Genomic DNA, 57,671 nt, shown 5'->3' on the forward strand with positions numbered 1-57,671 from the left:
TAGGCTCCCTTAGTCCGGCCCCACGTACAACATACTCATTATTAACACCTTGACAGAAGTTAATCATCCGAAAGTAAGTCTCACTACCCGTTCGATTTGATTCATCAGATTAGCGTTCTGATTTGCGAAAGAAAATTTACAGATTGAGGTGATTTCCCGATTAATATTGAATTCGAATTGTTCTTGTTCACTGCTGACGCCTATGAGATGCTCCCTTATCTGAGCGGGTGTAAGTCAGTTCGTAAGCGGTACCTCCGAATACACCATAAACCCTTAATTTCCGGCATGAAAAAGCTGTTCCTCTTCCTCTGTGTTACGTTTCCGCTTATCGTTTCCGCGCAACGGCAGCCTGCTTTTGTGGCGGATAGCCTCGACGCCTATGTTAAGCGGGGTATGGCCGATTGGCAGATACCCGGTTTGGCCATCGCCATTGTTAAAGACGGAAAAGTTATCGTTTCCAAAGGCTTCGGCGTTCGGGAAGTTGGGAAAAATGAGCCGGTCGACGAGAATACGCTATTCTTTATTGCATCGAACTCGAAACTGTTCACCGGCTCAGCCATGGCGAAACTCGAAGACGAGAAAAAGTTATCGCTGAACGATAAAGTGACAAAATACCTGCCCGATTATAAACTGTACAATCCGGCCGCTACGCAACTGGTTACCCTGCGCGACCTGCTCTGCCACCGACTGGGTACGAAAACGTTTCAGGGCGACTTCACCTTCTGGGATTCGAATCTACCCCGTACGGAGATCGTTCGGCGAATGCGGCTCTTAAAACCCACGGGCGAATTTCGGCAGGATTACGGCTACTGCAACTCCGGGTTTGTTACAGCGGGCGAAGTCCTGCAAAAAGTGGTTGGACAACTCTGGGAACAATACGTCGAAAGCAGCATCATAAAGCCGCTGGGAATGACCAATACCTATATGCTAACGGCTGGAGCCGAGAACCGACCTAACATCGCCCGCCCCTACACGACCAGCTTCGGCAGCTTGAAACGCATTCCGTATGACAATATTGATAATCTGGCCCCGGCCGGCAGCATGGTCTCGTGTGTGAAAGACCTGAGCAAGTGGCTTATGATGCAGCTGGACAGCGGACGCTTTGGCGGCAAGCCCGTACTTCCCTGGTCGGTGGTTCAGAAAACGCGGGACGCCAATACGTTGCTCGGCAGTCGCAAATCGGGCGCGTTTCCGACGCACGTGCGGACCTATGGCTTAGGTGTATTGATGACCGATTACAACGGGCGTCAGGTCTATTGGCACACGGGTGGCGCGTTTGGTTTCGTGACCAATACCTGCTTCGTACCCGAAGAAAAACTGGCCATTACCATCCTGACTAACCAGGACAATCAAAGTTTCTTTGAAGCGCTACGTTACCAGATTCTGGATGCGTATCTGGGTGTTCCTTACACCGACCGCAGCCGGTTGTTCCTGACGGGTGCCCGACAGGACGACCAAAAGCAGCAGCAGGAGCTGAAAGCAATGACCGAACGGGTTGCCAGACGTACCAAATCTGAACTGCCCCTGACGGCTTATACTGGTACGTATCAGAACGAACTGTACGGAACCATTTCGATTGTGCCCGACGGAGCCGGTCTGAAGGTAACGTTTCAGAATCACCCCAACCTCTCCGCCCAGCTCGATTACATGGACGACAACACGTTCCGGATGACGTATTCCAATCAGGCGTTTGGCGTATTTCCGACCAAATTTGATGTGGCTGGTAAAACGGTGAAAAGCGTAGTGATTAAAGCCAGCGATTTTGTGGAGTACGACCCGTATCTATTCACGAAAACAGGACGTAATGAATAGGCTCTTCAGGACGTAACGAGCGCCCGGAGTGCCCGAAGGTGCTGTTCCTTACCCGGTTGGCGGCTGGCAATGGAGCTAGCTGTCCAGTAGCTGTGACCTTCCAGAAATTTAATCTGCGTCTGATTCCAGGTGGCTTCGTCGGCTACAACTCCACGAACAAGCAATTCGTCATATAATGAACGGGCAATCGGTCTAAAGTCGTCGCGACCTAGGTAGTCAAGATCAGCATCGCACAGGACTTGTTCGAGTTTGGTCTGCGGAAACTGAGGAACGCGGGTTGCCATAATCATACCGCAGACAACATCAATCTGCGCCGGAGTATAGTCAAAGCGTGGTAATACGTCCCGCACGTACTGGCAGCCCCACTCTTCGTGGCCACTATACGTAGCAATGAAGCCAACGTCATGGAAAAGGGCGGCTGTTCTAAGCAGATCAAGTGATTCGGCATCCGTGATTTGTTCGGCCTGCGCAATTCGACTGGCCGCTTCCACTACGTCGAGTACGTGATGAAGCCCGTGGTAATACAGCGTTGGCGAAAGCCCGGCGGCTAACGTCGACAAGGCAAACTGCTCGGCTCCCGCAACGTTCATAACTCAATCGATTACAACTAAATGGTATCGACTAAGTACGAAAAGAAAGTTTGTTTTGTCAAAATCGTCCTCAAAAAAGTCGGTCCGGCAACGGTTTGTTGCGCAGTAACTTACTCCAATAAACAGCGTGTGGCCTTATAAAGCGATTACAACTCCATAAGGCCACACGTCAACAAAATGCCCTCTTAATCTTTCTTAAAATCAGCCAGGCTACCGCGAACTGTCGTGTTCATCTGGCTATTACTGAACATGGGGTTGTCGTCCTTACTGACGAGTTTACTCTTGAATGTAACCAGAAAAGGAGTATCCTTCTTATCGAACAGCATTTTAGGCACCAGACCCAACGTTTTACCCGGTTTCATCGTGACCGGAAATACAACGGGCGTTGTCCCCTGCGCTTTAATCAGAACTGGCTCCGGCTGGTCGCCTTCGGCAATTAGCTTGCCATCGATTGAGACGGTGTAATGCGTATCCGTGAATGAGAACGGAAATTTGTTCTCGTTCGTAATGTTCACTTTGGCGGCTACATCGGTTTGCTTCAAGCCAAGTTTGCCGAAGTCAATGTCGTCGATTTTCACTTTCGGAACATAGAAAGTAGGCAACCGCTTTTCGAACGTCTGGGTAAACGTTCGGTCCCCCAGAATCGGTACGTCGAGGTCGAAGGCGGCCCGAACGCCGTAAGTAGTGTTGTCAATATCCTTTCGATCAAGCGTTTTCAGGACCGTGTTTAGCTGCTTAATATACAGCTTGGCCGGTATCATTACCAACGTACTGTCGCCCGATTTAACTTCAATTGCTTTGTCATACGACTCTTCCATGATGGGCGTTTTGGCCATATACACCGTATAGCGAAGTCGGTTGGCCTTAAACCCAACCGGCAGCGGATTGTCGATCAGCATTTTCAGGTTCATGGTAATCACGTCGTCGTCAATGTTGGTGATTTCCATAGTGCTCATTTCCAGCCGGGGCTTGAGCGTATCGTCATACGCCCCACCTTCAGCGGCTGCGTTACTCTTCAGTCGGTTATACCAGATATAAGCGCCTAGGGCACCAAGCAGCAGTAGCCCAAGTGCAATGATCCATCCCTTTTTCATACCGTTGTGCGTCGTGATAAGTAACCATAACAGTTGCTGGCTGACGACTGTTTTCAGTTATGAGGTAACAGGACCTCAAGCGCAACCGGCTTATTTCAACGTATCGTTAAACCTTTCCAGCCAGGCTTAACCTATATGATAACCAATCCGATGCGCTAAACAACCAAAATCATGCGGACGTCCCTGCTTTTCATCATCCTGCTTTTCGCCAGTTGCCGACGGCCATCGAAACAGTTGGCCGCTACGTTAACACCCATCGCCGAAAAATCAACGGCGGATTCCGTGGCCGACTATACCCGTTTCCTTAAAGCAGGTGATGAGTTGGTGGCGCATGGCGAAAGTCCCAACTGGACATTGACTGTTAATCCCAGCAAAAATGGGCTTCAGTTTAAAGCGGGCACCGACGAATCGATCAATACGTCGGTGCCCGAACGAATAATCGATTCCGACGGCTCGTTTTATTTCGATGTACCCGTCAAGACTGAACGGATGAAAATTACGTTTGCCCCCGATAGCTGCATTGACAAGCGATCGGGTCAGCGGATGGACTATCGGGTTCAGGTTGACGTTGGGGGAAAACACTACGTCGGTTGTGGCGTGTCGCTGCGGCAGCTGGCCTTGTTGCAGGACATCTGGGTATTAAGCGACTTCAAAGGCAAACGCATCGCGGTTCCCAGTGGACAAGGCGAAGCGCCCCGTCTGGAAATCCGGCTCACCGAAGGGCAGGTTACCGGCACAACCGGATGCAACCGGCTTACGGGCCGGATTCAGGCCGACAGCCGCCGGGTTTTATTCGGCCCGCTCATCACGACCAAGATGGCCTGTGCGGGTGATGTAGGTACGCTGGAAGGTGATTTGCTCAGCGCGTTGAATGAGCCGTTATCCTACCGTATCGGCGAAGCACGGCTGACTTTGCTGCGAGGAAATGAAGCCGTCATGGTATTCAAAAAGGTCGACTAATCCAATCAGAGACCGGCTGAGCTATTTGGGATTTATCGGATCAGCATTCCACTACAGCACGAGTACGTATCGTTGCAGACAACCGATGGGCTCTAAACTTCGCTTTGCCTCTGTTTTTCCCGGCGAATCGGTGATGACGGATTATAAAGCTTCGCTATAGGTCTATTTAGAAGAATTATTGTTTCGGATAGACTAGCTTTTTTGTTACATTTGTTTCTTGTTTAATGCCTATCGCGCATTAAAATAAGTCAACGTTTTTAGCGCAACCTGTAAGCTTAATTTCTCGTTCCCATGAAACAATTCATGCTTCCCACTCGTCCTCTTTTACTGGCGGGTGTGTTGGCCGTATCTACGCTCGGTACTACCTGGGCGCAGACGCCTGCGAAGCGGGCTGTAGCCGCTAAGTCCGCTACAGTTCAGTCAGCAGCAACAAAAGGCGAACCCACTGCCCTTAATCGGGTGCTGGTGTTCTCTAAAACAAAAGGGTTCCGGCACGCATCAATTCCGGTCGGTCGACGCGCAATTATGAAGTTAGGCCAGGAGAATGGCTTTGCGGTCGACACGACAGAGGACGCATCTAAGTTTACGGAAGACAACCTGAAGCGGTACGGGGCCGTGATCTGGCTGAGTACCACCGGCAACGTACTGGACGACGCGCAGCAGGCCGCTTTTGAGCGCTACATTCAGGCCGGAGGAGGCTTCGTTGGTGTGCACGCAGCCGCCGACACCGAGTACGACTGGCCGTGGTATAACCAGTTGGTGGGCGCTTACTTTCTGCACCACCCAAAACAGCAGAACGTAGACATTAAGGTGCTGGACAAAAACCACCCATCTACCCAAATGCTACCCGACGTCTGGAAACGCTTCGATGAGCTATACAGCTACAAAAGCATCGTTAAGGACATCAAAGTCCTGGCGAAATTAGACGAGAGCACCTACGAAGGTGGCAAAAATGGCGACAATCACCCGTTCATCTGGTACCGCGAATTCGACGGCGGTAAGTCGTTCTACACCGGCGGAGGCCATACCGACGAGTCGTATAGCGAACCGCTGTTCATGCAGCACCTGCTAGGCGGTATCAAGTCGGTGATGGCGAAAGATTTGAAGTATAGCCAGGCTAAAACGCAGGCTTTCCCCGAGGAGAACCGCTTCATGAAGCACGTGCTGATGGAGAAACTCGATGAGCCAACAGAACTGGTTGTGCTGGATAACGGTAAAGTTCTGTTTACCGAGCGCAAAGGTGCCGTTAAGATGTACGATGCAAATACGAAAACCAATAAAGTGGTTGCGAACGTACCCGTACACTTCGACCGTGAATACGGCCTGATGGGGTTGAACGTCGACCCGAAATTCAACGAAAACAAATGGGTGTATCTGTACTACTCAGCCGTTAAGCCAGATTCGAACAACCGGCTGGTGCGGATGAAGTGGGACGATGCCAAAAATGAACTGCTGCTGAACACCGAACAACTTCTGCTGACGGTAACCGAAAATCGGACCTACGACAGAGACGACTGCTGCCATACGGGAGGCTCCATTGCCTGGGATAAACAGGGAAATCTGTATTTGTCCACAGGCGACAACACGAACCCCTTCTATTCGAAAGGTTTTTCGCCGAGCGACGACCGACCAGGCCGGAAAAAGTTCAATGCGTTGTCCTCGTCCAGCAATACGAACGATCTGCGGGGTAAAATCATACGGATTAAGCCGCGGGCCGAAGGTGGATATGATATTCCAGAGGGAAATCTGTTCCCGAAAGGTACACCCAATGCCCGCCCGGAGATTTACACGATGGGACACCGCAACCCGTACCGTATCTCGGTTGACCAGCGCACAGGCTATGTGTACTGGGGCGAAGTTGGTCCCGACGCGGGTGAGAACATTGATAAATACGGGCCTCGTGGCTACGACGAAGTAAACCAGGCTCGCAAAGCCGGTTATTTCGGCTGGCCGCTGTTCATCGCCGATAACAAACCGTATCGTCAGTTCAATTTTGCGGACAGTACCTCGGGTCCATCCAACGATCCAGCGAAGCCGATAAACTATTCGGTGCATAATACCGGGCTCAAAGAGTTACCACCAGCACAGAAAGCGTTTATCTATTACCCTTATGCTGACTCGCCTGAGTTCGGTGAAATTGTGGGCAAAGGTGGCCGTAACGCCATGGGCGGACCGGTATATTATTACGATGATTATGCCGACAGCCCAGTAAAGTTCCCGCGTCATTATGACGGTAAGTTCTTCGCCTACGAATGGATGCGTGGCTGGATTAATCCGGTTACGATGAACGAAAATGGCGATTTCGTGAAGATGGAGAAATTCATGCCAAACACGAAATTCGACCACCCGATGGACATGCAGTTTGCCAAAGACGGCTCACTCTGGATGCTCGAATACGGTACCAACTGGTTTGCGCAGAATGACGACGCCCGGCTCGTTCAAATTACCTACAACGCTGGTAACCGCCAGCCAATTGCCGCAGCCAGCGCAAACAAAGTGGTTGGAGCCGCTCCGCTTACAATAGCTTTCTCCAGCAAAGGATCGATGGATTACGACGGCGACGCCATCAAGTATGAATGGAGCTTTGGTAAAGGAATGCCGAAGAGCACGCAGGCAAACCCGACCATTACGTTCACTAAGCCCGGTATCTATCAGCCTTCGCTGAAAGTAACGGACGCCAAAGGCAACGTATCAACGAAGACGATGGAGATTAAAGTCGGTAACGACGCGCCAAAAGTTGAAGTAGCGATAAAAGGCAACAAAACCTTCTACTTCGACAATAAGCCGATCGATTACGAAGTGAAGGTAGCCGACAAGGAAGATGGTACGCTGGCGGCTGGCAAAATCAGCCCCGAAGATGTCACGGTTACGGTTAACTACATGGAAGGCTTCGACAAGGCGATGCTGGCTCAAGGGCACCAGACCAACACCGGTTTCGCCACGGGTCGGCGTCTGATCGAGTTGAGCGACTGCAAAGCCTGCCACAGCATCGATAAGAAATCGGTTGGCCCCGCTTACGTAGCAGTAGCTGAACGCTATTCGAAAGAACGCCGGGCGTCCATTGTGAACCAACTGGCCAAGAAAGTTATCGCGGGTGGTGGTGGTAACTGGGGAGAGCAGGCGATGAGCGCTCACCCACAGTTGAAAGAAGACGAAGCCAAAGAGATGGTGAGCTACATTTTGTCGCTGGGCGATAAGAAGAAAATCGACAAGCAGCCACTCAAAGGCACGTACGTAGCGAAACCAAAAGAAAAAGACGGTTCGTACATCTTCACCGCTAGTTATACGGATAAAGGTAGCTCAGTGATTGGGCCACAGACCGGTTCGAATACCATCGCGCTACGTTCCTCGACTGTGAAAGCTGTTACGGCAGATGCGAAACAGGATATTTACCAGGCAGACATTCCAAAACTTGGTGCAGCCGCCATTGGACTCAAATCGGGTAGCTATCTGGCCTTCAACGATCTGGATCTGACCGGAATTCAAAGTATAGCAGCCAATGCGTTCAGCGCCGACGACCGCACAGCGGGTGGTAAGCTCGAAGCTCGTCTGGATTCACCAACGGGAACGCTGTTGGGCGAAGCCGACGTAAAGCAAGGCTCGTCCGGAATGGTTACGATGCCTTTCCGGCAGTCGGCCAGCGGCATGCACAAAGTGTATTTTGTATTCGTCAATCCTAATGCGGGTCAAAAGCCACTCTTTGCCGTCGACAAGCTTCAGTTCATGGCTCAGGGAGCATCTGCCAATTCAGGCAGCAGCACTGGTCAAGGCAAATAAATTGTCTTTATCAATACGCAAAAAGCCCCGGCAGTCATGTCGGGGCTTTTTGCGTGTGAGTAAGTTGTACAGACCGGCAAACAGTCTAATTAACGTGATTTACACTCTAGCCGTTAGCCGGTTACAATCGAAACCCGGGTTTACTTTTCTTAGACGTATCCAGCTTGTGGAAGTTCTGGGCTAGTTAGCGAATTATTACCTGATCCGTTATCTTCCCCGCTCTTGCTGGTAAAAATTTGTGCTATTTTCTTCAGAATGACGTTCACGCCAAACGCATCAAACATCCAACGAGCCCAGCTGGCTAGCACTTGAAATATATCCATTGCTTCTTAGTTGATTATAGAAAAACACGAGAAAGGAATTTCATTGTTTGCATTAAGCTTACAAAGCCAGCTGTTTACTCTAATTTTGCGTAGCCAGTCCTCTGTCAATATCGGATAGCCCAGTAGGGGTTACGATGAGCCACCATACTTTCGGCAATGTGCTGCTTGATCAGGGTGTCATAGGCGGCATCATTAATCTTCTTACCTTTTAGTTTGGGTAGCTTAAGATCATCGGGGGTCAGTTTCCGGAAGGCTACTCCGGTTGCTTCAATTACTACGTCATCGTTCAGGCTTAGTTCCATAATCAGGCCCGGCAGACCGTTGTAACGCTCCGGTCCGGCAGGTACCGGAATATCCTGTGCAAACCAGGCCGTAATTTTTTGCTTCTTGATCGGGTCTTCCGTTTCCGCTTTCATGCAGATGTAGCCCGCGACTTCCTTGATCTGATTACCAATTTTCCAGACTGGCGTATGCAGCGAATCATCGATGACGTACGTTTTCCCCAGCATTTCCACAATGTCGATCTTTTTGTCTTTCTCAAAATTACGGTACAGCTTCAGTTCCGAATTTCGCCACGAGTAACTCCCGTCATCCGTTTCGCCCGACTCGCTGGCGTAGGTGTATAAGCTTTCGTTGGGGCTAAACGCCAGCTTCATCTTCTCGGCGTTATTTTCTTCCTCGTAATTCTTCCAGGTTTGAGCCGCCCGGTCTTTCTCCTCCTGGCTCAGGAAGGTCATCCGGCTGATGATTTTGATCCAATGCGTTTTGCGCTTGTACGACACGACGCCTTCGGTGTTCTGGGCGATGGCGGTTGTACCGATCAGCCAGCCGCTAATAAGTAATAAGAATATCAATCTCATGAATACATGAATTAGTATGGACCTGAATGCTTCGTTGAAACTAATGAATAATTAATAACCTTCCCGGCGCATGTTCGCTTTCACCCCGCGCATGTTGTATGAGAAGCTCAGTAAGAAGTAGCGTGCCAACGTCGATACACGCTCATCCTGTACGAAGTTCTGACCCGCGTATTGCGTTACGTTTATGTTCCGGTTCAACAGATCAACCGCCGACAGACGTATCTCGGCTTTTTTCGCCTTGCCCAGAATACGGTAAGCCGAAGCGTTCCAGAGTGGAATTCGCTGATCGAAGCCAAACCGATCGTTTTTATAGACCCGGTAATTAAGACTCGTACTGATGTAAAAATCGTGGGGGAGTTTCAGATTCATATCCCCACTGAAGTTGTTATTGATGATGGTTTGGTTCTGACCCGAATTTATGGAATAGCGCGTGTTACTAACGCCGATATTGGCATTGCCGTAGAACGTAAACCACTCGGTCGGCGTCAGGTCCAGTCGCGTACCGACGTTCACGTTCTGGCTATTCGTTACGTTCAGGATATTATTGACGTTGGTTAGGTTACGTCCAAAACTCAGGTTAGTATTCAGGTTAAGCGTAACCTTTGTTTTCTTGATTGGAAACCCAAAACTGGCGTACGAACCCAGGTTACGCCCACCCGTCAGGTTTTCCGGGCGCGTCCGGGTAATGAGCGTTTGCGGATCAACGAACTGGCTGTACACAATCTGATTGACGTAGTACGTACCGTAGAGATTGGCGAAGAAGTTCGTGAAGCTACCAGGGTTAAAATAGCTGAAACCGGCGTTCAGATTGTGCTGCAGTTCGGGAAGCAGATTTGGATTTCCTTCGTTGATAAACAGCGGATTCGTGTTGTTGATAATGGGCTGGAGATCCCGCGAGGACGGAATGCGTACGTTGACATCGTATCCACCATATAAGTATTTGTTGTTCTTCATGTCATAGTTCAACGACACGTTGGGAATAAAGGCGGTGAACGTACGGTTAATGAAATTGAACGCCGTTGAGGTCTGGTCGGCCGCGTATCGACCATCAAGCGTAAACTGTTGCCCCGCTGCACCAGCCGACAGGTTCAATCCTTTGTACGAATACCGAACGCTGCTGCCGATCCGATTAAACAGATAGTTGTTTTTGTAATACCGGCTGAGCGAATCGTTACGTACCCGGCTTACGTCACCCACATTAAACACATCGCGGTCGACCTCATCGTAGCGCAGGCTGAAATTGTAAAAGCTTTCCCAGAAAAACTTCTTGGCAAACGGCTCTACGTACAGCAGACTGGCTTTGTATTCATTGCGAAGGCTATTGGTACCCTGATCCTGCCGAATAACCCGCAGCTGGTCGTTCACGTTGGTGGCTTCCAGAAATTCGTTACGGGCGTTCAAAGCCAGACTGGCATCGTTGGTATTAACCTGGTACGACGCGCTGGCCGCGAATGACCGACCTTTCTTTTTGAATTTCAGCCGGTAAATGAGCGAATTAGCCGAGCCGAACTGTTGCGAGTTATTACGATTGTCCGTTGTATTTCGGGTAGACGGTACTTCAGCGGCCGTGGACCCGGTACCCGCGCTCCGAAACAGATTCTGCCGCGTGAACAGACTGGCGTTGCCGTTGTTTAGCCGACTATTGTTCACAAACACAAGCGTATTCAGCGAATCGAGTGCCTTCTCAAACCGCAGACTAACGCGGTGATTACCGTTGAAATTAACCTGATTGCTGGTTTCTTCAGTACGGAACGATCCGCTTTGCAGGAAATTCCGGCGGTTACGTAACGCATCGAGTTCCAGGCGGGTCTGGCTGTAGTAGTAGCTTGTGCTCAGCTTCGTTTTTTTCGTATCGTAGTTATAGTTAGCTCCGGCCGCTACGTTGTTCGAGAAACCCCGACCGGCCCGGCCATCAACCGGAATACCCAGGCTTTCGTCGTCATCGTTGCCGAAGTAAATAAACCGCCCACCACTACTGAAGCCAAAGTCGGCGTTGTCGTTCCAGTTGAACGAATTACTGCCTCTAAAGTCCTGATAGTCGTTGAAGGATAGGCCCTGCTGGTTTGTGTTGTTCCCCAAACCGATCAGCGAAAGCTGCTGCTTGGAATCAAACTTGTTGTAGTTCCCCTTCACCTCCGTCCGCGCGGGCAGGTTGTTGGACGCTGGTCCGGCCGAAGCGGTAATCTTACCAAAACCGCCTTTTTTAAACTCTTCCTTTAGTTCAAGATTAACGGTTTTCTCTTTTTTGCCGTCTTCAACACCAGTCAGCTTGGCTTGCTCGGTTTTGTCGTTGTAGACCTGCACTTTCGTAATAGCTTCGGCCTGCAAGTTCTTGGTAGCCAGCTTCGGATCGTTGCCAAAGAAGTTTTTACCGTCTACGGTTACCTTCTTCACCTCCTGCCCCTGCGCCCGAATGTTGCCATCCTGATCAACCTGAACGCCGGGTAGTTTACGTAATAAATCCTCGACGGTGGAGCCGGGCGGCACCTTAAACGAACTGGCGTTGTACTCAATCGTATCACCTTTGATCGTCAGGGGAGCCTTCGCCGTTTTGACCACCACCTCGAACAGTTCCTTCGTAATGGGTTTCAGTTTCAGGTCGCCGAGGTTTACCGCAGCCTCTCCATTGGGGCTTACCACCTGGTTGTAGGGAATAAACCCAACGAAGGAAATCTTCAACAGATACGTACCGGCTTTCAAGTTTTTGAACGTAAAAGCACCTTTGTCATCCGCCCGCCCAAAATTGACCAGTGACGAATCTTTCGGATTGAGCAGCATCACCGTCGACGATGCTAGGGGAGCGGCTGACGTATCAACTACTCGCCCCTGTAACGAAAATCGGGTAGGTGCCGATGGACTTTGGGCAAAGAGCGCAGCCGTCAGCAGACTTAGTACGGCGACTAAGAAAAGGTTTTTCATGAAAAGAGAAGGTTTAGGTAATGGATGATTAAGGGCAAAACTACTGGCAAAACGGTTACACGGTACCTGATTAACGATTTTTAACTAAAAATATAGTAGTTATTTTCGTAAATGGTTTAACTCGCTGATTTTAAGTAATATTCACTTTTTTATCAATGCACACGTATAGATAAAGAGTCTTTCTTGTATCAAATTCCATAAGCGTTTACCGACAATTTATTTTAAGGAAGCCTTGCTACGCCGTTACCTATTTTTTATTACATTTTAATAAACTGACATTAATATATAGGGTTGATAGGTTGACAATACGACGTCGACTTAAACACAACGTTTCAACTATGAAAAAGACAATGACAATGCTGTCGGTAGCCTTGCTACTGGCAGGCTCGGCAATGGCCCAACAGGGAGGCAGTAGCAGTAGTAACCGTAGTACACAGAATTCCGGCCGGTCGGGCAGCAGTTCAACAACAGGTTCCGGCTCAACCGGTTCATCGACCTCAGGTTCAACCATGAATTCCGGATCGTCGGGCTCCATGCGCAGTGGTTCCGGCTCGACAGGCAGTACGTCTGGCTCAAAAGCAATGCACAATGGTTCATCGAAAACAGGCGCAATGAAGCGGTCCGGAAACGGCTCGACGTCAAACGGTTCATCATCGGGCAGTGGCTCCACAGGTTCTGGCTCTACGAGCAACCCACCGCGGTAATCGCTTACATACAGATACCAACAAACCCCACCAACTGCCTAGTTGGTGGGGTTTATTATTGATATAGTTACCCGTTAGAGCCGGGCTGGATTGAGCTAAACTTTGTTTTCCAATACGTTACGTATAGCCCGCGCTTTTAACAGACATTCTTCCCACTCCTGAGCGGGATCGGCATCATACGTAATGGCGCTGCCTACCGAAAATGATGCGTACCGACTCTCGGCATTGTACAGTAACGACCGGATCACCACGTTAAAGTCAAAATCACCGGCTGGTGTTACGTAACCAATGGTGCCTGAATACAGCCCCCGGCGGCTCACCTCCAGCTCATCGATTAGCTCCATCGCCCGAATCTTAGGAGCGCCGGTCATACTGCCCATCGGAAACGCGTTTCGAATCGAATCCGCCCATGTCACCCCCGAACGTAGTGTAGCCGAAACCGTTGAAATCATCTGGTACACCTGCCGAAACCCATAAATGCCGAACAGTTCATCGACCTGCACCGTACCGGTTTTGGCGCTCCGGGCTAGGTCATTACGCATCAGATCGACAATCATTAAATTTTCGGCCCGTTCCTTTTCCGACCGGAACAACTGCTCCCGAAGCTGCTGATCTTCGGCCGGGGTCAGCCCCCGCCGGGCGGTGCCTTTGATAGGCTGAGCGATAAGTCTGTCGGCTTCTTTCTTAAGAAATCGCTCTGGCGATGCGCCCAGTACGTACCTATCACCTACCTTCAGAAACGCCGAGAACGGCATGGGCGACCGCTCAGTTAAGGCGTAATACGTAGCCAAGGGGTCTATCTGAGTCTGCTCTACAAAGAATTCGATGCAATAATTCAACTCATACACATCGCCCTCCCGAATGTGCGCCTGAATGCGCTGGACAGCAGCCTGATACGCTTCGGGCGACACCCGGCATTGCACCGACTGAGGCTTCAGGACGGGCGGGGTTGTGATGGGCTCCGTGTGATGGATCGCTTCAAGAACGGCCTCAACGTCGCCTTCACCGTGAATACGTACCGCCCCATCTTCAAATTCGATCACCCAGGCTGGTTCTACAAAATAAACTTCAGGAAATCCCAGTCGGTCGGGGTTACGACTGCTTAACTGTTCGAGCTGGTTCTTTACGTCGTAGGCTATGTAACCAACCAGATAGGACGGCCGCTGTTGATGAGCTTCGTGTAAGTCCCGGAATAAATCGTTTCCTGAAAACGAAACAACCCGTTTCGCCCCGACAAATAATCGGTTTGGAAACGGGTTGTTCGGATATTGAATGCCGTTGTTCGCTAAAAAAGCGACGAATCCAGCGTCATCGGCTTGTTGGGCAACGGCCCAGGCCAGCGCCCGCCAACGCCAGGTGTCACTAGTTGGGATTGAAACGCGTCGGCTACTCATCGAACCACTACGTCGTTTTTAGGCACGTAGTAACCGGACATCGACCGCAATGTCCTTGCCTTCCGCATTTTTACCCACGCTAAACTCGACCTCGTCGTCAACTTGTAGTTCGTTAAAGTCCGTGTCGATCAGACTGGTGTAATGAAAGAACAAGTTATTCGGCGGATAATTGACAAATCCATACCCCGTTTTCAGACTCCGGATGGTGCTGATCTTACGTCCCTCCGGGTCACTATCGTCGTCGGACAGGTTATACGTAAGCGGATCGTGTGCGTACGTGTCGTAGGTAGTATCGGTATCAAAATCACTATCGTAGCCGTTGTTGAATCCGTTGCTGGTCGTTACGGCCGTAAACGCGGGCTTTGTCTGCTGCTTCACGAACAGGTTCTGAATAACCATATCGTTCTTACGACTCCGCTCGTCGATCAGCGCATGCATTGCCACCGGGTACGAAACCTCTTCCAGCAAATCCTGTGATGTGCGGGTTACCTGCTTTTCACCCTGCTCGTTTAGAAATTCAAAGTCCCAGCTAAGCACCATAATCCGCGAGCCGAGCGTGTTCAGTTTCCGAATCAGCGGAACGTAATCGCCATCCGATGTAATGAGCACCACCACATCAAATTTCTTGTATTGAGCCAGCTCAAACGCTTCGAGGGCTAACCAGACATCAATGCCTTTTTCCTGGCGATACCCTTGGTACGTTTTAACGGGCAGGTAGTGCGTAACAACGCCTTCTGACATCAGAATATCATCGAAAAGCCGGTCATAAAAGAGCTGATTGCCACGCTGATTGGCCTCGTGCGCGTTGAGCCGCCCCCGAAAATAATGGGCATCGACAATCTGACATAACCGCTCATTAACTCCTTCTTCTTCAGCAACCTGACGGCGGATAAAAGCGTGCAGTCCTGAAATACTAATGCGGCTGCGTCGCTCGTGTGAATAATTATAATAGTTACTTACGTGTAGAAAATAATTACCGTCATAAAAAACCCCAATACGGGTCAACCTGGATGCTGCTGGCATAATTTACTGGTAGTTTATAAACATGTTTTTTAAGAAAAAATGGTGTCGTTCTTTTAGATTTCTGTAAAACAGCCCGTACCCGGTAGCACTGCTCGGGTAAGCGGCTGCGTATTCAATCAATAATAAGCCTTGTATACATACGATTATCTAACCAGCCCGGATGGTGGGAAGAAAAACTACGAATAAGCACGTGTGAATAGATAAATTAGGAAGTCAATAACGAATAAATTACGAACAGGCGCTACTACAGACTATATATACAGCTATAAAAAGAACTACCGCGCAAAAGTAGTACATTTTCGGTTGCAACCGTACGAGACCGTATCTTTGTCGGTTTACAATGCTTCTCTATGCAAAAACTGTTGTTTGTTGACCGCGACGGAACGCTGATTGTTGAGCCCCAGCCCGACCAGCAGGTCGACTCGCTGGCCAAACTCGATTACGTTCCCAAAGCGATTTCGGCCATGCGCCGGATTGCCGAAGAAACTGACTTCGGTCTGGTAATGGTTACCAATCAGGATGGGCTCGGTACGGATTCGTTCCCCGAAGAAACCTTCTGGCCCGCGCACAACAAGATGCTGGCCACATTTGCGGGCGAAAATGTTCACTTTACAGGGGTTCATATTGACCGCCATTTCCCGCGCGACAACGCGCCCACCCGCAAGCCCGGAATCGGTATGCTGACCGATTACTTCAACGATACGTATGATCTGGCGAACAGCTACGTGATTGGCGACCGATTAACCGATGTACAACTAGCCGTAAACTTAGGCGCAAAAGCTATTCTGTTTCTGCCGCCCAACGGTCTGTCATCGGTGCAGAACGCGGATGTCGACGGGCTGACCGACGCCATGAAGCAGGCGATTGCCCTCACGACCGACGATTGGGACAACATCTATGAGTTTCTGCGCCTGCCCGCCCGCACGGCTACGGTAGAACGGAACACGAAGGAAACTCAGATTCGGATCGAGCTGAACCTCGACGGGCAAGGCCGGGCCGACATGCATACGGGTCTTGGCTTTTTCGACCATATGCTCGATCAACTCGCCAAGCACTCAGGTGCCGACCTATTAATTCGGGTCAACGGCGATCTGCATATCGATGAGCACCACACCATTGAAGATACCGCACTAGCGTTGGGCGAAGCGTACCGACGAGCACTTGGCGACAAACGAGGGACTAACCGATATGGATTCCTGTTGCCAATGGATGAGGCTCTGGCTCAGGTAGCGATCGACTTCTCGGGACGGCCCTGGCTCGTTTGGGAGGCCGAATTCCGGCGCGAAAAAATCGGCGACATGCCGACGGAAATGTTTTTTCATTTCTTCAAATCATTTTCGGATACGGCGCTGTGCAATCTGAACGTCAAAGTGGAAGGCGATAACGAACACCACAAGATCGAAGCGATTTTCAAGGGATTTGCGAAGGCGATCAAGATGGCTGTTCAACGCGACCGCAAAGCCCTGGATAACCTTCCCAGCACCAAAGGCGTTTTGTAATATCTAACGCAGTAAGGTGCTCATTTCAGCACGTTTCGTATTTTTGCACTCGATTTCAACCGAATACTGACATGGATTTATCAACCCCGTTGACAATTTTATTTTACGTCGTTCTGCTGGCAGCTTCGTTTATGACGGGCAAGTGGTTGGAGCGTAAAGACCGGAAGTATTAATTCAGGCAACAGGTAGCCAGGAGCAATTAGGTTTTCTGCTTCTGGCTACCTGTTCCGGTTTACAACATGCTCGGTACGTTAACCCGTTGGTTATTTAAAGTTGCCGGCTGGCGCGTAGTTGGCCCGGTTCCCACTGTCCCGAAGGGTATCTGGGCGGTTGCGCCACACTCAACAAACTGGGATTTCCTGATCGGCCTGGGCGTTCGGCCAACCATTCATATCTGGATTCAGTACCTGGCGAAAAGCTCGCTCTTTACGTGGTACGCTGGTTGGCTTTTCCGCGTGCTGGGTGGCGTACCAGTGTACCGTGACCGGTCAACCAACATGGTAGATGCCATCGTCGACGTATTTAACCGTACTGACCGACTCCACATCTGCATTGCTCCGGAAGGCACCCGAAGCAACGTATCGAAGCTGAAAACAGGCTTTTACTTTATTGCGCTGAAGGCCAACGTTCCTATCATTCCCGTAGTCTTCGACTGGCCTCGTAAACTCGTTATTTTAGGCGATCCGTTGTGGGTAACCGGTAATTACGAACAGGACATGCTGCCCTTCTACCAATTTATTTCCCAGGGACACGGTATCAAAAAGGATTGGTTACTAAAATGGGAAAAGACCGGAGTTATCGAATAAAGGCTTTGGTAATCAGTTTGACCAGCTATGTCCATTACATCACACGTCGAATTTTTAGGGATTAGGAAAATCAGCCAAGTGGTTGGCATGACGCTCAAGGAAATGCGTGACTATGCCAGGCCCGGCATGACAACCCGCGAATTGGATGACTACGGTGGCCAGGTTCTTGAGCGGTACGGCGCAAAATCGGCTCCTCGGCTCGCCTATGGCTTTCCAGGCTGGACGTGTATCAGCGTCAATACTGAAATTGCCCACGGAATTCCGTCAACGAATACAGTATTAAAGGAAGGCGATCTAGTGAACATCGACGTATCGGCCGAATTAGATGGTTACTGGGCGGATAACGGAGGGTCCTTTGTGCTGGGGGCTGACGTTCATCAACATACGGATCTGGTTGAAGCCTCGAAAAAAATCCTGCGCAAAGCGATTCAGCAGATACGCGGTGGGGTAAAGATTGCGGACATCGGCCGGCTCATCGAAACCGAAGCAAAGCGGTCGGGCTACAAGGTTATCCGCAACTTAGCGGGGCATGGCGTCGGTAGGAGTTTGCACGAAGAGCCCAGCGAAATTCTTTGCTGTTATGACCGGTCCAATACGTCCCGATTTAAGAAAAACTCGGTTGTAGCCATTGAAACGTTTATTTCGACTCGCGCTACGTACGCGCATGATAAAGGCGATGGCTGGACGCTGGTAACGCGGGATGGCAGTTACGTCGCCCAGCACGAGCATACGATCGTAGTCACGGATGGTCAACCCATTATCTTAACCGAAGCCAACCAAATCTGGGCGTAACGTACCGTTCGGGGAGTTGCCTCTAGGCGCGTCGGCTCTCAACGAATCCACTACGTAATTCGGCTACCATCAATCGGCCCGCCCGTTCAGACGCGCCGGGTCCACCCATTTTTTTCTGCACCTCAGCGTACCCGGTCAGCGTTACGTCCCGGCCTGGATTACCCGGTACAATTTTCCTTAATTCAGCCGCCACCCGGTCCGGCGTAAGGTCGTTCTGAATTAGCTCTTTTACCACTTCCCGGCCAGCAATCAGGTTGACGAGCGAGATAAAGGGTACGGCAATCAGTTGTTTGGCAATGGCGTAAGATATGCCGGTTGTTTTGTAGCAAACCACTTGTGGTACGTTCAGCAGCGCCGTTTCCAGCGTGGCCGTCCCCGACGTAACCAGAGCAGCCGTCGCAATATTCAGTACGTCATAAGCCGCGTCCGGTACGCGCTTAACGGCCGGATAATCTGCCAACAGGCTGTCGTATAACGTATCAGGCAGGTTGCTTACTGTACCAACCACAAATTGATAACTAGGAAAGTGGCGAGTTGCGGCCAGCATGACCGGAAGGATAGAGGTAATTTCCTGGTGCCGACTGCCGGGTAATAGGGCCACAACCGGCCGCGCGTCGAAGCCCAATCGCTGGCGAAACGCCGGGTCAGGTGTAAAGTCAGCCAATGCGTCGAGCAGCGGGTTGCCAACGTATTCTACTTTGTAATCGTACTTGGCGAAAAACTCGGTTTCGAACGGTAAAATTGTAAATAGCCGGTCGACGGTAGCTTTGATTTTCAGAGCCCGGCGCTGATTCCAGGCCCACACTTTGGGCGAAATGTAATAAAATACCCGGATGCCGTGCTTTTTTGCGAACCGGGCCATGCGCAGGTTAAACCCGGCGTAATCAATCAGGATCAGTGCGTCAGGGCGGTTTTTGAGCAGATCAGCCTGGCACTCGCGCATAATTCGGCGGATGGTACCTAGGTTTTTGACGACTTCCAGAAAACCCATGAACGCCATCTCACGGTAATGCCGCACCAACGTAGCACCGGCCGCTTCCATTTGCTCCCCCCCGTACGCCCGGCAACTTGCCGAAGGGTCCTGCTTCCGAATGGCCCGGATCAAATTTCCGCCGTGTAAATCGCCGGAACGTTCACCGGCTATCAGATAATACGTCATTGCTCGTTACTGGTTGTCATACAGCGTCACTCATTGTTTTACCCAGTAATGACGCTGTATGACAACGAATGACGCTTACTTCCTATTCGCCAAAATAATCGACGAAGTTCTTCGGTGTTTCATACAGACGAAGCTGATGCAGATGCGCTTCGGTAACGGGTTCCAGCGCGCGCTCCAGAATTTTCCAGATCTCCATGATGAAGATTTCGCAGCTTGCCATCTTTCCCTGCATGAAGTCGACGTCGAGGTTCAGGTTTTTGTGATCAACCTTATCGATGACCTCCCGCCGAATAATATCACCCAGTACTTTTAGATCGATAACAAAGCCCGTATCTGGATCAGGTTCGCCCTTTACGGTTACGATCAGCTCAAAGTTGTGGCCGTGCCAGTTCATGTTGGCACACGGGCCGAAAACTTCTTTATTACGCTCTTCCGACCAGGCTGGGTTATAAAGCCGGTGGGCTGCGTTGAAATGTTCAATTCTGTTAATATAGACCATTTTTCTGGTTTAGATAGGGCGGTTGCCAGAAACGCCGGATATGAAAAATACCCGGCAAAGGTACGAACTCTTCGAGCGGGATAAAAATTGCAATTCCTCGCCATCGCTTACTAATGATTAGCGATTCATATCAGAAAAATGCAAATTAATCCCTAAAAACGCTATTCTATTGTCCAATCGAAAAGCTGTATCTTTACAGCCAATTTCACTTCATTTCACCTGATTCCTACCGCATTATAGCAATAAACACGTTTACGACTACCACTTTATGATTATCGTTACGGGGGCCGCCGGTTTTATCGGAAGCTGTTTGATCAGCAAGTTGAATCAGGAAAATTTCAATTTTGTCATCGCCGTCGATGACTTCTCGAACCCACGTAAAGAAGCGAACCTCACGGGGAAACGGATTCAGGAGCGGGTCGATCGGGAGGTGTTTTTTGACTGGCTCGATCAGAATTATCAGGAGGTGGAATTTATTTTTCACATCGGTGCCCGCACGGATACGACCGAGCAGGATTACCACATCTTCGATCACCTCAACGTTGAGTACTCCAAACAGATCTGGAAACGATGTATCGACTACCAGATCCCCCTGGTTTACGCGTCTTCGGCCGCTACGTATGGTTTAGGCGAATTCGGCTACGAGGATAACGAATCGGTGATTCCGCACCTGAAGCCGCTGAATCCGTACGGAGAATCGAAAAACACCTTCGACATGTGGGCGCTGGAGCAGGAACAAAAACCGTTTTTCTGGGCCGGTCTGAAGTTTTTCAACGTGTACGGCCCCAACGAATACCACAAAGACCGGATGGCGTCGGTTATTTTCCACGCCTATAACCAGATTTGCAGCTCGGGGCAGATGAAATTGTTCCGCTCGCACAATCCGGATTTTGCCGATGGCGAGCAGATGCGTGATTTCGTGTACGTAAAGGACGTAGTGGAAGTCTGCTTATTTCTGATGCATCACCGACGTAACGCCGGCATCTACAACCTCGGCAGTGGCAAAGCGCGTACCTTCCTCGATCTGGCCACCCTCACCTTTCAGGCCATGGGCCGTGCCCCTCAAATCGGCTTCATTGACACCCCGGCCGACATTCGCGATAAATACCAGTATTTCACGCAGGCCAGTATGGGTAAACTTCGTTCAATTGGCTACGATAAACCGTTTTCTTCACTCGAAGATGGCATTTCGGATTACGTTACGAATTATCTCCTGAAGGGGCTGCATCTGTAAATGCAGGTTTTGTTTCCGGTATAAACCACCACAACATGGCTACTGCGGCTATGGCAATGCTGGCTAAGGAGATAAAGGCAACATTGTAGCCAGCCCGTTGCACTACGGCACCCGCAAACGCATTACTTAGCGAAGCTCCTAGCCCCGTGGCGGTAGCGATGGCCCCCTGCGTTGTATTGAACAAACCGCTGCCCAGCGTCAGATCGGCGACAACCAGCACCGACATCACTCCGAAGATACCGGCCCCAAAACCATCCAGCACCTGAATGGCAATCAACACATCTGGATCGTTCGTTAGTGCATACAGAATACCTCTAAGTGGCAGCACGGCAAAGCCAATCAACAACAACCGTTTACGCCCTCGCGAGGCTAGTCTACCGGCCCAATTACTAACGGGTATCATGACAACCTGCGCGACAATAATACAGGCAGACATATAAACGGTTGAAACGTTTGCACCCTTTCCCTGGGCTAAACGCTGCCCGAGCAGCGGAAGCATGGCGGCATTGGCAAAATGAAAAAGAACACAGGCAATGGCGAAGAACAGAATCACCCGGTTTGCCAGTATAGCCCGCCATCCTACCGATTCATTGGATAGCTGATTTTCTCTACTCCCCCGAGCCAAATCATGGTCAATGTCATTCTCCTGAATGCGCCAGATAGTCAGGCTGCTTATAATAGACATCACCGCTAAAAGCACAAAGATGCCCTCGTTGCCAATGTAGTAGCCAATTAGCCCAGCCATTAGGGCCGCAAACACATTTCCGGCGTGATTAAAGGTTTCATTTCGTCCAATACGTCTATCGAGCTGCTGATGCCCAACAAGACCTAACGTAATGGCAGCGATGGCCGGAACAAACCAGGCAGCCGCCACGCCCATCACCGCTTGCCCGCCGATAATGATGCCAAACGTAGGTAAAAGAATAGTGAGTAGAGCGGCACTGGCAATTAGCAGCGAGGCAACGATCGAGTACAGTCGCTTCTGGCGTGTACGGTCGACCAGAGCGCCCGCCGGGGTTTGAGCCACTACGGTAGCAATGCCCATCACCGACATGGCTAAACCAATGTCCTGAGCATTCCAATGCTGAGACACCAGCAAATAAATAGATAAGTAAGGGCCCAAGCCATCGCGTACGTCAGCCAAAAAGAAATTGGCCCAGTCAAGCGCTTTCAGGCTTCGTCCTGACGGCTGGCGCGTTTCGGCTCCTGATTGAGCACTTACCATTTCTTGAAGATAAAGAAGACCGCCACCACGATAAAGAAGAAGCCCACGAGGTGATTCCAGGCCAGCTTGTCGGTCTTGAAGAAATAAACGGTGATGATTGTAAACACCGTTAGCGATACGGCTTCCTGAATGGTTTTGAGTTCAAACAGCGAGAAAGGCCCACCCGTCTCGTTCGAGCCGATCCGGTTGGCGGGTACCTGAAAAATATACTCGAAGAACGCCAGCCCCCAGCTTAGCATGATAATACCGAACAGCGAAAGTTTCGCCAGCGTCGGGTATTGCTTCAGTTGAAGATGCCCGTACCAGGCCAGCGTCATAAATACGTTGGAAAGCGTCAGCAGTAGAACGCAATAGAGTCCTTTCATTCTAAAATCAGCCAGTTCGCCGAATCAATCTATTCCCAGATTACCTCGATTACTTCTTTTTTGAGGTCAACCGTTGTTTGTTTTTCGTTATTTTCCCGACGTAGCGTCAGCTTACCCGCGTTTATTTTCGTAACCTCCTGCTGCAATACGTGCGTAGCATCTTTCTTGTGAAAAATCGATACGGCCTGTTCACCGGTGGCTACAGGTAGGGTGAAGGTTTTACCGGTAGCTTTTATAGAGCGGGCGCTAGCTGGCAGAGGCTCGTTTCGGAGTAACGCCAGTGCCCGCGATGCCTGCGGGACTCCGTACCCAACGTAGTTATTGCCGTAGGGATACAGATGCGACGATTTTTCGATGATGTCCATCAACTGCTTGTTGGTCAGCTTCGGATTAGCCTGCATCAGACAGGCGGCAAAACCCGTGATTACTGGTGCCGATAACGAGGTTCCATAGAGCGAGAAGCACGATACGTTCGGTTTCAGGTACGGCAGACTTTCCGGACCAATACTGCTGTAACCGATGCGGTTCCAAAGCTTATTGTTAGTGGCGCCAATCGCTAATACCCCCTGTGCATCAGCGGGGGTGCTAATAATGCGCCAGGAGCGATCGTCGCCTTCGTTACCGGCCGATACAATGATCAGGATTCCCTTTTTGTCAGCAGCAATCTGAGCAGCGCGGCTAATCAGGCTGGTGTGCCCATCCATCTGCCCCGGTTCGTAGTTCTCTTTGGGGTTGCTCATGCCTTTGGCGTAACCCAGCGACGTATTGATCAGCCGAACCCCCAGGCTATCCATCCACTCCATAGCGGCTACCCAATTATCTTCTTCACCCCGGTATTCCCGATTGCCCTGGTCGGTACGGGCGAGGTAGAACGTAGCATCGGTGGCCAGACCGTACTGAATATTTTCGGTTGGGTCACTGCCCGCAATGGCGGCCAGCACCTCCGTCCCGTGCGTATCCGAAAACGTTTCCAGCGTACGAAACAGATTGCTGCGGGTTTTCTTTTCGTTCACGTAATCCCGAACGCGTTTCACGCCTTCTCGGGCAAACACGTGCTTCAGCGCATTGGCGGAATCGGCCCCGAAAAAACCTGCGTCGATGACGCCGATGGACACAAATCGCCCGGTCAAACCAGCCTGAGCAAAGTCGTTCGCCTGAATCTGGGTCATTACGGGAGCTAATTGCAGTTTGGCTGGAACGGGTTCGTCGGAGTGGTTCAGGGACGTAATGACAATAGCTGGATCAATCGCTTTGATTTCCTTAACGAACGGCAGAGCCGCCACCTGCGCATATTGCTGGGCTGACAATCGGGCCGATACGGCATTTAACCAGCGCGACTGACAAACGGGCTGAACGCCAGCCTGCTTCAGTTGAGTAAGATACGTAGCCGAAACGGGCCGGTCGGTATCGTCGATGGATAGGTTCTGAAGTTGGCGCTGGGCCAGCGCCTTCGGCGACAACGATGGAGCCAGGGCCTGATCTTTCGCATCCAGCAAGATCCAGTATTTGGGCGACTGCTCAGCAACTCGGTTTGGTTGCGCGTAGCCAGTCAGGGTCAGCACACACAACAAAGAAATCAGGCGAACCTTCATGAACCAGTTTAGGTAAGTGTTAAGCGTATTTGCTACACGTGTAAACACGCAAATACTGAAAAACTCTTTCTGCTTTTTAGCTTTCTTTGCAAACGAATCAATTTTGCAGCCTGAATTTACTGCTGTATGCGTTATTTACCAATCGACAATCAACTCTTCGTTCAAAATCGCCAGCGGCTCACCGCTTTATTAAAGCCTAAATCCATGGTGGTCGTGAACGCAAACGACATCATGCCCACCAACGCCGATGGCACCATGATGTTCCGCCAAAACAACGATCTGTTTTACCTGACGGGCGTTGATCAGGAAGAAACCCGGTTTGTGCTGTTTCCGGATCACCCCGACCCAAAGTTCAGAGAAGTGTTGTTTCTGCGCGAAACCAGCGAGTTGATTGAGATCTGGGAAGGCCATAAACTTACGAAACAGGAAGCGGAGCAGGTTTCGAGTATTCCACAAAAGCAAATCTACTGGACCCACCAGTTCGAGCAGGTCTTCGGCCAGATGGTATTCGAAGCCGAATCCGTTTACCTGAACACCAACGAGCACACCCGCGCTACCGTTGACGTACAAACGCGCGATGCCCGTTACATTGAGGAGTTCCGGCACAAGTACCCCCTGCACCACCTCGAACGGCTGTCCCCGCTGATGCACTACCTCCGGGCGATTAAGCAGCCGCAGGAAGTACAGCTGCTCCAGACGGCCATCGATATTACCGACAAGATGTTCCGGCGGTTACTGGGCTTCATCAAACCAGGCGTCTGGGAATACGAGATCGAGGCCGAAATGATGCACGAATTTATTCGGAATCGTTCGCGGGGAGCCGCTTACTCGCCCATTATCGCTTCAGGAGCCAACGCCTGCGTACTACACTACATCGACAACAGCCAACAGTGTCAGGACGGCGATGTTATTCTGCTCGATATAGGCGCTGAATACGCGAACTATAACGCTGACATGACCCGGTCTGTCCCCGTCAATGGTCGCTTTACGGCGCGGCAAAGGGCGGTTTATGACGCGGTGCTACGTGTCATGAACGAAGCCAAACAGATGCTCCGACCCGGTAACCTCTGGGACGACTACCACCGTGAAGTGGGTAAGGTGATGGAATCGGAGTTGATCGGGCTGGGCCTACTCGACCGCGACGAAGTAGCCAAACAGGACCCTGACCTGCCGCTGTACAAGAAATACTTCATGCACGGTACATCGCACTTTTTAGGGCTGGATGTTCACGACGTCGGCAACAAATACCGCAAAATGGAGCCGGGGATGGTGTTTACCGTTGAGCCCGGCATTTACATCCGCGAAGAGAAACTAGGCATCCGACTGGAAAACAACGTATTAATTACCGAAACGGGTAACATCGACCTGATGGCTAATATCCCGCTCGAAGCTGAGGAAGTTGAAGCGTTGATGAACCGATAAGAAGATTGACGTAGTACGATATCTGGGCGTGTTCTCAAAAATCGTACTACGTCAATCGAACCGGCCGTGCACTACTTTGCCTCCGCATGTTTTGCCGTTTCGCGTTCGAGGGCAATATTCAGGCTTGAATAAATTCGGCGAATCGCCGTTTCCAGACGTTCCCAACCGGCCTCCGACCGCAGGTCAATATCCACTATGTGATCGCGCTGGCTGCTGGTCAGCACCAGGTACGTTACTGCCGATACCATCAGGCTGGTGATCGCGATGGGATCGTAATCGGAGTACGGAGCGAGTCTGTCAACCAGATTTTTGTAGGACTGATCCCGAAATTCGGCCAGCCGCCGGGCAAGTTCCGTTTCACCGTGCGTCATCTCCCAGCGAATCAACTCCTGCGACGGTTTGCGGGCACGAAACTCGCGCATAAACTGAATCGTGTATTCCGACCATACCTTACTCCGATTTTCGGCGGGCAGGTTGTCGGGAACCGATTCGAGAAACTTTTCATTGAACATCGACAGGAAAAACCCGCGCTGAACATACGCTTCCAGCAGACCATTCCATCCCCCAAAGTAGCGGTAAATGAGTACTTTGTTAACGCCCGCCCGTTCGGCAACAGCGTTGATTCCTGCTTTCTCGGTTCCTCGTTCGGCCATTACCTCCCCCATAGCACGTAGAATACGCTCCATGGTCATCTGGCGGTTTCTACGCTTGACGACTTTCATATTTGTAACGATTTTTAATTAGGTGTATAGGCTATATAAGCCCGAATCAACTACAATAACTCTACTGAAATTATAGTCTGGATACAAATATGAGTATTCTAAGCGGTGTTACCAAGTGGTAACGTTAACGACGCACCGGAAAATTGAGAAACTGGTCAACCAATTGGTCGATCGCTTCGGCTAGTTTTCGCTTCGAAATAACTACTGGCAACCAAAACGGTGAGAACGGATCATTGTGCCAATCGGGTGCGATTTCGAACGCTAATTTAATCTGGAGCAGAAACTCGTCGGAGTCCGCTGACAGACACTCAAAGCTAAGGCAGGGCTCGCTGAACAGCAGCCGCGACTGGGGCCGTCCCGTGGCGTACAAATGGCGTAGCCAGCCAAGCAATACGTCAATTTCGTACGTATGAAGAATGGCTGCAGTTGAGGTAGACTGATGATGCTGCCAGCCCGATCGAACGGCTACCCACAACAAATTACGATCCGATGACACGGTCGCATCCGGTGCGTGCTCGTAATCAAGAATGTTCAGTTCAAAAAAACTCCGCTGGCCGATCAGGAGCATAGTCGAAGATATAGGTTACACTAGCTAACGCTTACACTAAAAATAAACGCAAAGTATATACGTCGACAAGGTAAGCGTATAGCGAATAAAAGACAAATCCCGGCTTATGAACCATAAAACCGGGATTGTGTTGCTTTATTTAGCGCTGATTAACGCTCTGGGTACGTATCAAGCTGCCGGGATAAATCGCCAATGGCTTCCTGCAACTGACTTTTGGTGAGCACAATATCCATTTCCATCGGAAAATCGGGGTACCGGTGCCAGGCAGGTGTAAGCGCATGGTCGAGCTGAATTTGCAGGCGGTAACTGTCGTTGGCCAAGGCGGTAGCCTCTACGCTTAAACCGGGCTCTGAAAAACTTAGCTGAATGCGGTTGACCAGTTTGCTGGTCAGCGAGCGGAGGCCAGTTACTATCCGGCCAATCTCCCAGGTTTGTAATGGCAGCGACTGTGTATCACTCTTCTGACGCCAGAGGGTAGAAAAACGGCATTGCAGTCTGTTACGCTCCCGCCAATTTGTTGTTTTTTTACTGTAGCCGAGGATTGAGAGTTCAAAAGAACCAGTAGGAGATATAAGTTTCATAACGAGGACGGCTGATAATCAGGTTTATCTAGTAAACAAATATACTATTATTTTGTTTAGCTACCCGCTTATAATTTCTACCACTGCTAATCAGCGATCTGAAGGATACCTTTACCCAGCTTGCCGACTTTCTCTATCTTTGCGACCAAAATAACGATCACGAACTAACGAACGTAGACTACATGGCAAACGTGCTCATTGTTGGAGCAGGTGGAGTTGGCAGCGTCGTAGCGCACAAATGCGCGATGAACAGCCAGGTTTTCACGAAGATTATGCTCGCCAGCCGCACTAAAGCGAAGTGCGATCGAATTGCGGCTGAGATTCAGGAAATGCACGGCGTACAGATTCAAACGGCACAGGTTGATGCTGATGTGGTCGCTGACATGGTCGACCTTATTCGCGCCTTTAACCCCGTACTGGTCATCAACGTAGCCCTCCCCTATCAGGATTTACCCATTATGGATGCGTGCCTGGAAGCCGGTGTGCATTACATGGATACAGCCAATTATGAACCTAAGGACGTCGCTAAGTTCGAATATAGCTGGCAGTGGGCGTATAAGGAACGCTTCGAGCAGGCGGGCCTGATGGCGCTCCTTGGCTGCGGCTTCGATCCGGGTGCTACGCAGGTGTTTACGGCTTACGCCAATAAGCACCACTTCGACCGGATGGACTACCTCGACATTGTCGACTGCAACGCGGGTAATCACGGAAAAGCTTTTGCCACGAACTTCAATCCAGAGATCAACATTCGGGAGATCACCCAGCCGGGCCGGTATTGGGAGAACGGTGCCTGGGTCGAGATTCCGGCGATGAGCATTCATAAACCCATTGAATACCCCGAGATTGGCGAGCGGGAATCGTACGTCTTGTACCATGAAGAGTTGGAATCACTGGTCAAAAACTTCCCGACTCTGAAGCGGGCCCGGTTCTGGATGACCTTTGGCCAGGCGTACCTGACTCACCTGGAAGTGCTGCAAAATGTAGGCATGACACGTATTGACCCCGTTAAATTCAACGGGATGGATATCGTGCCGCTCGAATTCCTGAAGGCCGTATTGCCCGCTCCCGATACGCTCGGCGAAAACTACACCGGCCAAACCAGCATTGGCTGCCAGATTAAAGGCGTTAAAGACGGTGCCGACCGGACGTATTATATCTGGAATAACTGCGACCATGCCGAAACGTATCAGGAAGTGCGCGGTCAGGCGGTTAGCTATACAACGGGCGTACCGGCCATGATTGGTGCCATGCTGATGGTTACCGGCGTCTGGATGAAGCCGGGCGTCTGGAACTGCGAAGAACTGGATCCCGATCCGTTTATCGACCAAATGAATAAACAAGGGTTGCCCGTTAACGAACGCGTCGATATTCCGCTCCCGCACGAATACCCGGCTTAATTTCAGACCGAATAAAATTACTAATCCCGTTACGTCACGTAACGGGATTTTTCGTTAGTTAGGGTAACAAACCCGACGTAAGACTCCATGAAAACCTTTATTTCCACACTTATCGTAGTTGCTCTGGCGGGTAACGTACTCGCTCAGATTCGTCAAAATCCCGACTCAACCAAAGCGGCTAAGCCGACTAATCAGCCGATTAACCCTAATACACAGCGAAACGGCTACGAAACGTACCAGTCAACAAGCCAGATTGTCGGTACGGGACCGTACACCATGGTGAACACTATTGACAATCGTTACGAAGGTTTACGCGGAACCCCGTATTTCCTGCCCGAGTGGAATAAAGGCAGAATTGACATGGTTGCCGGTCAGAACTATAAAGACGTTCCGATTAAGTTCGACGCCTTTCGCCAGCAGCTGATTTTATTACGTACCTGGGTCGGTAACGATTCGATTATTGTCAATGCCGATCAGGTGAAGGCTTTTCAGTTCCAGAATGCAGCCGGGCAATCGTATTTATTCGAGCGAGTTCCAATGGCTAAAACCGACGACCAGGCGGCTAAAAATGGGTATTTTCTGGTGCTGTATAAAGGCAAAACCGCGCTGTTGAAACGCATTGTGAAGCAGTTCAAAAAAGCGGATTACAAAGACCCGTACTCCAATGACGTCCGGTACGATGCGTTCAGGGATGCATTCGCTTATTACGTCCTGAAACCCGACCAGACGCTGGTGAAAGTGAAACTCTCCGAAAAATCGCTGATCGACGCCTTAAACGACCGTCAGGATGCCCTCAAAGCGTTCGCGAAACAGGAGAAGCTAAGCTTCAAAACGGAAAACGATGCCATTACGTTGGTGAAGCAATACGACAGTTTGTAATACGATGTATGGAATAACAGACCTGGCTACATCTATGCGGTAAACACTAAATCCGCAAAAGCCATGTTTGTATCTACCACCTCCGGGCTTACGTATGATGAGCTAATTTTTGCTGATCGGCATCGGGCTTACGGCGCTTTCGATCTTCGTCAAAATTATAAACCGACGCTTACCCGCGCATTAGGGTTAGGCGTCGGTTTATTTTTGTTGGGACTATCGGTGCCTACTCTGTACGCTCGCCTTTGGCCGCAGCAGCTATTTCAGGAAAAGGCGATACAGGTTCGTACGGAGCTGATAAAGCTTCCCGAAACACCCGCTGAGCCTCCGGTTCCGCTGCCTCCCGTTGAGAAAGCGCCCGCCGTAAGCACCGTACGCAATCTACCTCTTGTGGTGATGCCGGAGGCCGACGTAATTGAAGAGAACCTTCCTCCAACTACTGACGATCTGAAGGATGCGACATCGGGTGAGCAAACGGCCGAAGGTATGGGCGACATCGACGTCATCGCTCCGCCCGAGTCTGCCGCCCCGACCATAGAAGAAAAGGCGGTAGAAATCGCGCCGAAAGAAGATGCGCCCTTCGTTCGCGTTGAGCAGGACCCGGAATACCCCGGCGGCCTTGAAGCGCTCCGTACGTACCTGGGCAATACCCTGCGCTATCCACGTGACGCATCTTCCGCGGGTGTTGGCGGTAAGGTATACGTTAGCTTCGTCGTCAATATCGATGGTACCTTAACCGATGTACACGTACTCAAGGGTATTGGCTTCGGCTGCGATGAAGAGGCTATCCGCGTCCTGCAAAAGATGCCACGCTGGAAGCCGGGTAGACAGTCGGGTCGCCCGGTTCGGGTGATGTATACTATGCCGATTGTTTTCGCGCTGGAATAACACAACTCACGTTTATCAGCTCCAGCCCCGCATGCCTACCTATCTTAACCGCAGCCGTCAACGAATAATCGTTTCTGTTCTAGGCTTAAGTATATTCCTAATTACGATAACCGACTGCTTAGCCCAATCTACCAATCCACTCGACCACGAGGTTTTTACTATTGTCGAAAAGCCACCTGAGTTTCCGGGTGGTATTGAGGCCATGTGGGCATATCTGAAAGAGAACGTCCAATACCCACCAGCAGCCCTAAAAGCCAAAATCAAAGGCCGTGTTTTTGTTTCATTTGTAGTCCGGAAAGATGGCCAACTCACCGATCTTCAGGTAGTGCAAGGATTAGGTCATGGATGTGACGAAGAAGCAATACGAGTAGTAAAAGCCATGCCCTTGTGGAAACCAGGTAGCCAATCGGGCAGATTGCTGCTTGTTAAATATACATTACCGATTCTGTTTGGCATGGACTACCCACGACCTAAAGGCCATTAGTTTCGTACCTTTGCGGTATGAATACGACCTTAGAGCAACACCTACATACAACCGTTCCATCGCCCTGCTTCGTGCTGGAAGAAGCTAAACTTCGGCGGAATCTCGAATTAATTGATTCGGTACAAAAAGCGGCTGGAGTAACCATTATTCTGGCCTTAAAAGGTTTTTCGATGTACAGCGCGTTTCCGCTCGTACGCGACTACCTGAGCGGGGCAACGGCAAGTTCACTCAACGAAATCAAACTGGTGAACGAGTACATGGGCGTGAAAGCCCACACATACATTCCCGCCTACCGGGATGATGAGTTTGATGAGGTCGTTGAACGGAGTAGTCATTTAACGTTCAACTCCTGGAGCCAGTGGGAGCGCTTTAGCAGTCGCATGGCGGGTAAGGGAGTTTCGTGCGGCATTCGGGTGAATCCGCAGTATTCAGAAGTAGCAACGGATATGTATAACCCTTGCGTACCGGGCTCTCGGTTAGGCGCTACCCGCGACCAGCTGCCCGATCAACTGCCCGCAGGTTTAGAAGGTATCCACTTTCATACGCTTTGCGAAAATGACTCGTTCACCCTCGAACGCACTCTTCAGGCGCTGGAAAGCCGGTTTGCCGATCTGCTGCATCAGGTTAACTGGGTGAACCTGGGTGGCGGTCACCTGATGACGCGGGAAGGCTATGATACCGATCACCTGATCAACTTGCTAACGGCCTTCCGGCAGAAATATAACGTCGACGTTATCATGGAACCAGGTTCGGCCATTGCCTGGCAAACGGGCGTACTGGTGTCGACGGTGCTCGATGTACTGAACAGTCAGGGCATTCAGGTTGCCGTACTCGATACGTCCTTTGCCGCGCACATGCCCGATACGCTGGAGATGCCCTATAAACCCCGGATTATCGGTGCCTACCACGAACCCGTTGCTGATAAACCCACGTATCGGCTCGGCGGCATGACGTGCCTGGCGGGCGATTTTATGGGCGACTACTCCTTCGATCAGCCCCTCGAGATTGGCGATAAAATCGTGTTCGACGATATGATTCATTACACGATGGTGAAAACGACCACCTTCAACGGTGTCAATCTGCCCAGCATTGGTATCTGGAAAGAAAACGATACGTTCCAGCTCGTCAGATCCTACGGCTACGAAAGCTTTAAGGACCGGCTGAGCTAGCAAAGGCCTTGGAGCTAAGGGCGTAGGGTTAGAGACGCTAGGAACGGTACTGATTATCCTAAGCCCTTAGCTCCACGCTCCCGGCTGTCTACAAACAAAAAACCTGCGTACAAGAACGTTCGCAGGTTTCTGTCAGACAGCTAAAGGTGTACTGCGCTGAGGCAGTTCCGAGGTAAATTTACGAAGATTTTTAGCAATACAACATCTGCTTATCACTGCTTTACGAATTCGCGATGATACGCAGCCCGGTAGAGTTCTTCGTCGGGTAAACTCTTAAAATATTCATACGTAACGCGCAGTCCTTCAGCCCGCGACACTTTCGGCTCCCAACCTAGAATGGCCCTGGCCTTGGTAATGTCGGGTTGCCGTTGCTTCGGATCATCTTTTGGTAACTCTTTGAAGATCAGCTTCTGCGAGGTACCCGTCAGCTTGATGATTTCTTCGCCGAACTCTTTGATGGTGATCTCCGAGGGATTGCCAATGTTGACCGGATACGGGTGGTCGCTCAGCAACAGGCGATAGATCCCCTCAACCAGATCGTCGACGTAACAGAACGAACGCGTCTGGCTACCATCGCCGAACACGGTTAGATCTTCGCCCCGCAGCGCCTGACCAATAAAGGCAGGCAGCACCCGGCCGTCGTTCAGGCGCATGCGCGGACCATACGTATTGAATATCCGTACGATACGCGTTTCCAGGCCATGATACGTATGATAGGCCATGGTCATCGCTTCCTGAAACCGCTTGGCCTCGTCGTACACACCGCGCGGGCCCACCGGGTTTACGTTCCCCCAGTATTCCTCATTCTGCGGGTGAACGGTCGGGTCGCCGTATACCTCCGACGTAGACGCAATCAACACGCGGGCGTTCTTTACCCGCGCCAGCCCCAGGCAGTTGTGAATACCCAGCGACCCAACTTTGAGGGTCTGGATCGGAATTTTCAGGTAATCGATCGGGCTGGCGGGCGACGCAAAGTGCAGAATGTAATCAAGCTCACCTGGTACGTGGATAAATTTCGAAACGTCGTGGTGGTAAAACTCGAAATTCGGCAAGTGAAACAAGTGCTCGATATTACGAATGTCGCCCGTAATCAGGTTATCCATCGCAATAACATGATACCCTTCCTTAATGAACCTGTCGCACAGATGCGATCCCAGAAAACCGGCACCACCGGTTATTAAAACTCTCTTCATCGGTTAAAATGTATAATGAACACTATACAATGGACACGAGCCGCGGCTGCTACTCGTCATTATACATTATTTAGTGACGGATTGCTCAACGGGTGCCAGAACGGCCTCGCGACCAATGCTGTAGTACGTATACCCCTGCTCACGCATGGTGTCGAGTTCGTATACGTTACGTCCGTCGAAAATGACTTTATTTTTCAGCAGCAGATTCATTTTATCGAAGTCCGGCGTGCGGAACAGCGGCCATTCAGTAATAATCACCAAAGCGTCGGCATCATCGAGGGCCGCGTACTGCGTATGTGCGTACACAACCGCATTGCCGATCAGGTTCCGCACATTTTCCATTGCCTCGGGATCGTAAACGGTCACCTTCGCGCCAGCGTCGAGCAACGCCCGGATGTTGTCGAGAGCGGGTGCTTCGCGGATGTCGTCGGTATACGGTTTAAACGCCAGTCCCCAGATGGCAATGGTTTTGCCGCGCAGATCGCCCCCAAAATGCTCCAGAATGAGCGGCATGAGCTTAGTCTTCTGCTGGTAGTTGACGGCCATCACCGACTTCAGCACTTTAAAATCGTAATCATAATCTTCAGCCGTTTTAGCCAGTGCCTGAACATCTTTAGGGAAGCAGCTGCCACCGTAGCCGATACCGGCAAACAGGAATCGCTTTCCAATCCGGCTGTCGGTACCCAGCCCCCGCCGAATGTCGTCTACGTTCGCGCCAGCCCGCTCGCACAGGTTCGCAATTTCGTTCATAAACGTGATTTTCGTAGCCAGGAATGCGTTAGCCGCATATTTGGTCATCTCGGCGGAGCGCTCGTCCATGAAAATAACCGGGTTGCCCTGACGGACCAGCGGAGCGTAAAGCCGGTTCATTACCGCCTTAGCTCGCTCCGACCGGGTTCCAATCACCACGCGGTCGGGCTTCATGAAGTCTTCAACGGCTACGCCTTCGCGCAGGAATTCGGGGTTCGATACTACGTCAAATTCTACGGTTGCGTTATCGGCAATGTGCGCGTGCACCTTTTCGGCCGTACCGACCGGTACTGTACTTTTGTCGACAATAACCGCGTACTGGCTCAGAATTGGCCCTAAATCGCTGGCTACTTTCAGGATATATTTCAGATCGGCGGAGCCATCTTCACCCGGAGGTGTAGGCAACGCCAGAAAGATTACTTCCGCACCTTTAATGCCTTCCTCAAGGCTGGTCGTAAACGACAGTCGACCTTCTTCTACGTTCCGATGAAACAGCGTTTCAAGACCCGGTTCATAAATGGGGACAACACCGTTATTCAGTTTTTCAACTTTTCGTTCGTCAATGTCAACGCACGTAACCTGGTTGCCGGTTTCGGCAAAGCACGTACCTGTAACAAGACCCACGTATCCGGTTCCAACAACAGCTAATTTCATAAATTGAACAGTATAAAGTTGCGTTCTATACGTATTGACGGCGCCTTAAGGAGCCGGTCACACAGTACAAAAATAGGAGTTTTTTAATAACCCTACGGCTAAGCCCCACAATACTGACTTAGCGGCCAAGTGCGACGCTGCCACCGCAAAATGAAGTCCTGCTCACCACCGCGTACGATTTCTGCCAAAAGTTATTAGCTTACAAGCCTGTGGATTATAGACGCTGTACTTTTTTAGCAACGAATTCAACTTATTTAGTAGCCATTTTGGCTCAATTGTGGTTAGATAAGAAGATATTGTATTCATCCGTTATTTAAACAACTTCATCAATAAATCACTCCGGTGAACAACTGAATGTATGGTTAGTGAAATTGTAGAAAACCAAGTAAGTGCTTCCGAGCGGACCGCCGTTGGGGAGCTTATTGTCCAATCGGTACGTGATTTGAGCGATCGGCTCATTCGTCCCAATCGGAGGCAGTGGGATGAGGAGCAGCATTTTCCGGCTGATCTGTTCCGGCAGTTGGGCGAACAGGGCCTGATGGGGATGCTCGTTCCGCTCAATTACGGCGGGGCCGGTTTAGGCTACCGCGAATACGTATCGGCCATTGTCGAACTCGCTCGTGTCGATGGGGCCGTTGGCTTGTCGATGGCCGCTCATAATTCGCTTTGCACAAACCATATTTTATTATTCGGGAACGAAGCCCAAAAACAAGCCTACTTACCCCGCCTGGCGAGTGGCGAGTGGATTGGGGCCTGGGGCCTTACCGAGCCCAACACCGGCTCCGACGCGGGCAATATGCGAACAACCGCCGTGAAAGATGGGGATGACTGGATTCTGAACGGGGCAAAAAACTTCATTACCCACGGTATAAGCGGCAACGTAGCGGTGGTCATTGCCCGAACGGGTGAACCCAACACGTCTCGTAACGCCACTGCATTTGTGGTTGAACGGGGTACGCCCGGCTTCTCGGGTGGCCGTAAGGAAGATAAACTGGGGATGCGGGCGTCGGAGACCGCCGAAATGCTTTTTCAGGACTGCCGAATTCCGGACAGCCAGCGCCTGGGCGAGGTAGGCGAAGGGTTTGTTCAATCGCTGAAAGTGCTCGATGGCGGACGTATTTCGATTGCTGCGCTCAGTTTGGGTATTGCCTACGGGGCGTACGATGCCGCCATTGCCTACGCCAAAGAACGCGAACAGTTCGGCCAGTCTATCGCGAAATTCCAGGCGATCAGCTTTAAGCTGGCCGACATGGCTACCGACATCGAGGCAGCTAAGCTGCTGACGTATCAGGCCGCCGACCTGAAAGATGAAGGGAAAACGGTTACCAAGGAATCAGCTATGGCCAAACTGTTTGCTTCTGAAACCGCCGTTCGCGTGGCGAATGAAGCCGTCCAGATTTTTGGCGGTTATGGCTATACGAAAGATTTCCCCGTCGAAAAATATTACCGCGACGCCAAGCTGTGCACAATCGGCGAGGGCACCAGCGAAATTCAGAAAGTCGTGATTTCGCGGCAAATTTTGAAGTAGCTATTTACGAATGTAACAGGCCGTAAAATGCGAAGGGCTGTCAGGTAAGTTACCTGACAGCCCTTCGCATTTTACTATCAATCGTCTTATACCGTCCGGCGTGAGCCTTTGATCAGGGCGGCAATACCCAGAATAATAACGGCCCCGACAAATGAGGTCAGAATTTGATCGACCATACCACCCTCGCGGCCAAATATCCAGCCGCCTACAAAACCACCGGCGATACCAAGCAGAATTTCGGCGAATAAGGAGAACGAAAACCGTTTAAACACCAGGTCAGCCAGCCAGCCGGCGACTGCACCTACCAGAATTGAAACTAAGATTCCCATGATCGTATAACGTTGAGTTGAATGTTTGAAAAACAGGTATATAACGGCTCCTTTGTAAAATTTGTTTAATTTTTTTTTCCGATCACCGCCAGCATACGTCCGGTTTGTCCTCGTTCGGCCCGGTACGAAAAATAGTCCTGATTATTTAAGACCGTTGAATAGGCCGACACAGCAATTTGCGCGGACGGAATGCCAAAATCTAGTAACAAGCTGGCGTTAGCAGCCTTCAGATTTGCGCAGGTTTTCTGACTGTATGGATCAGTACGTGTGAAATCTGGCCCGAACTGCTCAGCCACTTCGGGGCCGATCTCAAACGAGGCTTCGTCAATACACGTACCGACGTAGGCATAACATGACTCCGCCAACGTACCAAACTGCTGCTGCATCGCTTCAAGCGTTTTTGTTACAATGCCGCCGACCGTTCCCCGCCAGCCTGCATGGATGGCCCCAACGGCCCTATTAGCCGCATCATAGATCAGAATCGGCACACAGTCGGCAACAGTCACCCCTACCAATAGCCCTGGCTTGTCGGTTATGAGTGCATCATACCCTTCGTAACGACCCGGCTCAGTAGTATAGAGTACGTCCGTGCCATGCACCTGATGCGCCGATGCAAACAAAGCATCCTCGGCGCCGATAGCGCCGAAGAACCGTTGTCGGTTTTCGTCTACATGCGCTGGATCATCGTCCGTATTGATTCCCAGATTCAGCGAGGTAAACGGAGCCGGACTTACCCCACCATGCCGGGTGCTTTCAGCGGCAGTTAACTGGTCAAACTGGCGAAAAACGGCCGGAGAACGAAACAAAGGAGGTAGATCGGCAGAAGCAGGTACCATAGCGAATCGAGAATAATAGACAAATCTGCACCGAAAACAGACGTATTCCTATAAACCATTCGCTCAGTCGTATCAGTTTCCCGCCACTCATCCAGATCTTCAACCGTTCAAGTACTTTGTAATGCACAGTACCAAGTTTAGCCCGCATCTTTGTTTCACCAATCGGGACACACCCGACGAAAACAACCAAAAGCCAAAAAGTCATGAAAACCTACATCAAATCTCTGTTCGTTGCCCTTACTATCGGTGCCGTTACTTCTGCCAACGCATTCAGCGATCCGAATCCCATCACTCGCCCAACGGCAGCCGCTAGCTATAAAACGGGTATTTACACCTCAAATACTGGCAAACTGAACATTGCGCTGGACAAACAAAAAGGTGGTACCGTTGATATTAGCCTGAAAAATGCCGAGGGCAAAGTTTTGTACAACAAGCACTTGGGCAAGAACGAAAGCACGTGCCGTACCCGCCTGAACCTGGATGAACTGGAAGATGGTGTGTACTATGTCGAGATCTCGAACGGGGTTGAAACCACGCGTCAGTCTGTAACGATCGCGACTAAAAAACCAAGTACTCCAGAACGCACCATCGCCATGACCACACCCTCAAACCAGTGATTTTATGCAGCACCTATCGTATCTGCCGGACCGATTAATCGGTCCGGCTTTTTAATGCGGATCTGATCAGTCCAGCGTTACGTTTGGCTAAGTTGTCGGCAACATCAAGCGATAGCATTTGTTATAGGTTGAAAGAATTCAAACATTCCGCCTGATAAACAAGCGTTACGTCTTCTTAACTGGTGTACTGCCCACTACGCTATGACCTCGGTAAACACTTTAACGGCTCAAACCAACTGGCCTGAGCTGACTCACGATACAACGTTCTGGTCGTCTTTAGCCGAAACATTACTGCCGACCTATGTCAATACGTGTCGCTGGTTTGCGGGTAAGGCCCGGCAGCAAACCGGCTTTGCCATTCAAACGGTACACTCGGTTACCCTCGCTGATGGGGACGTAGCGTATCTGCTGATTCTGGAAGCCACCTACGCGGATGGAATTCCCGAGAATTATCTCCTCCCCCTTTCGTTTGTCGCCGATCACCTAGTCCACACGCTGCCGTTTCAGTTGGCCGACGTACCCGATAAGGGACGTATCGGCGAGGTGATTCTGGGCGATCAGCCGGGTGTGCTGATCGACGCGATTTATGACGATCGGTTTCGCCAGGCCCTGTTCACGGCCATTTATCAGAACCAAACTTATCCGCAGACTCACGGTGAACTGAACTTCCACCGGGGTAAAGGCCTCGACGAAGGGGATGAAAACTTGCCTTCGCAGGTGCTACCGGTCGATTCGAGCAACTCAGCCATGACCTTCGGCGGCAAATATTTCATGAAGCTATACCGCAAGCTGTTTCAGGAAACTAATCCTGAAGTAGATATGGTCGCCTTTTTGACGGATGTCGGCAACTTTGATCATATTCCGGCTTTTGGGGGCAGCATCATCTGGGAGCAGACCGACGACCAGACGGGAAGCCGCTCAACCGTAACACTGGGCATGGTTCAGCGCATGGTGCCAAACGATAAAGACTCGTGGGCACAAACCGGCGATTACCTCAACGATTTTTTATACGCCGTTCCGAATCGCCTGTTCGCCATCCGCGAGGACGTGTTCGATAAGGTCGAGCTGTTGGGAAAACGTACCGGTGAAATGCATTGCGCCCTCTACAAACCCAGCCGCGAAGGCGCTCCGACCGATCCGGCCTTCGCGCCCGAACCGTTCTCGGATGATTACCGGAAGTTTTTGATCAGGCGGTTGGAGGACTTGCTGGAACGCCGGTACGCGCTCCTGATCGACAATTACACTAAACTAGATCCCCAGGCGCAACGACTCGCGTGGGTATTCATGGAGGCCAAAGAGATTATCGATACGTTCATCGACGATTTCCGCTCTCGGCCGCTTGAATCGCAACGAATTCGTATTCACGGTGATTATCACCTTGGCCAGGTGCTGGCTACCGGCAGCGATTTTGTGATCATCGACTTTGAGGGCGAGCCGGAAAGCAGCATCACCGACCGAAAAATCAAGCATTCGCCCCTTAAAGACGTAGCGGGCATGATTCGGTCGTACCACTACGCCGTTTCGGCCAAGCTGTTCAACTCGGCGGAGACCGAAGGTTTAAATCCCGAACATTTGCAGCGCGTGTCGGACCGCTGGTTCTACCTCATTCGCGATACGTTTCTGAACGCGTATATGGACACGTTCGGCGCTCCGCATCCACTGTTCAAAAACAACAACGAGGTCAACTTCCTGCTCCAGATCTACCTGCTCGAAAAAGCGGTCTATGAACTGGGCTACGAAATAAGTTACCGGCCATCGTGGGTAAAAATTCCACTGAAGGGGATTATTGACGTGATTCGGGATATTGAAAAAATACGACTGAGCGACGGCGACGTCAAACCCGACGTTCCGATGCTGCAAACTAATCTGCTTCAGTCGAAACCGGAATAAACCCGAACCGCCCTTGTTGCCATCCCACCGGGTGCAGACCGCTGCCCGGCAAATCGTTGCCCGGCAGGATGATCTTTTGACCCTACCTCTACCTTTCTATGCATTCGTTTGAAAACACCACCGTAATTATCACCGGCGCAGGCTCGGGCATTGGCCGTCAGCTCACTATTCAGGCCGCTGAACAAGGTGCCCGTGTCGTGGCAACGGACATCAATGAATCGGGTTTGGCCCAAACCAAACGGCTGTCGACTGGCAACGTAACCACCGTTCACCTCGACGTTGCCGACGTATCGGCTATCAACCAGTTCGCTCTCCATACGATCGCTACGTTGCAGGGCCAGCGGCTGGTTTTAGTCAACAATGCAGGCGTTGCCCTCGGCAGCGGTACGTTCAGCACGACCGACCTGATCGACTTCGAGTGGTTACTCAGCATTAACCTCTGGGGCGTTATCCGCATGACAAAAGCTTTTTTGCCGTATATGCTCGATCAGAACCAGGGACATATTGTCAACGTATCGAGTGTGTTCGGACTGGCCGGAGTCATGCATCAGTCGGCTTATTGCACGGCTAAGTTTGGCGTTCGGGGCTTTACCGATACGTTACGTATGGAACTGCTCGGCACTGGCATTGGCGTTACGTGCGTTCATCCGGGCGGTATCAAAACAAACATCGCCACGAATGCGCGTGTTGGCCGGGGTGCATCGGTCACTGAATCGATGCATAAACAGGCAGCAGTCAGCTTCGAGAAAGCCGCCCGAACTACTCCCGAAGAAGCCGCCCGTCAAATATGGACCGGGGTTCGTCAGCGCAAAGCGCGTATACTGATCGGGGCCGATGCCCGGTTGATCGATCGGGTGACCCGCTTATTTCCGACTCGGTACGTAACGATGATGCGGGGACAAATTGAAAAAGCGTTTAACACGCAAGGGTAAGTTTTTTCTAACTTTCCGGCATTGATCGCGTTCAACAACGTAGCTACTCCGTCCTAACCAATGGCAAAACGCAAAACTACGACACCACCGACTGGCCCTGATTCGTCGGCCACTGAACAGTTGGTACAGTCCATAGTACCTCAGCAGGCACCCACTGAGGCCGCTTCGGCGGTTCCGTCGGGTGCTTACTCCCGCTTCACCGACTTCGATATACACCTGTTTCGGAGCGGAACGCATTATAAACTCTACGAAAAATTTGGCTCCCACGTTGTTGAATACAACGGCGTAGTTGGTACGTACTTCGCCGTATGGGCACCATCGGCCCGTTACGTATCGGTGATTGGCAACTTCAACGGCTGGAACAAAGGCAGTCACCCCATGAATGTTCGCTGGGATTCGTCGGGCATCTGGGAAACCTTTATTCCGCATACGGGCCGGGGCGAAGTCTATAAATATTTTATTGTGCACGAAAGTGGCCGTGAACTGGAAAAAGGCGATCCCTACGCGCACCGATGGGAAGTTCCGCCCCTCACGGCCTCGGTAGTATGGGATACGTACTACGAGTGGCAGGATCAGGAGTGGATGGCCAGCCGCCACGCCAAAAATGCGCTCGACGCCCCCATTTCCGTCTATGAGGTGCATATGGCCTCCTGGCGACGCGACCCGAGTAACCCCGAACGGGAACTGAGCTACGGTGAAATAGCCGATGCACTGGTTCCGTACGTGCAGGATATGGGCTTCACCCACGTCGAGTTCATGCCAGTCATGCAATACCCGTATGCGCCTTCCTGGGGGTATCAGATTACGGGCTATTACGCTCCTAGCAGTCGTTTCGGTACCCCGCAGGATTTCATGCGGCTGATCGAACGGCTTCACCAGGCGGGTATCGGCGTTCTGCTTGACTGGGTGCCTTCCCATTTTCCGGGCGATGTGCACGGTTTATACGAGTTCGATGGGTCGCACCTGTACGAACACCCCGATTCGCGAAAAGGCTATCATCCGGACTGGAAAAGCTATATTTTCAACTACACCCGCCCGGAGGTACGTTCTTTCTTATTGAGTAATGCCCTGTTCTGGCTCGATCGCTGTCATGCCGATGGGTTACGCGTCGATGCGGTAGCGTCTATGCTTTACCTCGATTATTCCCGCAATGCCGGGGAGTGGGAGCCCAATATGTACGGGGGGCGCGAGAATCTGGAGGTTATTACGCTCATCAAAGAACTTAACCAGGCCATTTACAAGGAGTACCCCGACGTACAAACTATTGCTGAAGAATCGACCGCGTTCCCGGGCGTATCGCGGCCGGTATACACGGGCGGGCTTGGGTTCGGCATGAAGTGGATGATGGGCTGGATGAATGACACGCTCCGCTACTTCAAAAACGATCCGGCGTTCCGGAAGTACCACCAGGATGAGCTAACCTTCAGCACCGTCTACGCTTTCACCGAAAACTTCATGCTGCCTCTGTCGCACGATGAAGTGGTGTACGGCAAACATTCGCTGATCGGTAAAATGCCGGGCGACGAGTGGCAGCGTTTCGCCAATCTTCGTCTGCTGTTCGCCTATATGTTTACCCACTCGGGCACAAAGCTCTTGTTCATGGGTGGCGAGTTCGGGCAAACATCCGAGTGGAAATTTGACGCCAGCCTGGACTGGCACCTGCTCGAATTTGCCCCGCATAAAGGCATGGCGGCCTGTGTGAAAGCACTCAATACGCTTTACCGAACCGAGCCCGCCCTGTACGAACGCAACTTCTCGGCCGATGGCTTTGAATGGATCGACACAACCGACCGCGAAAACAGCGTGCTTACCTACGCCCGTAAAGGCAATAATCCGGACGACGACCTATTGATTGTCCTGAATATGACGCCTGTTCCCCGCTCGAACTACCGCATTGGCGTTCCCTCGGCCGGAACGTATCGGGAGGTTTTCAACAGCGATGCGACCGAGTTCTACGGCAGCGGCAAAGGCAATCCGGAGCCGGTGCAAAGCGAAGACGAGAAGTGGCACGGTAAGTCGCAGTCAATCCGCATTACCATACCGCCCCTGGGGGCAATCGTCTTGAAGAAGAGCTAATCTATAAATGGATCAGGTGCAGTAGGCGAGCCAACTATTCGTCTACTGCACTTCCTTCACTATCTTTGCCCCCTGAATAACCTGATTCGCTTGCATGAAGTACGTACTCATTACGTTATTGACTTTATTTTCTCTACAAACCTTTGCCCAATCACCGGTAGCCGCCCGACTAAGCAGTGGATTTGATTTGGGAATGGGCTATTCTACCAATAATTACAACCCATCAATCGCGTATTATCAGCTGCTTAATGTTGGCGAACGTAAGCTGTTTTCCATTGGCTGGACAGCTCGCCTGGGCGCTTTCTACGGCGACAATATAAATTACTACACCGCGCCCGCCCGGCTCACCCGCGGCAAAACCGGTTTCAATGCCTTATCCGCTCCGCTACTTGTCAATAACATCGATACGGTACGCTACGATTACGTGACCATGACCTCCTTCAATGTAGGCGTTCGGGCGCAGCTTAACCTGGGTATAGTCGAGATCGGGGCCAGCGCCGATGTGCTGGGCTTAACGCTTGGCAAATCCCGGATTGGCCGGTACCGCTCCTCAACGGGTGCCTTCCAGGTTGACTCAGCAACGACGCGGCCTTTTCGGGGTGAGGACGTTTTTCAAAAGGCCCGCCCCAGCACCCTCAACGCGCGGCTGCTTGGCGATAATGACATCGGTACCTTATCCACTGAGGTCTACGCCCGCGTTCGCATTAGTCAGCGCTTTGCCATCAAAGGTGGCTATCAGTGGCTAACCTCCGAAACAACGGTGAGCAACCGGGACGTAGTTGCCGATAACAACCGGTTCCGGAACCGGGCTGGCCTGGCCTACCTGGCCATTACGTTGCCTATCTTTTACTGATCGCTGGCGTCGGTTGTGCCTGACTAATTCTGCCTCCGTATACGTAGCATCGTTACGAGACAGAATCAAACTTGGTATTGCCTTATGGTGTAAGACTTGGTGGCTTTACCGATTGGCGAAGGGCCAGTTTGTCTATGCAAACCACGAGCCAGCCTTAGTCAACCTAATCTCTCCTGCCTACGCTTCAACCGGTTTCAGGTCGAAATACGTCTGAAAAATAGCTGCCCCTACTTCGTTGGCACGCGTTTGGAAGTTATCGAGGTACTGATGCAGACCGGCTTTGAAAATATCGGCGGTTTCGGTGAATTCTAATTCGGCCCGCAGCTTTGATAGCGTCCGTTCGGCACTATTGCCGAACCCGTGCGTGATGTTATTGCCAGAAACTTCATAAAGCGATAACTCAGCCTGCCGGATGCAATGTGCGACGGCACGGGGAAACATCTTATCCAGAATCAGAAACTCAACAATGCTCGACGGCGTCAGCATCCGGTATTGCTGGCGGTGCATATTATAGGCACTCACCGATTTCAACACCGCCGACCAGATCATCAGATCGAGCGTCGACCCAACCGAATCTACCTCGGGCAGTAAGGTAAAATATTTCACGTCCAGGAAGCGGGAAGTTTTATCAGCCCGTTCCAGGAACCGCCCCAGTCGACCAAAATGCCAGGCGTCGTTGCGGGTGATCGTCGCGTCGATGATCCCGTAGAAAAGCTGCGTACCATTCCGGATTTCGGTAAAGAAATTCTGGGTCTGGCTTTCACCCCACGGCTGCTTGGGCGACGTATCGCGGACCATCAGATAAAACTGATTGAGGTGCTCCCACATCTCTTTCGAGATAGCCTCCCGAATGGTGCGGGCGTTCTCGCGGGCATTGCTCAGACAGGAAACAATCGAGTTTGGGTTGCGCTTATCGAACGTCATAAACTGGATCACGTTCTCGCGGGTGGGCTCACCGTAATAGCGATAAAACAAGTAGTTATCGGCCGTAGCAATCAGCAACGGCTCCCACTGCTGATCGACGTTGGGGGGTAGATCGAGCGCCAGGTTAAAATTGACACTCATAAAACGAGCGTAATTTTCGGCCCGTTCGATATAGCGGTGCATCCAGTAAACAGAGTTGGCAACGCGACTCAGCATAAGGTACTAGTTTAGAGTAAAGCCGTGGGTGACTAACAAAAATAGGAGTTAGCCCGTGTTTTACAAGTAGGGAATCACGTATCCGACGTTTTTAGCTATGATTCATTATAAATGGAGTAATTTACTAACCTGTCTTTCTTCATAATTCAACTATGTCTAAACGGTATCTATTTCTTACACTCGGTTTACTCTTCAGCGCGCTTGCGTTCGCAAACCCAAAGCCAGTTAAACCTGTTTCCAGCGAGCCTACAGCAAGTTCTAAGTTTTACGAGGTACGTATCTATCACCCAACGCCGGGCAAGTACGCCGAGATTGTCGATCGGTTCCGGCAGTATACCTTAAAGATTTTCGAAAAACACGGCATGGAGAATATCGGTTACTGGACTCCCACCGATACGGCTCGCAAAGAACTTATCTACATTCTGGCGTACCCCAGCCGGGAGGCCCGCGATGCGTCATGGAAAGCGTTCGGCAGCGATCCGGAGTGGAAAGCCGTAGTTGCCAAAACAGAAGCGAACGGCAAGCTTGTCGCTTCCGTCGATCAGATTTTTATGACTGAGTCAGATTTGTCACCCGCCATCAAAGTCAAACAGCAATCGCCCGAGCGGACGTTCGAACTACGGACCTACACCGCAGCTCCTGGCAAACTGAATGATCTGCTCGCCCGGTTTCGTGACCATACCCGGAAACTGTTCAGTAAGCACGGCATGACGAACATTGGCTACTGGATCACCCAGGAAAAAGATCCGGCGGCACAACCCAAGCTGGTCTATATTCTGGCTCACCCCAGCGAAGCCGAAGGCAAACAGCATTTCGACGAGTTCCGTAAAGATCCGAAATGGGTGAAGGCGAAAGAAGAGTCCGAAAAGAATGGCCCGCTGACCACCAAAGTCGAATCGGTATACATGAAACCAACCGATTATTCGCCGATGAAGTAACGGGGGACGGCCCCTCTCACTACTTATTTGCTACGTCAAAACCGCAGGAAGACGCTGACTCGGCGTCTTCCTGCGGTTTTGCATTAATAGAATATTACTCGGTACTACGCTGTTGCCGTTGGGTATTGATAAAGTACTTTCGCTAAGCATGTTACGTGGCGTTCTAACAAATACCACTCATGGAGTAATATGACCCTTTAACCCAATAAGCGTATAGAGTAAGTCAGGCGCTTGTCTTTAAGGCATCCATTTCGTTTCAGATGCACTTGCTAACCTCCTCAAAATATAAGTCCGATGAATACGTTTTTTGGCCTCCTGATCATCACCCTCAGCCTTAGCTCGGCAACCGCAGCAACTCCTGACATGCAGGGTTACACGCGCACCCCTCACCCGACCCGGCTCGCTCGTTACCAAATGTCGGCGTACCTGTCGACAAACAATACAAAGCTGAATGTAAACGTAGACAAGCAACTGGGCGGACAAGTATACATTCACTTAAACGACCGGAGTGGAAATGTGCTTTTTGAGCGAATCCTGAATCCGGTAGAAACCAAAATTCGCTTAGCGCTGGACTTAACGGATTTAAGCGATGGGGATTACCTGTTAACGGTATCGAACGGACTGGACACGATCGTACGGGAAATAAAAATTGCTACTCCAAAGCCCGTAGATAAAAGTCGGCTGATAACCGTAGAATCGTCTATGTAAATACGCTCTAGCGGCACCCCCTTTATGCGTTTGCTACGCCAGAACGGTAGCTACCTGCCTGTTTACCATACCAAAACCCCTAATCCAGCCCACTTGACATCGAACGGGTTGGATTAGGGGTTCTGTATACGGGACGTCATCAGGTCAATCAACCAGTCCGAATGAACCAGATGCGATACGTTCAGCTGAAGGCCGTATCGACACGTAACGTCGGCCAATTCCCTACAAGAAAACTCGGGTAACCGCTGTATCTTACGGCTGTATTCGGGATCGACAATGACTTGTTGGAAAACGGCCTCACACGGAAAAATGCGTTATCTATCAGTGTTCTTCATACTGGTTTTCGTCGGATGTCCAAACGAAGCCTTACCACAATCCGAACGTAACGCAGCTGGCAAAGACGTTCCAAAACGGATTGTGACTTGGCCTTACCTACGAGCAATGGCCGCCTTTAGCGGAAATAAATCATTAATTGATCTGTTAATGACACATGGTCAACTCATTCCGAAGCCAACTTCCGGGGCAAAATCACCACTAGGAGACTGCGGCTTTAGCCCCTGGGATGATCCCTGTGATCCGGCAATTTTCGATGATCGCGATATTACCTCCACACGACTAGACATTCCGCTCGTATTCGACGACGAGACGCTGTGGTTATCGATCAACTCAACGTACCGGTTAAGTACGGGGCAGATTTTGCAAGCCTCGTCGGCGATTCATGGCCGTACCGGAACAACTACCTGGACTAGTATCAATAAAGGCTATCCAGTTGTACATATAGCCGAAGGTACGGTCACAATTATTACGTTCATGGTATACACGACCCCCAGTAGTGTGACCCACACATTTCGGGCGGGTGGGTGAGGTCAGTGGCAAAGCGATTCAAATTAACCTGACGGATGGGAAGGGCATTGAACAGACGCTAACGCAAGCCGGTATTCTGGACAGTCGCATCGATATTGATTTATCGACAGCCAGGGGGACAGGCTATATCCAGATGAACGACCTTAGCAGTCCAAAACTTAACTACCAGTTCAGCCCCAGCAATTGAACGGTGCAGTGCTAACGAGTTTGACCTCAACTGAATAATGACCTTGATGGCCTGACTTATTGGGCCAACTGCTGCTCACACATCCGGTAGACCTTATCCCGGCTTCGTTTGAGCCGCATTTTTACGGCGCTGGGGTTAATATTATACTGCTCCGCAATGGCATCAATGCTCAATCCTTTCTCGTATTTCAGTTGAAGCATTGCTTTTTCTTCCGTCGACAGTTTCGCCATGGCCTGATTAAGCAGATGTAACGTTTCCTGTTGCTGCAGGGCATCGTCTGAATCGGCAAGATCATGATCATCGTCGGTATCGAACGCAACCGTATTGCGCCGTTTGGCAACCCGAAGCTGATCTAAACAGTAGTTGGATGATATGGCGTGTAACCAGGTTGAAAAGGTCGAACGCTCTTTGAAGTTACCTAGTTTGCTGAATACCTTGATGAAGATGTCATGCGTAAAATCCTTGGCGAGTGCCGAGTCCTGCGTCATAGACAAACAACGTCTGTACACCTTATTTACGTAGCGATTATACAGGGTCTCAAAACATTGACTGGGATCCTCCGACAGATATTGGCGAATCAATTCTTCGTCGGTCAGGGTAGCGGCCATGGATGTTAATAAAATCGTGGTTTGGTAGGTTAATCAACAACTCTTTTGAGTTGTATTTACTTTAGACTGGAAAAGGTAAATTTAGATTCAAAATATTTACTAGACGGTACTTCTCAACGTAGCGTATTTATTCACTACGTAATCAGTTATAGCTTCCATTATTCATAAGCGCATTTGTTCACCTACTGATAATGAATCATTTAGATATGAATCCAGCGCATCTGGATACAACAGATTTAAGTCACAATTATTTTTGGTAACTTTTGAATTTATTCCCGTGTAGACAGCAACGCGTCGGCTTTTTCGCCGGTAACCGTTGCCCGTTCCACCTTGCCAACCAGGAATATATAGGAGCAGGCACCAACCAGTCCCAGCGCTCCGATAAATACCAGAGCCGGTTTGAAGTCACCGTCCTTAGCGAGATACCCAATGGCAATTGGAACCACAATAGACGCTAGGTTGCCCATGAAGTTAAAGACGCCCCCAGTTAAGCCGATCAGATGTCGGGGTGACAGGATGGAAACGAACACCCAGGAGATCAGAGCCATACCCGAACCGAAGAAGGCCAGCGCCATAAAGAAGATGATCAGGGCGGTATCGTTACTGTAGTTGGCGCCGATAATGCTCACCGATAACAGCAACCCAATAATGATCGGTGTCTTACGGGCCATACCCACCGACCGCCCCTGCTGAACCAGCCGATCCGAGATAAACCCGGATAGGAGCAAACCGGCACAGGCAGCCAGAAACGGCACGGACGCCAGGTAACCCGACTTAATAAAATCCAGCCCCCGGTACTTAACCAGATACGTTGGAAACCATGTCAGGAAGAACCAAAGCGTAGCGTTAACAGAAAACTGACCAATGTAAACACCCCATAGTGTCCGGGTTGAAAAAACCTGTCTGAAGTTACTCCAGCTCCATACCGAAGCCTGACCCGGCCGCTGCTCTCTGGCGCGAATTAACCCTCCACCTTCTTCAATGTAGTCCAGTTCGGCCTTATTTACCCCGTCGTGGTCCAGTGGATCTCGGTAGAAAAAATACCAGACCAGCCCCCAAACGATACCCACCAGACCTGTCGTTATGAACAACCCTTTCCAGCCCGCGTAATACTGAATCGTTGCCAGCACGGGCGTCAGAAACGCCAGTCCGATAAACTGTCCTGACACGTACATGGCAATAGCGGAGGCTCGTTCGTTATCGGGAAACCAGCTTGTTACGACCCGATTGTTGATGGGGTACGAAGGCGCTTCGAACGTACCGGTGGCCAACCGAAGCGCGAATAAACTCAGAAAGCCGTTGGCAATAGCCTGAGCCAGCGTAGCAATCGACCAGGTGATCAGACAGAATGCATACAGAATCCGGGGACCAAACCGATCGGCAATCAGTCCACCCGGAATTTGCAGCGCGGCATAAGCCCAGCCAAACGCGGAGAAAATATAGCCCAATTCAACCGTGGACAGTTCCAGGTCTTTACCCAGCGCCGTAGCGGCCACCGAAATGTTCGCCCGGTCCAGGTAATTAATGGCTACGTTTACGAAGACGAGCGCCAGCATTGCGTACCGGACGCGGGTGGGTTTAGTTTTCCCGGTTGTCTGTTCCATAGTGAAGGGGGTTAGGGCGTGTTACGGGTCTTTTTAGGTCTTCTGAGTGATTAACGGGCCGTCCAGCCCCCGTCGACGGTGAGCATGGAGCCAACCATGTAACTCCCGGCTTCGCTGGCCAGGAAGATAGCCGCGCCCTGAATCTCGCGCATCAGTCCCCACCGGCCCAGGGCCGTAGCGCCAACCACAAACTTCTTACCTTCTTCGGTGTCGGCAATGGGCGCATTCATCTCCGTTAGAAAAGGTCCAGGACAAATCGCATTGACATTGATGTTGAACGGAGCCAGTTCCAGCGCGAGGGCACGGGTCATCTGCACAACGGCCCCTTTGCTGGCGGTGTAAGGGGTTCGGTTCGCTAACCCGACCAAGCCCAGCGTACTCGCCAGGTTGATGATGCTGCCCCGGCCGTTCTGTTTCATATAGGGCGTAACGGCTCGGCAGCACAACCACGTACCGTTTACGTTCACCGTCAACACTTTGGTAAACTCGTCGGCGGTCAGTTCATCAATAGCACCCCGAATGTTAATCCCCGCGCTGTTGATGAGGATATCGATCTGGCCAAAAGCCGCTACGGCAGCCTTTGCCATAGCTTCGGTCTGGTCCTGCTGCGTAATATCGGCGGGGAAGGAAATAGCGTTGATGCCATATTGCTGACTTAGCTGCTCGGCGGCTTTCGCACCCTCCTCGGCGGTGCGGTTGACCAGCATCAGGTTTGCACCGGCCGAGGCCAGGCCAGCGGCCATGGCAAAGCCCAGTCCTTTTGATCCGCCAGTAACGATGGCCGCTTTTCCTTGTAAGTTGAATTGATTAATGCCTGGAAGGGTTTCTGTAGTCATGCGGGTACTAGATAAAGTTGTTCACTACGTAGCTACTGGGCTACGTGATTCAAGTTCGAAAATTAGTTTGCGTAGAGTTGCTTCGGCTGCGCTTACCGGATCGCTAATCGGTCTTTGCTGTACGTAAGGCAGGAAACGATGTTATTCTCCTCAGCGGCCAGCCGATCTTCGGGCCCCAGTTTAGCGATTCGGGGTAACGCAGTTGCGGGCTTATGGTGGCGAACCATCTGCAACGTCCGGGCGAGATCGTTGCCCGATACGTCGGTAAACGTAGCCCAGTAGTCGTCTTTGAGGCACGGGATTTCCAACGGATCGCGGGTGATCATCTCCAGGTTGAACGTTACGTTGGGATTGTGCTGTTTGCAAAGCGCAATCATTTTCGGCAGGTCAAGGATTCCCTCGCCTAAGGGTACCTCCGACAGCAGAAACCCATCGGCGTACTCCTCTACTCCCATGTCTTTTACGTGGGTAGACACTACGTAAGGCACCAGCGTCTGCACCACTTCCATCGGATGTTCGAGCAGGGCGATGCTGTTGCCAAAATCCAGCGTAACGCCGATCCATTCCGAGTTGAGCTGTTTCATCATAGCGGCTAGCTCCTTCGCCCGCCAGTCTTTATGATTCTCGACGGCCAGTTTAACTTTGTGCTTCCGCAAAACGGGTTCGGCCAGTTGAAGCGACGCCAGGGCATTTTTCTTCACCGTCTGAAACTCCTCGGCTGAGTGATACGTCTCATAGCGCCGACCGCTGGAACAAACGGTTCGCAAAATATGTACACCGGCCTCCTTGGCATTGGCTACTTCCTGCTCGAAGCGGGCAACATCCCCAGCGTTTTTGGGTACCCCGATAGATCCTTCGAGGTACAGGCCCAGCTTTTCCCGTCGGTCGCGTACTTTTTTGGCGAAATCAGTCGTCCAGTTGCCCACTACCACCTGCGCCCCACCTGCACCTAACTGGTGGCAGTGCTCGATCAGGTCGATGGCGTTAGCAAAAGCGGGATATTTACTGCTTTCCACCTTAGAGTTCCACCGCATCCCGTACGAGTGCACGACAATACCCATCGGCACATCTTTAAAAAATCCCGAGAAGTCAGGAAAAGAAAGGGCGGCTACACCTACAGAGGCCTTCTGCAAAAACGCTCGTCTGTACATTCGAGTAAGGGTTAAGGTCTTGTTTAGTTCGTACGAACAGGGAGCGGTTACTTTCCGCTGGTGGCTTTTGCTTCCACCGTCTGCTTCGTCAATTCTTTAGCCGTCCAGGGAACAACCCGCCCCTGCGACGTAACGCGGGTCATGCCAACCAATCGTTTGCTGATCGGACCGGCGTCGTTGGTCCAGGCGTTGCGGATATACATCAGAATCGAGGAAATAACCGCGTCGTCCATGGTCGAGTGCGCGGGCATGACGGTCAATATATCCGGCGCATCGTAATGCTTGCCCGCTACGTCGATCGGTCCTTCCATGCCATGCAGCAGAATGAGCGCCAGCCGTTTTTCGTCACCGGTTACCCATTCAGAGCCGTTCAGTGGTGGAGCAAACCGCTTCAGGCCGTTCCCGTCGGTACCATGGCAACCCGCGCAGGTGGTGAGGTAGTGCTGCCGCCCCAAGGCAAACAGCTTTTGGTCGTCGGGACCTAATTGATTTTTTTTCACCGCAACACCAGCCTGAGCCGTATGCCCCGGCCACTCAAAAAGCGTATTAAGTGCCAGGAGCTTCGACGGATCAACCTTGTTCGACGCACGAGTCATGATCAAGGGCGCAGCAGCCAGTTTTATCGGTTTTGCTTTACGGTCGGTTCCGGTTGTTAGGCCGTTCAACAAGGCGTTCTGCCGCCAACCGAACGATTTCCGGTCACCATCGAGCATCGTCAGCAGGGCCGTCATTTCGGTGGGATTTCGCTTACGTACCACTGCCGTACTCAGCATTTCCAGAAATATTTCTTTGTTCGGGTCGTTCGCCTGCCACTTCGGCGACGTCCACAGGTGCTGTAGAAAAGCAAATTCCTGATTTTGCAGACTACTCAGCGCAGCATCACGAATCAACGCCATATCGCCATACCGCTCCACGATACCCGTTAATAACGGCTGAGCGGCTTTCGGAGCCAGCGCCTGGGCCGAAAGCGCCATTTGTAAAATCTGCTCAACGGGTGCTTTCTCCCAGTTTGCCAGCAGGATTTCGCCCACCCGGGTCTGCACCTGCCTGTCGGCGCTGGCGATGGGTTCGAGTAACCGTAGGGCCGTTGTCCGAACCAGGGCGTTTTGATCCGTAAGTAAGGGCATCAGCACCTCAGCCCGACCCAACTTCAGACCGTCCAGCGTCCATAAGGCATGGAATCGTCCCAACGGATTATCGCCTTTCGTGGCCAGGTCGGTAAGCGCCTGCTGTACGCTTTTGTCGTTACGTTCAACCAGCAGCCGCTGGGCCATATCGCGATACCAGCCGTCGGGGTTCGACAAATAGCCAACCAACTCCGGAGTTGCGCTTTTAGATAATTTCTTAGGGCTGGACGGCTGCCAGTTTTCGGGTACAATTCGCCAGATTCGGCCGCGGTTTACCGGCAGCACCAGCTTACGCGCCAGGGTCTGTTCTTTGAGGTAAGGCGTAATGTAGGCCCCGTGCTGCACCAGTCCCCGGTACATATCCGCTACGTAAAGCGCACCATCCGGGCCGGTGGCGAGGTTCACCGGCCGGAACCGTTCATCGGTCGAGGCCAGAAACTCCCGGCCGGGATGCGGATCGCGGGCGGTCATCAACACGCCCTGCTCGTCTACTACGTTCCGTTTTACGAGATTACCGGCGGGTTCGCACACAAACGCATTGCCGTAAAAAGCCGCAGGCAGGGCCTTGCCGCGGTAGACAAGCGGTGAACAGGCCGCCGTAAATTCCAGCAGACTGCCTTTGTCATCGAGCGTACCGGGTATATAGCCGCGGTTCACCGCCGGGTTGGGACGTATCGGGTAAATGCGCCGGTCAGTTGTGACGCCATAATCGATGCCGGTCGTTGGCGTATGGTTTTTATTGCGGGATAAATAGTTCGGCGGAACCAGATCGGCGTGCAGCTGCGACCAGTTGTAATTATAAAACAGCCGCCCTTTGTCGTCGTGGCTAATGCCCCACTGCCCGCGAAACTCGGTAGAGTCCCGCTGCCATGTTCCGGCTTCGGTCAGTCGGTACCGCAGGCGCGATTTGGCGTTGTAGTACCAGTTGTCCATACTCCGCCACAGTCCATTACCGGCGTGTTCGGGTAATCCTCCCCCGGCGTATTTCTGATCGATAAGGACTTTCGTATCGGCTTTCAGATCACCGTTCAGGTCTTTTGTCAGCCAGAGGGCTTCGTTTTCGGCCACCAGCGCTCCACCCGGAATCAGGGCCAGCGCCCTCGGCATCACTAAACTATCGAGGTATACGGTACTGGCATCCATAACGCCATCGCCGTTCTTATCTTCCAGGATCGAAATGCGGCCAACCCGCTCCTTTTCGCCTTCACCGTCGATGGTTGGCATGAAGCCGCGCATTTCAACGACCCAAAGCCGACCGTCTTCATCGAACGTAATGACTACAGGGTCCTGAACCATCGGCTCAGCTGCAACCAGTTGTATTTTTAAGCCGGGCTCCAGTTGAAACGTCGATAATTCCTGAGCGGGGGTAAGCGCGGGCGACGGGCCGTCATCCAATGTTTCTCCAAACTTTGCCGTAAAGCTCAGGAGGCCTAAAAGGCAAGCTCCGAGCAAGTATGTATACTGAGCAGGCTTAACCATGATACGTCGTTTCGCTATAGGCTAGTATCGGAATGTTTGTGATTTATGTTTTATATTCTCCGGTATAACAAAGCGGTGGAGCTATGGCAATTACTCCTAACGCTTCGTTAATAATTGATATAACGTTTGAGTAAGCCGTTACGATATTTTGGCTTCTATAGATCAGACACCCGACTATGGCAGCCGACTTGTTGGCGATCCGGTCCGACGACTACAGTCCTATTTTCAGGCATCCAATATATCACAATCAATACGTTAATTCACAATTCAGTTTATGTCAGCACGATTTCTAAATCAGGTTGCAGTGATTACGGGCGGGGCCGAAGGCATCGGAAAAGCTATTGCCAGCCGACTCGCTTCGGAAGGTGCCCTTGTCGTGTTGTTCGACATCAATCAGGCGTTACTGGAACGTACCGTTGGCGAGTTTACCCAGCAGGGTTATACCGTGAGCGGTCACGTAGTGGATATAGCCCAGGAAACGCCGGTGCGGGAAGTCATGCAGGCGGTAGAAACAACCTATGGCCGTCTGGACATTCTGGTCAACTCCGCCGGCATCGTAGGCCCGACCAGTACTAAAATCACCGACTATTCGGTAGACGAGTACGACCGGGTTTACCAGATCAATTTGCGCGGGGCTTTTCTGGTGACGAAGTACGCTATTCAGGTGATGGAGAAGGCGAACTACGGCCGAATTCTTCACCTGGCGTCCATTGCCGGTAAAGAAGGCAATCCGTTCATGGCCGGGTATTCGTCCATGAAAGCAGGCGTTATTGGCCTGGTCAAAGGCATCGGGAAAGAGTACGCCGAAACCGGCATTACGGTGAACGGACTGGCTCCAGCCGTGATCAGAACCGCCATGAACGAAAACACCGCACCTGAGCAATTGGCCTACATGACAGCCAAAATTCCGATGAAGCGGCTGGGCACCGTAGACGAAGTGGCAGCCCTGGCGTCCTGGATTGTCTCGGCAGAAGCGAGTTTTACTACAGGCTTCATTTTCGACCTATCCGGCGGACGGGCTACGTACTGATCTTATCCACAACAAACCCATTCTGCAATGTGGATAAGGTCAGTCATTTATTTCTAAACAGTCCATATTACGCGAGTGAAGTATTGTTCGAGAAGAAAGCGGATACACTTGACTTTGGGAGAACGGCAGCTGTTAAGTAACCTGGGTGTGTACCTGGCTCCTGGTTAAGACGGGTTGACAATTAACCAGACAACGAACCAATAACATGAGAGGATAGACGATATCAACCCCTCCCGGTATCTTCGATAGAGCCATGCCCAGCCCAATAAATAAGGCCGTGATTCCAAAATATATGGCGCGTAGTCGCAACGTCGCACTTGACCGGGTAACCCAAAAAACGAATGGCAGATGAAGTGGCATTAAAACCAACAGAGTTGGATTCCAGGACGTAACGCCATCATCTCTTATCATCCATAATACTAGTAAAAACCAGCCTAGAAAGCCCGACACACCAAATAAGAGCCGATCCAGCCAGCGGTCAGCTTTCTTGCCACTGACATAACGCCGTACCTTTAAGCCAGTCACTAGTATGCTTAACAGGGTAAATACAACAATGGGAGTTGCAACAAAGGGAGTCGGCTGATGTACTATCTTCTGGGCTGCGAACAGCGTTTGTTCACGTTGTATGAGTGGTATCACCTGCCCAGTAGACTGCCTGATGGTCGCCTGACGTAGTTGGTCAGCCAACTGATCGGGCAGATACATGGCCTGCCAGCCATCGGTTTGTTGATCAGACGGTTTTCCTAAAGCCAGGTTCATCCCCAATTGGTACCAAGGCTGCGCCGTCAAATACTCATTCATCCAATCCCGATACGACTTACCCGTCATGCGTAGTCGGTGGGGAATCATCAGACTGTCTCCACAAGCATCGGCAATCATATCGCGGGGCCGTGTAGCACAGTTGTCGTAGTAGAATTTGTAGCGGTAGTACCGGTTTTGAGCTAAACAATTCGTCTCTAAAGCATCAATGAGTCGCTGACGTTGGGTGGCCGAGAGATTCAACAGCTGCTCCTGAATGCTGCGATTTGTCTGTTGATAATAATACGCCACTTCACGTAAAGGATGGACCTCCACATAGTAGGACAAAGTGCCACTCAAGAATTTTGGAATGAACCAGCTTGCCCTGTAATTAAACCCTCCATAGCTGTAATTCTGATCGATGCCGAGTATCGGATCAACAAGGCGAATTTCGGTGTGACCAAAACGGGATGAAATATCATCGTCTCCCGGTCCGTAGGTGATCAGACTAATCCGGGCGGCCGATGAAAGTTGCTGACTAACTGCATAATAACTGGATACTCCAACAAAACAGGCTAGCTGGAACAGGAAGACTAACCATCGGATCACATCCAATCTGCTGACCACCCTGGTGGTTGCCCTGGTCACTTTTCTGGCACCTTGATTCGTTAGCAGTAGTTGGTTGGGCGTATGTAAACTCATCAAACGTATCGCTTTGGTGCAAGATACTATTTCGGAGCGGTCGACCTAAACGTTGAGCATCATGTCCGTCTCCTGAAACGTCCCTTTTCCAGGCAACCTGACCAGGCGGATCAGGATGTTTTTAGAGAATGGCTGCTGGTTTACATCGTCATTTTACAAATCGACCG

The 57,671-nt window shown here is 51.2% G+C and carries 51 protein-coding genes; 25 read left to right on the forward strand and 26 right to left on the reverse strand.

Translation table 11 applies throughout. The features are described 5' to 3' along the window. The first annotated feature begins 285 nt into the window (after positions 1-285). Positions 286-1,812, forward strand: a complete 1,527-nt coding sequence (locus tag ACYVIY_RS09330; protein ID WP_460976054.1) for a serine hydrolase — start codon at positions 286-288, stop codon at positions 1,810-1,812. Between the two features lie 5 nt (positions 1,813-1,817). Here the strand turns inward: ACYVIY_RS09330 and ACYVIY_RS09335 are convergent, their stop codons facing one another. Together ACYVIY_RS09335 and ACYVIY_RS09340 are read right to left on the reverse strand one after the other, a co-directional pair. Next, positions 1,818-2,402 (reverse strand): HD domain-containing protein, encoded by a 585-nt coding sequence (locus tag ACYVIY_RS09335; RefSeq protein WP_460976055.1) that lies wholly within the window; start codon positions 2,400-2,402, stop codon positions 1,818-1,820. A 185-nt stretch (positions 2,403-2,587) separates the two neighbouring features. Beyond that, positions 2,588-3,496 carry an LEA/WHy family protein gene (locus ACYVIY_RS09340; protein ID WP_460976056.1) on the reverse strand — a complete coding sequence of 303 codons (909 nt, stop codon included), beginning with the start codon at positions 3,494-3,496 and terminating at the stop codon, positions 2,588-2,590. 171 nt (positions 3,497-3,667) lie between these two features. Between ACYVIY_RS09340 and ACYVIY_RS09345 the strand changes: the two genes are divergently transcribed. Continuing rightward, positions 3,668-4,456 carry an META domain-containing protein gene (locus ACYVIY_RS09345; RefSeq protein ID WP_460976057.1) on the forward strand — a complete coding sequence of 263 codons (789 nt, stop codon included), beginning with the start codon at positions 3,668-3,670 and terminating at the stop codon, positions 4,454-4,456. Between the two features lie 291 nt (positions 4,457-4,747). Further along, positions 4,748-8,233 (forward strand): ThuA domain-containing protein, encoded by a 3,486-nt coding sequence (locus ACYVIY_RS09350; protein ID WP_460976058.1) that lies wholly within the window; start codon positions 4,748-4,750, stop codon positions 8,231-8,233. A gap of 149 nt (positions 8,234-8,382) precedes the next feature. Here the strand turns inward: ACYVIY_RS09350 and ACYVIY_RS09355 are convergent, their stop codons facing one another. The 3 genes from ACYVIY_RS09355 to ACYVIY_RS09365 form a co-directional block, all read right to left on the reverse strand. Beyond that, positions 8,383-8,556, reverse strand: coding sequence for a hypothetical protein (locus ACYVIY_RS09355; protein ID WP_460976059.1), 174 nt, complete (start codon positions 8,554-8,556; stop codon positions 8,383-8,385). A 104-nt stretch (positions 8,557-8,660) separates the two neighbouring features. Then, a complete protein-coding gene (locus tag ACYVIY_RS09360; RefSeq protein ID WP_460976060.1) occupies positions 8,661-9,416 on the reverse strand; it encodes a GLPGLI family protein in 756 nt (251 codons plus the stop codon). A gap of 51 nt (positions 9,417-9,467) precedes the next feature. Beyond that, entirely contained in the window at positions 9,468-12,335 is a 2,868-nt protein-coding gene (locus ACYVIY_RS09365) for a TonB-dependent receptor domain-containing protein (RefSeq protein ID WP_460976061.1), read from the reverse strand. Positions 12,336-12,673: 338 nt separating this feature from the next. On the opposite strand from ACYVIY_RS09365, the gene ACYVIY_RS09370 reads away from it, so the two are divergent. Beyond that, complete coding sequence (locus ACYVIY_RS09370; RefSeq protein ID WP_460976062.1) at positions 12,674-13,039, forward strand: hypothetical protein; 366 nt, start codon at positions 12,674-12,676, stop codon at positions 13,037-13,039. Positions 13,040-13,134: 95 nt separating this feature from the next. Here the strand turns inward: ACYVIY_RS09370 and ACYVIY_RS09375 are convergent, their stop codons facing one another. Both ACYVIY_RS09375 and ACYVIY_RS09380 read right to left on the reverse strand, forming a co-directional pair. After that, the gene (locus ACYVIY_RS09375) at positions 13,135-14,433 is read right to left on the reverse strand and encodes an anthranilate synthase component I family protein (protein WP_460976063.1); all 1,299 of its coding nucleotides are present in this window, start codon (positions 14,431-14,433) and stop codon (positions 13,135-13,137) included. 18 nt (positions 14,434-14,451) lie between these two features. Next, entirely contained in the window at positions 14,452-15,456 is a 1,005-nt protein-coding gene (locus ACYVIY_RS09380; protein WP_460976065.1) for an NYN domain-containing protein, read from the reverse strand. A gap of 350 nt (positions 15,457-15,806) precedes the next feature. Between ACYVIY_RS09380 and hisB the strand changes: the two genes are divergently transcribed. From hisB to map, 3 genes are all read left to right on the forward strand, one after another. Further along, positions 15,807-16,955 (forward strand): bifunctional histidinol-phosphatase/imidazoleglycerol-phosphate dehydratase HisB, encoded by a 1,149-nt coding sequence (gene hisB, locus ACYVIY_RS09385; RefSeq protein ID WP_460976066.1) that lies wholly within the window; start codon positions 15,807-15,809, stop codon positions 16,953-16,955. 239 nt (positions 16,956-17,194) lie between these two features. Continuing rightward, on the forward strand, positions 17,195-17,761 hold the full coding sequence (locus ACYVIY_RS09390; RefSeq protein WP_460976067.1) for a 1-acyl-sn-glycerol-3-phosphate acyltransferase: 567 nt from the start codon (positions 17,195-17,197) through the stop codon (positions 17,759-17,761). A 27-nt stretch (positions 17,762-17,788) separates the two neighbouring features. After that, positions 17,789-18,553, forward strand: a complete 765-nt coding sequence (gene map, locus ACYVIY_RS09395) for a type I methionyl aminopeptidase (protein ID WP_460976068.1) — start codon at positions 17,789-17,791, stop codon at positions 18,551-18,553. A 22-nt stretch (positions 18,554-18,575) separates the two neighbouring features. Here the strand turns inward: map and lpxB are convergent, their stop codons facing one another. Together lpxB and ACYVIY_RS09405 are read right to left on the reverse strand one after the other, a co-directional pair. Continuing rightward, the gene (lpxB, locus tag ACYVIY_RS09400; RefSeq protein WP_460976069.1) at positions 18,576-19,712 is read right to left on the reverse strand and encodes a lipid-A-disaccharide synthase; all 1,137 of its coding nucleotides are present in this window, start codon (positions 19,710-19,712) and stop codon (positions 18,576-18,578) included. Positions 19,713-19,794: 82 nt separating this feature from the next. Then, complete coding sequence (locus ACYVIY_RS09405) at positions 19,795-20,211, reverse strand: 6-pyruvoyl trahydropterin synthase family protein (RefSeq protein ID WP_460976070.1); 417 nt, start codon at positions 20,209-20,211, stop codon at positions 19,795-19,797. A 268-nt stretch (positions 20,212-20,479) separates the two neighbouring features. On the opposite strand from ACYVIY_RS09405, the gene rfaD reads away from it, so the two are divergent. Continuing rightward, the gene (gene rfaD / locus ACYVIY_RS09410) at positions 20,480-21,445 is read left to right on the forward strand and encodes an ADP-glyceromanno-heptose 6-epimerase (RefSeq protein ID WP_460976071.1); all 966 of its coding nucleotides are present in this window, start codon (positions 20,480-20,482) and stop codon (positions 21,443-21,445) included. Here the strand turns inward: rfaD and ACYVIY_RS09415 are convergent. Genes ACYVIY_RS09415 through ACYVIY_RS09425 form a run of 3 tightly spaced genes read right to left on the reverse strand, consistent with a single transcriptional unit; the run spans position 21,411 to position 24,627 of the window. Then, entirely contained in the window at positions 21,411-22,670 is a 1,260-nt protein-coding gene (locus tag ACYVIY_RS09415; RefSeq protein ID WP_460976072.1) for an MFS transporter, read from the reverse strand. The genes rfaD and ACYVIY_RS09415 overlap by 35 nt on opposite strands. Continuing rightward, positions 22,664-23,035, reverse strand: coding sequence for a DMT family protein (locus ACYVIY_RS09420; RefSeq protein WP_460976073.1), 372 nt, complete (start codon positions 23,033-23,035; stop codon positions 22,664-22,666). Before ACYVIY_RS09420 ends, ACYVIY_RS09415 begins: the two co-directional genes overlap by 7 nt. Positions 23,036-23,064: 29 nt before the next feature. Beyond that, complete coding sequence (locus tag ACYVIY_RS09425) at positions 23,065-24,627, reverse strand: S8 family serine peptidase (protein ID WP_460976074.1); 1,563 nt, start codon at positions 24,625-24,627, stop codon at positions 23,065-23,067. 126 nt (positions 24,628-24,753) lie between these two features. On the opposite strand from ACYVIY_RS09425, the gene ACYVIY_RS09430 reads away from it, so the two are divergent. Next, positions 24,754-26,049 carry an aminopeptidase P family protein gene (locus ACYVIY_RS09430; protein ID WP_460976075.1) on the forward strand — a complete coding sequence of 432 codons (1,296 nt, stop codon included), beginning with the start codon at positions 24,754-24,756 and terminating at the stop codon, positions 26,047-26,049. Between the two features lie 71 nt (positions 26,050-26,120). Here ACYVIY_RS09430 and ACYVIY_RS09435 read toward each other — a convergent pair whose 3' ends face one another. The 3 genes from ACYVIY_RS09435 to ACYVIY_RS09445 form a co-directional block, all read right to left on the reverse strand. Continuing rightward, positions 26,121-26,741 carry a TetR/AcrR family transcriptional regulator gene (locus ACYVIY_RS09435; protein ID WP_460976316.1) on the reverse strand — a complete coding sequence of 207 codons (621 nt, stop codon included), beginning with the start codon at positions 26,739-26,741 and terminating at the stop codon, positions 26,121-26,123. A 154-nt stretch (positions 26,742-26,895) separates the two neighbouring features. Beyond that, positions 26,896-27,339, reverse strand: coding sequence for a WapI family immunity protein (locus ACYVIY_RS09440; protein ID WP_460976076.1), 444 nt, complete (start codon positions 27,337-27,339; stop codon positions 26,896-26,898). A 149-nt stretch (positions 27,340-27,488) separates the two neighbouring features. Continuing rightward, entirely contained in the window at positions 27,489-27,920 is a 432-nt protein-coding gene (locus ACYVIY_RS09445) for a WapI family immunity protein (protein WP_460976077.1), read from the reverse strand. 182 nt (positions 27,921-28,102) lie between these two features. Here ACYVIY_RS09445 and ACYVIY_RS09450 point away from each other — a divergent pair, with 182 nt between their 5' ends. The 5 genes from ACYVIY_RS09450 to nspC all read left to right on the forward strand — a co-directional run bounded on the left by ACYVIY_RS09450 (position 28,103) and on the right by nspC (position 32,734). Then, a complete protein-coding gene (locus ACYVIY_RS09450; RefSeq protein ID WP_460976078.1) occupies positions 28,103-29,317 on the forward strand; it encodes a saccharopine dehydrogenase family protein in 1,215 nt (404 codons plus the stop codon). Positions 29,318-29,404: 87 nt separating this feature from the next. Then, on the forward strand, positions 29,405-30,196 hold the full coding sequence (locus ACYVIY_RS09455) for a hypothetical protein (protein WP_460976079.1): 792 nt from the start codon (positions 29,405-29,407) through the stop codon (positions 30,194-30,196). A 63-nt stretch (positions 30,197-30,259) separates the two neighbouring features. Then, on the forward strand, positions 30,260-31,081 hold the full coding sequence (locus ACYVIY_RS09460; protein ID WP_460976080.1) for a TonB family protein: 822 nt from the start codon (positions 30,260-30,262) through the stop codon (positions 31,079-31,081). 31 nt (positions 31,082-31,112) lie between these two features. After that, entirely contained in the window at positions 31,113-31,565 is a 453-nt protein-coding gene (locus tag ACYVIY_RS09465) for an energy transducer TonB (protein ID WP_460976081.1), read from the forward strand. 17 nt (positions 31,566-31,582) lie between these two features. After that, on the forward strand, positions 31,583-32,734 hold the full coding sequence (nspC, locus tag ACYVIY_RS09470; RefSeq protein WP_460976082.1) for a carboxynorspermidine decarboxylase: 1,152 nt from the start codon (positions 31,583-31,585) through the stop codon (positions 32,732-32,734). 212 nt (positions 32,735-32,946) lie between these two features. On the opposite strand, the gene ACYVIY_RS09475 is transcribed toward nspC, so the two are convergent. Further along, complete coding sequence (locus tag ACYVIY_RS09475) at positions 32,947-33,927, reverse strand: UDP-glucuronic acid decarboxylase family protein (protein ID WP_460976083.1); 981 nt, start codon at positions 33,925-33,927, stop codon at positions 32,947-32,949. Positions 33,928-33,993: 66 nt separating this feature from the next. Further along, positions 33,994-35,331 carry a UDP-glucose dehydrogenase family protein gene (locus ACYVIY_RS09480; protein WP_460976084.1) on the reverse strand — a complete coding sequence of 446 codons (1,338 nt, stop codon included), beginning with the start codon at positions 35,329-35,331 and terminating at the stop codon, positions 33,994-33,996. A 358-nt stretch (positions 35,332-35,689) separates the two neighbouring features. Between ACYVIY_RS09480 and ACYVIY_RS09485 the strand changes: the two genes are divergently transcribed. Next, positions 35,690-36,859, forward strand: coding sequence for an acyl-CoA dehydrogenase family protein (locus tag ACYVIY_RS09485; protein ID WP_460976085.1), 1,170 nt, complete (start codon positions 35,690-35,692; stop codon positions 36,857-36,859). An 86-nt stretch (positions 36,860-36,945) separates the two neighbouring features. On the opposite strand, the gene ACYVIY_RS09490 is transcribed toward ACYVIY_RS09485, so the two are convergent. Together ACYVIY_RS09490 and pgeF are read right to left on the reverse strand one after the other, a co-directional pair. Further along, positions 36,946-37,188: a GlsB/YeaQ/YmgE family stress response membrane protein gene (locus tag ACYVIY_RS09490; RefSeq protein ID WP_460976086.1), complete on the reverse strand. Its 243-nt coding sequence runs from the start codon at positions 37,186-37,188 to the stop codon at positions 36,946-36,948. Positions 37,189-37,253: 65 nt separating this feature from the next. Continuing rightward, the gene (gene pgeF, locus ACYVIY_RS09495) at positions 37,254-38,024 is read right to left on the reverse strand and encodes a peptidoglycan editing factor PgeF (protein WP_460976087.1); all 771 of its coding nucleotides are present in this window, start codon (positions 38,022-38,024) and stop codon (positions 37,254-37,256) included. 203 nt (positions 38,025-38,227) lie between these two features. Here pgeF and ACYVIY_RS09500 point away from each other — a divergent pair, with 203 nt between their 5' ends. From ACYVIY_RS09500 to ACYVIY_RS09520, 5 genes are all read left to right on the forward strand, one after another. Then, positions 38,228-38,641, forward strand: a complete 414-nt coding sequence (locus tag ACYVIY_RS09500; RefSeq protein WP_460976088.1) for a T9SS type A sorting domain-containing protein — start codon at positions 38,228-38,230, stop codon at positions 38,639-38,641. A 201-nt stretch (positions 38,642-38,842) separates the two neighbouring features. Then, the gene (locus ACYVIY_RS09505; protein WP_460976089.1) at positions 38,843-40,531 is read left to right on the forward strand and encodes a maltokinase N-terminal cap-like domain-containing protein; all 1,689 of its coding nucleotides are present in this window, start codon (positions 38,843-38,845) and stop codon (positions 40,529-40,531) included. Positions 40,532-40,629: 98 nt separating this feature from the next. After that, entirely contained in the window at positions 40,630-41,463 is an 834-nt protein-coding gene (locus ACYVIY_RS09510; RefSeq protein ID WP_460976090.1) for an SDR family NAD(P)-dependent oxidoreductase, read from the forward strand. 60 nt (positions 41,464-41,523) lie between these two features. Then, positions 41,524-43,539 (forward strand): 1,4-alpha-glucan branching protein GlgB, encoded by a 2,016-nt coding sequence (gene glgB / locus ACYVIY_RS09515; RefSeq protein WP_460976091.1) that lies wholly within the window; start codon positions 41,524-41,526, stop codon positions 43,537-43,539. Positions 43,540-43,633: 94 nt separating this feature from the next. Next, on the forward strand, positions 43,634-44,392 hold the full coding sequence (locus tag ACYVIY_RS09520) for a hypothetical protein (RefSeq protein ID WP_460976092.1): 759 nt from the start codon (positions 43,634-43,636) through the stop codon (positions 44,390-44,392). 177 nt (positions 44,393-44,569) lie between these two features. Here the strand turns inward: ACYVIY_RS09520 and ACYVIY_RS09525 are convergent, their stop codons facing one another. Continuing rightward, positions 44,570-45,532, reverse strand: coding sequence for an alpha-E domain-containing protein (locus ACYVIY_RS09525; RefSeq protein ID WP_460976093.1), 963 nt, complete (start codon positions 45,530-45,532; stop codon positions 44,570-44,572). Positions 45,533-45,684: 152 nt separating this feature from the next. On the opposite strand from ACYVIY_RS09525, the gene ACYVIY_RS09530 reads away from it, so the two are divergent. From ACYVIY_RS09530 to ACYVIY_RS09545, 4 genes are all read left to right on the forward strand, one after another. Further along, positions 45,685-46,470, forward strand: coding sequence for an NIPSNAP family protein (locus ACYVIY_RS09530; protein ID WP_460976094.1), 786 nt, complete (start codon positions 45,685-45,687; stop codon positions 46,468-46,470). A gap of 294 nt (positions 46,471-46,764) precedes the next feature. Next, positions 46,765-47,178: a hypothetical protein gene (locus tag ACYVIY_RS09535; protein ID WP_460976095.1), complete on the forward strand. Its 414-nt coding sequence runs from the start codon at positions 46,765-46,767 to the stop codon at positions 47,176-47,178. A gap of 309 nt (positions 47,179-47,487) precedes the next feature. Continuing rightward, positions 47,488-48,042 carry a hypothetical protein gene (locus ACYVIY_RS09540; RefSeq protein ID WP_460976096.1) on the forward strand — a complete coding sequence of 185 codons (555 nt, stop codon included), beginning with the start codon at positions 47,488-47,490 and terminating at the stop codon, positions 48,040-48,042. Further along, a complete protein-coding gene (locus tag ACYVIY_RS09545; protein ID WP_460976097.1) occupies positions 48,035-48,229 on the forward strand; it encodes a hypothetical protein in 195 nt (64 codons plus the stop codon). Before ACYVIY_RS09540 ends, ACYVIY_RS09545 begins: the two co-directional genes overlap by 8 nt. Before the next feature lie 56 nt (positions 48,230-48,285). Here the strand turns inward: ACYVIY_RS09545 and ACYVIY_RS09550 are convergent, their stop codons facing one another. The 5 genes from ACYVIY_RS09550 to ACYVIY_RS09570 form a co-directional block, all read right to left on the reverse strand. Next, a complete protein-coding gene (locus tag ACYVIY_RS09550; protein WP_460976098.1) occupies positions 48,286-48,837 on the reverse strand; it encodes an RNA polymerase sigma factor in 552 nt (183 codons plus the stop codon). 269 nt (positions 48,838-49,106) lie between these two features. Next, complete coding sequence (locus ACYVIY_RS09555) at positions 49,107-50,441, reverse strand: MFS transporter (RefSeq protein ID WP_460976099.1); 1,335 nt, start codon at positions 50,439-50,441, stop codon at positions 49,107-49,109. Positions 50,442-50,491: 50 nt separating this feature from the next. Continuing rightward, entirely contained in the window at positions 50,492-51,277 is a 786-nt protein-coding gene (locus tag ACYVIY_RS09560; RefSeq protein WP_460976100.1) for an SDR family NAD(P)-dependent oxidoreductase, read from the reverse strand. A 92-nt stretch (positions 51,278-51,369) separates the two neighbouring features. After that, positions 51,370-52,428 (reverse strand): sugar phosphate isomerase/epimerase family protein, encoded by a 1,059-nt coding sequence (locus ACYVIY_RS09565; protein WP_460976101.1) that lies wholly within the window; start codon positions 52,426-52,428, stop codon positions 51,370-51,372. A gap of 47 nt (positions 52,429-52,475) precedes the next feature. Beyond that, on the reverse strand, positions 52,476-55,034 hold the full coding sequence (locus ACYVIY_RS09570) for a DUF7133 domain-containing protein (RefSeq protein WP_460976102.1): 2,559 nt from the start codon (positions 55,032-55,034) through the stop codon (positions 52,476-52,478). 274 nt (positions 55,035-55,308) lie between these two features. On the opposite strand from ACYVIY_RS09570, the gene ACYVIY_RS09575 reads away from it, so the two are divergent. Beyond that, positions 55,309-56,064: an SDR family NAD(P)-dependent oxidoreductase gene (locus tag ACYVIY_RS09575; RefSeq protein WP_460976103.1), complete on the forward strand. Its 756-nt coding sequence runs from the start codon at positions 55,309-55,311 to the stop codon at positions 56,062-56,064. 132 nt (positions 56,065-56,196) lie between these two features. Here ACYVIY_RS09575 and ACYVIY_RS09580 read toward each other — a convergent pair whose 3' ends face one another. Continuing rightward, positions 56,197-57,504, reverse strand: a complete 1,308-nt coding sequence (locus ACYVIY_RS09580; RefSeq protein ID WP_460976104.1) for a lipoprotein N-acyltransferase Lnb domain-containing protein — start codon at positions 57,502-57,504, stop codon at positions 56,197-56,199. Positions 57,505-57,671 lie beyond the last annotated feature (167 nt).

The sequence above is a fragment of the Spirosoma knui genome, assembly GCF_054780635.1.

Bases quoted from the DNA above. Each gene is read 5' to 3' on its own strand.
- ACYVIY_RS09330 (WP_460976054.1), top strand. From the start codon at position 286: ATGAAAAAGCTGTTCCTCTTCCTCTGTGTTACGTTTCCGCTTATCGTT.
- ACYVIY_RS09335 (WP_460976055.1), bottom strand. From the start codon at position 2,402: ATGAACGTTGCGGGAGCCGAGCAGTTTGCCTTGTCGACGTTAGCCGCC.
- ACYVIY_RS09340 (WP_460976056.1), bottom strand. From the start codon at position 3,496: ATGAAAAAGGGATGGATCATTGCACTTGGGCTACTGCTGCTTGGTGCC.
- ACYVIY_RS09345 (WP_460976057.1), top strand. From the start codon at position 3,668: ATGCGGACGTCCCTGCTTTTCATCATCCTGCTTTTCGCCAGTTGCCGA.
- ACYVIY_RS09350 (WP_460976058.1), top strand. From the start codon at position 4,748: ATGAAACAATTCATGCTTCCCACTCGTCCTCTTTTACTGGCGGGTGTG.
- ACYVIY_RS09355 (WP_460976059.1), bottom strand. From the start codon at position 8,556: ATGGATATATTTCAAGTGCTAGCCAGCTGGGCTCGTTGGATGTTTGAT.
- ACYVIY_RS09360 (WP_460976060.1), bottom strand. From the start codon at position 9,416: ATGAGATTGATATTCTTATTACTTATTAGCGGCTGGCTGATCGGTACA.
- ACYVIY_RS09365 (WP_460976061.1), bottom strand. From the start codon at position 12,335: ATGAAAAACCTTTTCTTAGTCGCCGTACTAAGTCTGCTGACGGCTGCG.
- ACYVIY_RS09370 (WP_460976062.1), top strand. From the start codon at position 12,674: ATGAAAAAGACAATGACAATGCTGTCGGTAGCCTTGCTACTGGCAGGC.
- ACYVIY_RS09375 (WP_460976063.1), bottom strand. From the start codon at position 14,433: ATGAGTAGCCGACGCGTTTCAATCCCAACTAGTGACACCTGGCGTTGG.
- ACYVIY_RS09380 (WP_460976065.1), bottom strand. From the start codon at position 15,456: ATGCCAGCAGCATCCAGGTTGACCCGTATTGGGGTTTTTTATGACGGT.
- hisB (WP_460976066.1), top strand. From the start codon at position 15,807: ATGCAAAAACTGTTGTTTGTTGACCGCGACGGAACGCTGATTGTTGAG.
- ACYVIY_RS09390 (WP_460976067.1), top strand. From the start codon at position 17,195: ATGCTCGGTACGTTAACCCGTTGGTTATTTAAAGTTGCCGGCTGGCGC.
- map (WP_460976068.1), top strand. From the start codon at position 17,789: ATGTCCATTACATCACACGTCGAATTTTTAGGGATTAGGAAAATCAGC.
- lpxB (WP_460976069.1), bottom strand. From the start codon at position 19,712: ATGACGTATTATCTGATAGCCGGTGAACGTTCCGGCGATTTACACGGC.
- ACYVIY_RS09405 (WP_460976070.1), bottom strand. From the start codon at position 20,211: ATGGTCTATATTAACAGAATTGAACATTTCAACGCAGCCCACCGGCTT.
- rfaD (WP_460976071.1), top strand. From the start codon at position 20,480: ATGATTATCGTTACGGGGGCCGCCGGTTTTATCGGAAGCTGTTTGATC.
- ACYVIY_RS09415 (WP_460976072.1), bottom strand. From the start codon at position 22,670: ATGGTAAGTGCTCAATCAGGAGCCGAAACGCGCCAGCCGTCAGGACGA.
- ACYVIY_RS09420 (WP_460976073.1), bottom strand. From the start codon at position 23,035: ATGAAAGGACTCTATTGCGTTCTACTGCTGACGCTTTCCAACGTATTT.
- ACYVIY_RS09425 (WP_460976074.1), bottom strand. From the start codon at position 24,627: ATGAAGGTTCGCCTGATTTCTTTGTTGTGTGTGCTGACCCTGACTGGC.
- ACYVIY_RS09430 (WP_460976075.1), top strand. From the start codon at position 24,754: ATGCGTTATTTACCAATCGACAATCAACTCTTCGTTCAAAATCGCCAG.
- ACYVIY_RS09435 (WP_460976316.1), bottom strand. From the start codon at position 26,741: ATGACCATGGAGCGTATTCTACGTGCTATGGGGGAGGTAATGGCCGAA.
- ACYVIY_RS09440 (WP_460976076.1), bottom strand. From the start codon at position 27,339: ATGCTCCTGATCGGCCAGCGGAGTTTTTTTGAACTGAACATTCTTGAT.
- ACYVIY_RS09445 (WP_460976077.1), bottom strand. From the start codon at position 27,920: ATGAAACTTATATCTCCTACTGGTTCTTTTGAACTCTCAATCCTCGGC.
- ACYVIY_RS09450 (WP_460976078.1), top strand. From the start codon at position 28,103: ATGGCAAACGTGCTCATTGTTGGAGCAGGTGGAGTTGGCAGCGTCGTA.
- ACYVIY_RS09455 (WP_460976079.1), top strand. From the start codon at position 29,405: ATGAAAACCTTTATTTCCACACTTATCGTAGTTGCTCTGGCGGGTAAC.
- ACYVIY_RS09460 (WP_460976080.1), top strand. From the start codon at position 30,260: ATGTTTGTATCTACCACCTCCGGGCTTACGTATGATGAGCTAATTTTT.
- ACYVIY_RS09465 (WP_460976081.1), top strand. From the start codon at position 31,113: ATGCCTACCTATCTTAACCGCAGCCGTCAACGAATAATCGTTTCTGTT.
- nspC (WP_460976082.1), top strand. From the start codon at position 31,583: ATGAATACGACCTTAGAGCAACACCTACATACAACCGTTCCATCGCCC.
- ACYVIY_RS09475 (WP_460976083.1), bottom strand. From the start codon at position 33,927: ATGAAGAGAGTTTTAATAACCGGTGGTGCCGGTTTTCTGGGATCGCAT.
- ACYVIY_RS09480 (WP_460976084.1), bottom strand. From the start codon at position 35,331: ATGAAATTAGCTGTTGTTGGAACCGGATACGTGGGTCTTGTTACAGGT.
- ACYVIY_RS09485 (WP_460976085.1), top strand. From the start codon at position 35,690: ATGGTTAGTGAAATTGTAGAAAACCAAGTAAGTGCTTCCGAGCGGACC.
- ACYVIY_RS09490 (WP_460976086.1), bottom strand. From the start codon at position 37,188: ATGGGAATCTTAGTTTCAATTCTGGTAGGTGCAGTCGCCGGCTGGCTG.
- pgeF (WP_460976087.1), bottom strand. From the start codon at position 38,024: ATGGTACCTGCTTCTGCCGATCTACCTCCTTTGTTTCGTTCTCCGGCC.
- ACYVIY_RS09500 (WP_460976088.1), top strand. From the start codon at position 38,228: ATGAAAACCTACATCAAATCTCTGTTCGTTGCCCTTACTATCGGTGCC.
- ACYVIY_RS09505 (WP_460976089.1), top strand. From the start codon at position 38,843: ATGACCTCGGTAAACACTTTAACGGCTCAAACCAACTGGCCTGAGCTG.
- ACYVIY_RS09510 (WP_460976090.1), top strand. From the start codon at position 40,630: ATGCATTCGTTTGAAAACACCACCGTAATTATCACCGGCGCAGGCTCG.
- glgB (WP_460976091.1), top strand. From the start codon at position 41,524: ATGGCAAAACGCAAAACTACGACACCACCGACTGGCCCTGATTCGTCG.
- ACYVIY_RS09520 (WP_460976092.1), top strand. From the start codon at position 43,634: ATGAAGTACGTACTCATTACGTTATTGACTTTATTTTCTCTACAAACC.
- ACYVIY_RS09525 (WP_460976093.1), bottom strand. From the start codon at position 45,532: ATGCTGAGTCGCGTTGCCAACTCTGTTTACTGGATGCACCGCTATATC.
- ACYVIY_RS09530 (WP_460976094.1), top strand. From the start codon at position 45,685: ATGTCTAAACGGTATCTATTTCTTACACTCGGTTTACTCTTCAGCGCG.
- ACYVIY_RS09535 (WP_460976095.1), top strand. From the start codon at position 46,765: ATGAATACGTTTTTTGGCCTCCTGATCATCACCCTCAGCCTTAGCTCG.
- ACYVIY_RS09540 (WP_460976096.1), top strand. From the start codon at position 47,488: ATGCGTTATCTATCAGTGTTCTTCATACTGGTTTTCGTCGGATGTCCA.
- ACYVIY_RS09550 (WP_460976098.1), bottom strand. From the start codon at position 48,837: ATGGCCGCTACCCTGACCGACGAAGAATTGATTCGCCAATATCTGTCG.
- ACYVIY_RS09555 (WP_460976099.1), bottom strand. From the start codon at position 50,441: ATGGAACAGACAACCGGGAAAACTAAACCCACCCGCGTCCGGTACGCA.
- ACYVIY_RS09560 (WP_460976100.1), bottom strand. From the start codon at position 51,277: ATGACTACAGAAACCCTTCCAGGCATTAATCAATTCAACTTACAAGGA.
- ACYVIY_RS09565 (WP_460976101.1), bottom strand. From the start codon at position 52,428: ATGTACAGACGAGCGTTTTTGCAGAAGGCCTCTGTAGGTGTAGCCGCC.
- ACYVIY_RS09570 (WP_460976102.1), bottom strand. From the start codon at position 55,034: ATGGTTAAGCCTGCTCAGTATACATACTTGCTCGGAGCTTGCCTTTTA.
- ACYVIY_RS09575 (WP_460976103.1), top strand. From the start codon at position 55,309: ATGTCAGCACGATTTCTAAATCAGGTTGCAGTGATTACGGGCGGGGCC.
- ACYVIY_RS09580 (WP_460976104.1), bottom strand. From the start codon at position 57,504: ATGAGTTTACATACGCCCAACCAACTACTGCTAACGAATCAAGGTGCC.